The organism is Halomonas sp. A3H3 (genome assembly GCF_000982975.1).
GTDB lineage: Bacteria > Pseudomonadota > Gammaproteobacteria > Pseudomonadales > Halomonadaceae > Vreelandella > Vreelandella titanicae.
Map to the genome: position 1 here is coordinate 718,936 of NZ_HG423343.1, position 56,744 is coordinate 775,679.

55 protein-coding genes and 1 pseudogene (1 of these 56 running past the window's edge) are annotated in these 56,744 nt (G+C 55.5%); 33 read left to right on the top strand and 23 right to left on the bottom strand.

From position 1 onward, the window contains the following. The coding region (locus tag HALA3H3_RS03045) for a MipA/OmpV family protein (RefSeq protein WP_053856883.1) at positions 1–670 on the bottom strand (670 nt) is incomplete at its 3' end. A 213-nt stretch (positions 671–883) separates the two neighbouring features. Between HALA3H3_RS03045 and HALA3H3_RS03050 the strand changes: the two genes are divergently transcribed. The 3 genes from HALA3H3_RS03050 to HALA3H3_RS03060 are packed head-to-tail and all read left to right on the top strand — an operon-like array spanning position 884 to position 5,659. After that, on the top strand, positions 884–2,005 hold the full coding sequence (locus HALA3H3_RS03050; RefSeq protein WP_022519830.1) for an efflux RND transporter periplasmic adaptor subunit: 1,122 nt from the start codon (positions 884–886) through the stop codon (positions 2,003–2,005). Further along, a complete protein-coding gene (locus tag HALA3H3_RS03055) occupies positions 2,002–5,064 on the top strand; it encodes an efflux RND transporter permease subunit (protein ID WP_022519831.1) in 3,063 nt (1,020 codons plus the stop codon). Before HALA3H3_RS03050 ends, HALA3H3_RS03055 begins: the two co-directional genes overlap by 4 nt. A gap of 28 nt (positions 5,065–5,092) precedes the next feature. Then, a complete protein-coding gene (locus tag HALA3H3_RS03060) occupies positions 5,093–5,659 on the top strand; it encodes a sugar O-acetyltransferase (RefSeq protein WP_022519832.1) in 567 nt (188 codons plus the stop codon). Positions 5,660–5,801: 142 nt separating this feature from the next. On the opposite strand, the gene HALA3H3_RS03065 is transcribed toward HALA3H3_RS03060, so the two are convergent. After that, on the bottom strand, positions 5,802–6,545 hold the full coding sequence (locus HALA3H3_RS03065; protein WP_022519833.1) for an SDR family oxidoreductase: 744 nt from the start codon (positions 6,543–6,545) through the stop codon (positions 5,802–5,804). 166 nt (positions 6,546–6,711) lie between these two features. Here HALA3H3_RS03065 and HALA3H3_RS03070 point away from each other — a divergent pair, with 166 nt between their 5' ends. Beyond that, positions 6,712–7,644, top strand: a complete 933-nt coding sequence (locus HALA3H3_RS03070; RefSeq protein ID WP_022519834.1) for an AraC family transcriptional regulator — start codon at positions 6,712–6,714, stop codon at positions 7,642–7,644. A gap of 30 nt (positions 7,645–7,674) precedes the next feature. Here the strand turns inward: HALA3H3_RS03070 and HALA3H3_RS03075 are convergent, their stop codons facing one another. After that, a complete protein-coding gene (locus tag HALA3H3_RS03075) occupies positions 7,675–8,511 on the bottom strand; it encodes an SDR family oxidoreductase (RefSeq protein ID WP_022519835.1) in 837 nt (278 codons plus the stop codon). A gap of 109 nt (positions 8,512–8,620) precedes the next feature. On the opposite strand from HALA3H3_RS03075, the gene HALA3H3_RS03080 reads away from it, so the two are divergent. Beyond that, complete coding sequence (locus HALA3H3_RS03080) at positions 8,621–9,514, top strand: LysR family transcriptional regulator (protein WP_022519836.1); 894 nt, start codon at positions 8,621–8,623, stop codon at positions 9,512–9,514. Positions 9,515–9,614: 100 nt separating this feature from the next. Here the strand turns inward: HALA3H3_RS03080 and HALA3H3_RS03085 are convergent, their stop codons facing one another. The 3 genes from HALA3H3_RS03085 to HALA3H3_RS03090 form a co-directional block, all read right to left on the bottom strand. Next, positions 9,615–10,040, bottom strand: a complete 426-nt coding sequence (locus HALA3H3_RS03085; RefSeq protein ID WP_022519837.1) for a Rid family hydrolase — start codon at positions 10,038–10,040, stop codon at positions 9,615–9,617. 291 nt (positions 10,041–10,331) lie between these two features. Next, positions 10,332–10,688 (bottom strand): SDR family oxidoreductase, encoded by a 357-nt coding sequence (locus HALA3H3_RS27780; RefSeq protein WP_082116807.1) that lies wholly within the window; start codon positions 10,686–10,688, stop codon positions 10,332–10,334. Between the two features lie 55 nt (positions 10,689–10,743). Then, positions 10,744–11,796: an NmrA family NAD(P)-binding protein gene (locus HALA3H3_RS03090; protein WP_022519839.1), complete on the bottom strand. Its 1,053-nt coding sequence runs from the start codon at positions 11,794–11,796 to the stop codon at positions 10,744–10,746. Between the two features lie 359 nt (positions 11,797–12,155). Between HALA3H3_RS03090 and HALA3H3_RS03095 the strand changes: the two genes are divergently transcribed. After that, positions 12,156–13,121, top strand: coding sequence for an AraC family transcriptional regulator (locus HALA3H3_RS03095; protein ID WP_022519841.1), 966 nt, complete (start codon positions 12,156–12,158; stop codon positions 13,119–13,121). Between the two features lie 235 nt (positions 13,122–13,356). Continuing rightward, the gene (locus tag HALA3H3_RS27930) at positions 13,357–13,851 is read left to right on the top strand and encodes a cupin domain-containing protein (RefSeq protein ID WP_375340852.1); all 495 of its coding nucleotides are present in this window, start codon (positions 13,357–13,359) and stop codon (positions 13,849–13,851) included. A 26-nt stretch (positions 13,852–13,877) separates the two neighbouring features. On the opposite strand, the gene HALA3H3_RS03105 is transcribed toward HALA3H3_RS27930, so the two are convergent. Then, entirely contained in the window at positions 13,878–14,705 is an 828-nt protein-coding gene (locus tag HALA3H3_RS03105; protein WP_022519842.1) for a helix-turn-helix transcriptional regulator, read from the bottom strand. 342 nt (positions 14,706–15,047) lie between these two features. Here HALA3H3_RS03105 and HALA3H3_RS03110 point away from each other — a divergent pair, with 342 nt between their 5' ends. Further along, a complete protein-coding gene (locus tag HALA3H3_RS03110; protein ID WP_022519843.1) occupies positions 15,048–15,557 on the top strand; it encodes a lipocalin-like domain-containing protein in 510 nt (169 codons plus the stop codon). Positions 15,558–15,696: 139 nt separating this feature from the next. On the opposite strand, the gene HALA3H3_RS03115 is transcribed toward HALA3H3_RS03110, so the two are convergent. Continuing rightward, entirely contained in the window at positions 15,697–17,076 is a 1,380-nt protein-coding gene (locus HALA3H3_RS03115) for a HAMP domain-containing sensor histidine kinase (protein WP_022519844.1), read from the bottom strand. Continuing rightward, positions 17,076–17,741 (bottom strand): response regulator transcription factor, encoded by a 666-nt coding sequence (locus tag HALA3H3_RS03120; RefSeq protein ID WP_022519845.1) that lies wholly within the window; start codon positions 17,739–17,741, stop codon positions 17,076–17,078. Before HALA3H3_RS03120 ends, HALA3H3_RS03115 begins: the two co-directional genes overlap by 1 nt. Before the next feature lie 250 nt (positions 17,742–17,991). On the opposite strand from HALA3H3_RS03120, the gene HALA3H3_RS03125 reads away from it, so the two are divergent. The 13 genes from HALA3H3_RS03125 to HALA3H3_RS03185 all read left to right on the top strand — a co-directional run bounded on the left by HALA3H3_RS03125 (position 17,992) and on the right by HALA3H3_RS03185 (position 32,359). Next, positions 17,992–19,377, top strand: a complete 1,386-nt coding sequence (locus HALA3H3_RS03125; protein WP_022519846.1) for an NTP/NDP exchange transporter — start codon at positions 17,992–17,994, stop codon at positions 19,375–19,377. A gap of 55 nt (positions 19,378–19,432) precedes the next feature. Next, on the top strand, positions 19,433–20,224 hold the full coding sequence (locus HALA3H3_RS03130) for a MipA/OmpV family protein (protein ID WP_022519847.1): 792 nt from the start codon (positions 19,433–19,435) through the stop codon (positions 20,222–20,224). A 39-nt stretch (positions 20,225–20,263) separates the two neighbouring features. Beyond that, a complete protein-coding gene (locus HALA3H3_RS03135; protein WP_022519848.1) occupies positions 20,264–21,286 on the top strand; it encodes an SDR family oxidoreductase in 1,023 nt (340 codons plus the stop codon). Positions 21,287–21,469: 183 nt separating this feature from the next. Further along, on the top strand, positions 21,470–22,456 hold the full coding sequence (locus tag HALA3H3_RS03140; RefSeq protein WP_022519849.1) for an alpha/beta hydrolase: 987 nt from the start codon (positions 21,470–21,472) through the stop codon (positions 22,454–22,456). 96 nt (positions 22,457–22,552) lie between these two features. Continuing rightward, positions 22,553–23,521: an SDR family oxidoreductase gene (locus HALA3H3_RS03145; protein WP_022519850.1), complete on the top strand. Its 969-nt coding sequence runs from the start codon at positions 22,553–22,555 to the stop codon at positions 23,519–23,521. A gap of 231 nt (positions 23,522–23,752) precedes the next feature. Beyond that, on the top strand, positions 23,753–24,784 hold the full coding sequence (locus HALA3H3_RS03150) for an alpha/beta hydrolase family protein (protein WP_199105047.1): 1,032 nt from the start codon (positions 23,753–23,755) through the stop codon (positions 24,782–24,784). A gap of 79 nt (positions 24,785–24,863) precedes the next feature. Beyond that, on the top strand, positions 24,864–25,328 hold the full coding sequence (locus HALA3H3_RS03155; RefSeq protein WP_022519852.1) for a (2Fe-2S)-binding protein: 465 nt from the start codon (positions 24,864–24,866) through the stop codon (positions 25,326–25,328). Between the two features lie 10 nt (positions 25,329–25,338). Continuing rightward, positions 25,339–27,657: a xanthine dehydrogenase family protein molybdopterin-binding subunit gene (locus tag HALA3H3_RS03160; protein WP_022519853.1), complete on the top strand. Its 2,319-nt coding sequence runs from the start codon at positions 25,339–25,341 to the stop codon at positions 27,655–27,657. A 41-nt stretch (positions 27,658–27,698) separates the two neighbouring features. Then, positions 27,699–28,391 carry a DedA family protein gene (locus HALA3H3_RS03165; protein WP_022519854.1) on the top strand — a complete coding sequence of 231 codons (693 nt, stop codon included), beginning with the start codon at positions 27,699–27,701 and terminating at the stop codon, positions 28,389–28,391. Then, entirely contained in the window at positions 28,388–28,978 is a 591-nt protein-coding gene (locus tag HALA3H3_RS03170) for a class I SAM-dependent methyltransferase (protein WP_053856887.1), read from the top strand. Before HALA3H3_RS03165 ends, HALA3H3_RS03170 begins: the two co-directional genes overlap by 4 nt. A gap of 289 nt (positions 28,979–29,267) precedes the next feature. Further along, positions 29,268–29,663, top strand: a complete 396-nt coding sequence (locus HALA3H3_RS03175) for a c-type cytochrome (RefSeq protein ID WP_022519856.1) — start codon at positions 29,268–29,270, stop codon at positions 29,661–29,663. 20 nt (positions 29,664–29,683) lie between these two features. Next, positions 29,684–30,136 (top strand): (2Fe-2S)-binding protein, encoded by a 453-nt coding sequence (locus HALA3H3_RS03180; RefSeq protein ID WP_022519857.1) that lies wholly within the window; start codon positions 29,684–29,686, stop codon positions 30,134–30,136. Positions 30,137–30,139: 3 nt separating this feature from the next. Next, on the top strand, positions 30,140–32,359 hold the full coding sequence (locus HALA3H3_RS03185; protein WP_022519859.1) for a xanthine dehydrogenase family protein molybdopterin-binding subunit: 2,220 nt from the start codon (positions 30,140–30,142) through the stop codon (positions 32,357–32,359). 34 nt (positions 32,360–32,393) lie between these two features. Here HALA3H3_RS03185 and HALA3H3_RS03190 read toward each other — a convergent pair whose 3' ends face one another. Further along, positions 32,394–33,305, bottom strand: coding sequence for an AraC family transcriptional regulator (locus HALA3H3_RS03190; protein WP_022519860.1), 912 nt, complete (start codon positions 33,303–33,305; stop codon positions 32,394–32,396). A gap of 124 nt (positions 33,306–33,429) precedes the next feature. Between HALA3H3_RS03190 and HALA3H3_RS03195 the strand changes: the two genes are divergently transcribed. After that, positions 33,430–34,377: a quinone oxidoreductase family protein gene (locus HALA3H3_RS03195; protein WP_022519861.1), complete on the top strand. Its 948-nt coding sequence runs from the start codon at positions 33,430–33,432 to the stop codon at positions 34,375–34,377. Positions 34,378–34,489: 112 nt separating this feature from the next. Here the strand turns inward: HALA3H3_RS03195 and HALA3H3_RS03200 are convergent, their stop codons facing one another. Both HALA3H3_RS03200 and HALA3H3_RS03205 read right to left on the bottom strand, forming a co-directional pair. Further along, positions 34,490–35,422, bottom strand: coding sequence for an alpha/beta fold hydrolase (locus HALA3H3_RS03200; RefSeq protein ID WP_022519862.1), 933 nt, complete (start codon positions 35,420–35,422; stop codon positions 34,490–34,492). Between the two features lie 90 nt (positions 35,423–35,512). After that, positions 35,513–36,733, bottom strand: a complete 1,221-nt coding sequence (locus HALA3H3_RS03205; protein ID WP_022519863.1) for an MFS transporter — start codon at positions 36,731–36,733, stop codon at positions 35,513–35,515. A gap of 165 nt (positions 36,734–36,898) precedes the next feature. Between HALA3H3_RS03205 and HALA3H3_RS03210 the strand changes: the two genes are divergently transcribed. Together HALA3H3_RS03210 and HALA3H3_RS27785 are read left to right on the top strand one after the other, a co-directional pair. After that, positions 36,899–37,528: a TetR/AcrR family transcriptional regulator gene (locus HALA3H3_RS03210; protein WP_022519864.1), complete on the top strand. Its 630-nt coding sequence runs from the start codon at positions 36,899–36,901 to the stop codon at positions 37,526–37,528. Between the two features lie 114 nt (positions 37,529–37,642). Then, positions 37,643–37,729: a hypothetical protein gene (locus HALA3H3_RS27785; protein WP_138799819.1), complete on the top strand. Its 87-nt coding sequence runs from the start codon at positions 37,643–37,645 to the stop codon at positions 37,727–37,729. A gap of 6 nt (positions 37,730–37,735) precedes the next feature. On the opposite strand, the gene HALA3H3_RS03215 is transcribed toward HALA3H3_RS27785, so the two are convergent. Beyond that, positions 37,736–38,641 (bottom strand): LysR family transcriptional regulator, encoded by a 906-nt coding sequence (locus HALA3H3_RS03215; protein ID WP_022519865.1) that lies wholly within the window; start codon positions 38,639–38,641, stop codon positions 37,736–37,738. Between the two features lie 102 nt (positions 38,642–38,743). Between HALA3H3_RS03215 and HALA3H3_RS03220 the strand changes: the two genes are divergently transcribed. Beyond that, positions 38,744–39,214, top strand: coding sequence for an ester cyclase (locus HALA3H3_RS03220; protein WP_022519866.1), 471 nt, complete (start codon positions 38,744–38,746; stop codon positions 39,212–39,214). Beyond that, positions 39,211–40,134 carry an NADP-dependent oxidoreductase gene (locus tag HALA3H3_RS03225; RefSeq protein WP_022519867.1) on the top strand — a complete coding sequence of 308 codons (924 nt, stop codon included), beginning with the start codon at positions 39,211–39,213 and terminating at the stop codon, positions 40,132–40,134. The genes HALA3H3_RS03220 and HALA3H3_RS03225 overlap by 4 nt, the downstream gene beginning before the upstream one ends. Before the next feature lie 191 nt (positions 40,135–40,325). Here HALA3H3_RS03225 and HALA3H3_RS03230 read toward each other — a convergent pair whose 3' ends face one another. Continuing rightward, positions 40,326–41,147, bottom strand: a complete 822-nt coding sequence (locus tag HALA3H3_RS03230; protein ID WP_022519868.1) for an SDR family NAD(P)-dependent oxidoreductase — start codon at positions 41,145–41,147, stop codon at positions 40,326–40,328. Positions 41,148–41,227: 80 nt separating this feature from the next. Then, positions 41,228–41,569, bottom strand: a complete 342-nt coding sequence (locus tag HALA3H3_RS27775) for an aldo/keto reductase (RefSeq protein WP_082116809.1) — start codon at positions 41,567–41,569, stop codon at positions 41,228–41,230. Positions 41,570–42,432: 863 nt separating this feature from the next. Here HALA3H3_RS27775 and HALA3H3_RS03235 point away from each other — a divergent pair. Beyond that, positions 42,433–43,407, top strand: a complete 975-nt coding sequence (locus tag HALA3H3_RS03235) for a hypothetical protein (protein WP_022519870.1) — start codon at positions 42,433–42,435, stop codon at positions 43,405–43,407. A gap of 295 nt (positions 43,408–43,702) precedes the next feature. On the opposite strand, the pseudogene HALA3H3_RS27790 reads toward HALA3H3_RS03235, so the two are convergent. The 5 genes and pseudogenes from HALA3H3_RS27790 to HALA3H3_RS03265 form a co-directional block, all read right to left on the bottom strand. Beyond that, positions 43,703–44,233, bottom strand: a pseudogene (locus HALA3H3_RS27790) (type I restriction endonuclease subunit R); the annotation flags it as partial. A 117-nt stretch (positions 44,234–44,350) separates the two neighbouring features. Next, positions 44,351–45,652 (bottom strand): ISL3 family transposase, encoded by a 1,302-nt coding sequence (locus HALA3H3_RS03250; protein WP_053856888.1) that lies wholly within the window; start codon positions 45,650–45,652, stop codon positions 44,351–44,353. A 311-nt stretch (positions 45,653–45,963) separates the two neighbouring features. Continuing rightward, on the bottom strand, positions 45,964–47,193 hold the full coding sequence (arsJ, locus tag HALA3H3_RS03255; RefSeq protein WP_022519874.1) for an organoarsenical effux MFS transporter ArsJ: 1,230 nt from the start codon (positions 47,191–47,193) through the stop codon (positions 45,964–45,966). After that, positions 47,186–48,217 carry an ArsJ-associated glyceraldehyde-3-phosphate dehydrogenase gene (locus tag HALA3H3_RS03260; protein WP_022519875.1) on the bottom strand — a complete coding sequence of 344 codons (1,032 nt, stop codon included), beginning with the start codon at positions 48,215–48,217 and terminating at the stop codon, positions 47,186–47,188. The genes arsJ and HALA3H3_RS03260 overlap by 8 nt, the downstream gene beginning before the upstream one ends. Positions 48,218–48,263: 46 nt before the next feature. Further along, a complete protein-coding gene (locus HALA3H3_RS03265) occupies positions 48,264–48,689 on the bottom strand; it encodes an arsenate reductase ArsC (protein ID WP_008958325.1) in 426 nt (141 codons plus the stop codon). Between the two features lie 131 nt (positions 48,690–48,820). On the opposite strand from HALA3H3_RS03265, the gene HALA3H3_RS03270 reads away from it, so the two are divergent. Genes HALA3H3_RS03270 through arsB form a run of 4 tightly spaced genes read left to right on the top strand, consistent with a single transcriptional unit; the run spans position 48,821 to position 51,397 of the window. Further along, positions 48,821–49,171, top strand: coding sequence for an ArsR/SmtB family transcription factor (locus HALA3H3_RS03270; protein ID WP_008958326.1), 351 nt, complete (start codon positions 48,821–48,823; stop codon positions 49,169–49,171). 6 nt (positions 49,172–49,177) lie between these two features. After that, complete coding sequence (gene arsC, locus HALA3H3_RS03275) at positions 49,178–49,591, top strand: arsenate reductase (glutaredoxin) (RefSeq protein ID WP_008958327.1); 414 nt, start codon at positions 49,178–49,180, stop codon at positions 49,589–49,591. A gap of 11 nt (positions 49,592–49,602) precedes the next feature. Next, positions 49,603–50,316: an arsenical resistance protein ArsH gene (gene arsH / locus HALA3H3_RS03280; RefSeq protein WP_008958328.1), complete on the top strand. Its 714-nt coding sequence runs from the start codon at positions 49,603–49,605 to the stop codon at positions 50,314–50,316. Positions 50,317–50,329: 13 nt separating this feature from the next. Then, positions 50,330–51,397: an ACR3 family arsenite efflux transporter gene (gene arsB, locus HALA3H3_RS03285; protein ID WP_008958329.1), complete on the top strand. Its 1,068-nt coding sequence runs from the start codon at positions 50,330–50,332 to the stop codon at positions 51,395–51,397. A gap of 444 nt (positions 51,398–51,841) precedes the next feature. Here arsB and lnt read toward each other — a convergent pair whose 3' ends face one another. From lnt to HALA3H3_RS03300, 3 genes are read right to left on the bottom strand one after another with little or no spacing between them, the layout of a single operon-like run. Then, positions 51,842–53,374 carry an apolipoprotein N-acyltransferase gene (gene lnt, locus HALA3H3_RS03290; RefSeq protein WP_008958330.1) on the bottom strand — a complete coding sequence of 511 codons (1,533 nt, stop codon included), beginning with the start codon at positions 53,372–53,374 and terminating at the stop codon, positions 51,842–51,844. A 4-nt stretch (positions 53,375–53,378) separates the two neighbouring features. Next, positions 53,379–53,876 carry a signal peptidase II gene (gene lspA / locus HALA3H3_RS03295; RefSeq protein ID WP_008958331.1) on the bottom strand — a complete coding sequence of 166 codons (498 nt, stop codon included), beginning with the start codon at positions 53,874–53,876 and terminating at the stop codon, positions 53,379–53,381. A 3-nt stretch (positions 53,877–53,879) separates the two neighbouring features. Continuing rightward, positions 53,880–54,776, bottom strand: a complete 897-nt coding sequence (locus tag HALA3H3_RS03300) for a cation transporter (protein ID WP_004574643.1) — start codon at positions 54,774–54,776, stop codon at positions 53,880–53,882. Positions 54,777–54,871: 95 nt separating this feature from the next. Here HALA3H3_RS03300 and cadR point away from each other — a divergent pair, with 95 nt between their 5' ends. Together cadR and HALA3H3_RS03310 are read left to right on the top strand one after the other, a co-directional pair. Beyond that, on the top strand, positions 54,872–55,279 hold the full coding sequence (gene cadR / locus HALA3H3_RS03305) for a Cd(II)/Pb(II)-responsive transcriptional regulator (protein WP_004364961.1): 408 nt from the start codon (positions 54,872–54,874) through the stop codon (positions 55,277–55,279). Positions 55,280–55,737: 458 nt separating this feature from the next. Further along, positions 55,738–56,744: the 5' portion of an ATP-dependent nuclease gene (locus tag HALA3H3_RS03310; protein ID WP_022519878.1), read on the top strand. 721 nt of this gene lie beyond the right edge of the window; only the first 1,007 of its 1,728 coding nucleotides appear in the window; the start codon lies at positions 55,738–55,740; its stop codon lies off the right edge, out of view.

A 56,744-nucleotide genomic window follows, 5' to 3' on the forward strand; every position in this document is an offset into this window, starting at 1 on the left:
CCCCCGCCTCGATATTGGTAGCCGACTCTCCCTTATAGGCGGGGCGATCGAAGCGAACCTCATTATCGCGAACGCCGAAGTAGTAATCGACGTTCTTGTCGTCCTGCCAGGACGCCCCCACGTGTGGGGTTACCATTATATGTTCGCCGAATTCCCACGTTCTCTCCAGGCCAAGATCGAAGCGATGTCCGTCGCTGTTGCCGGAGACGTCGGTGAGCCATTCGGCACTAACATCAACGAAGTCGGTCTCCCATTCCATTTTGGCCCCCGCCCAAAATCCGCCCTTGCGCTCACGCATGCCGTTGAGAATCGGGGCGTCGCCTGGCTCGTAGCCGCTCTCATCGTACTGGGCGACGATGCCGAAATTGAGCTGTTGTGAGTCGTTGATGACAAGACTCGGCAGTTTAAATTCGATTTCCGGTCCGAAGACACTAATGTACCGGTTTTCGATCAGGAACAAGGGAAATGGGGTGTTTTCCCTGTCGATACCGGCATAGGGATCCTGTTCGCTTATTGCGCCTACGCCCAATCCCCAAGTGGTTTCGTCTGAGTCCTCTTCGTCGGCGAACGCCAACGGAGAGACAATAACAAGACCACCGATACATGCGGCTGTCGCCAATCTTATAGTGATGAGGCGGCCGTTCAGTAATAGCGACTGATGATAACTCATGGTGGCACTCCTAGCATGGTTTGAAAGTGAGAGTGGTATGAAAGTGCCATCATCAGGAGCGCTATCTTACGCGTTTCTTACTGGTGCCGGATTTATTTAAAACGTGATGTCAGTAAGAAACGAGAAAGGAAGGCAGGCCGATAGTGGTTCAACTGAAATTCTTGGATTTTCTTTTTCATCAATGAATTGAACCCTTTGAAGCAGGCCTGGATTATGCCATTTCCAAAACGAAAAAGTTGTTTCGGCATTATGCTTGTCGTGATTGCTAGCGCTGCCGCGCTGGCATGTATGCAGGCGGTGTCGTCGGAAAGCGATGCCGTCGCCGAACCGACGGCGCAGCCCTCACTATCAGTCAACGTGACGACATTAGAACCTCAGACGCTTCCGACGACGATTGCGGCCAATGGTGATATCGCTGCGTGGCAGGAAATCATTATCGGTACCGAAATCGGTGGCCTGCGGCTGGTAGACGTCAAGGTAGACGTGGGTGATGAGGTCACGGAAGGGCAGGTGCTGGCCGTTTATAACGATACAACGGTGCGCGCAGAGCTGGCTAGGAGCCGCGCCGCCGTGGCGGAAGCCGAGGCAACGCTTGCGGAAGCGAATGCCAATGCCCAGCGTGCCCGAAGTTTGAAAACCACGGGATCGCTTTCAGAGCAGCAGATTCAGCAATACGAAACCGCCGAACTTACCGCCCGTGCGCGGCTAGGCGTTGCGCAAGCGCAGAATGAAGCCCAAGAACTACGCTTGGCTCAGACGCAAGTGGTTGCCCCGGACGACGGTTTGATTACCTCCCGCACAGCCACTGTTGGTGCTGTCACCGGCACTGATCAGGAGCTGTTCCGGTTGACGCGCCATGGTCGCCTGGAGTGGCGGGCAGAGGTCGCCGCGTCTGATCTGAATGAGCTGCGACCGGGCCAGACTGCCAGGGTCACCGTGCCCGGTGGATATGAGCTCGAAGGGCGCTTGCGCACCATCGCGCCGTTAGTGGACACCGCTACCCGCAACGGTCTGGTCTATGTCGACCTACCGTTAAGCGACGTTGCCCGGGCGGGAATGTTTGCACGTGGTAAATTCGAGCTGGGCACGCGCCAAGTGTTGACGCTACCACGCTCTGCGGTGCAGCTTCGCGATGGCTTTGGCTACGTCCATCGCGTCAGCGATGAAGGCCAGATAACGGAGCAGAAAGTTGCCTTGGGCCAGCACACAGAGGATCGAATCGAAATTCTCTCCGGCCTTGAACCTGGCGCCTTGGTGGTCGCCTCGGGCGGTGCTTTTCTTGGCAACGGTGATCAGGTGCGGGTGGTTGAGACCGACGCCGAGGAGGGGGTATGACACTGAATACCTCATCCTGGGCGATTCGCAACCCTATTCCGGTTGTTCTGCTCTTCATCCTATTGACCTTCTGGGGGCTCATCTCCTTCCGAGGCTTGTTTATTCAGGACTTGCCGGATGTACAGCTGCCCCTCGTAGAGGTATCCGCCTCGTTGCCGGGGGCGGCCCCCGCCTTAATGGAGAACGAGGTTGCCCGCAAGATCGAGGACTCCATCGCTACCGTCTCCGGCGTCAAAAACATCAATACAACGCTGACGGATGGCAATGCCGACATTGCTATCGAATTCAGGCTGGAAAAGTCCTTGCAAGAGGCTCTTGAGGATGTGCGCGACGCTGTTGCTCGCATCCGCTCGGATCTGCCCGCCGACCTGCGTGATCCAGTGATTCGGAAGGGTGAGTTTTTCAGTGAGCCGATTGTACGCTACGCGGTGACCTCCTCCGATCTAGACGATGAGGCACTCTCCTGGTTTGTCGATGACAAAATGACCAAGGCCGTCTTGTCGGTGCCAGGCGTTGGTTCGGTTCGGCGTATCGGCGGGGTCGATCGCGAAGTCCGCGTAGCATTGGATGCGGATCGTCTGCTGGCGATGAACACGACAGCGCTGGATATATCACGCCAGCTGCGCCAGGCGCAGTTGGAGGCGCCCGGTGGGCGCGTGGATGTCGGCGGAGCCGAACAGGCCGTGCGCATCATCGCCAACGCTGAATCCGCAGCTGAGCTTGCGACGATGGAGCTGGCACTCAGCGACGGTCGGCGTATTCGCCTTGATCAGGTGGCGACGGTTACCGATACCGTGGCCGAACGGCGCTCGATGGCATTGCTTGATGGCGCGCCCGTCGTCGGCGTCGAGATGACCCGTGCCGAGGGGTACGGCGAGGTAGATGTGGCCGAGGGGGTGCAGGCTGCTGTTGCCGACTTGCAGGCGCAATATCCCCATGTCGAGGTCGAAGAAGCCTTCAATTTTGTTGGGCCGGTGCTGGAGAACTACCAGGGCTCCATGCACATGCTATTCGAGGGGATGGCGCTGGCGGTGCTGGTGGTGTTCTGCTTTCTACGCAATTGGCGGGCCACACTGATAGCGGCGGTCACGCTTCCCCTCTCGATCATCCCCACCTTCGCTTTCATGCACCTGATGGGCTTCTCGCTCAATGTGGTGACGTTGCTGGCGCTCTCGCTGGTGATCGGAGTGCTGGTGGACGATGCCATTGTCGAGATTGAGAATATCGAACGGCACCTGCTAATGGGCAAGCCCCCGCGCCGGGCCGCCATGGACGCGGCGGCGGAAATTGGCCTGGCCGTTGTCGCTACCACCTTTACATTGATTGCCGTTTTTCTGCCCACAGCCTTTATGAGTGGCACCGTCGGGCAATTCTTCGTTCAGTTCGGTTGGACGGCCTCGGTAGCGGTGCTGTTTTCGCTGCTGGTGGCGCGTCTTCTCACGCCCATGCTGGCTGCGTATCTGCTGCGCAAACCCCAACATCCCTCGCGCGATCCAACGTGGATTAACTACTACTTGATCGTTGCTAACGGGTGCCTGCGCCACCGTAAGACAACGCTCCTCGCGGCGGCGGCCTGCTTTGCAGGAGGTATCTGGCTGGCCTCGACCCTGCCGGGGACCTTCATACCCCCCGATGATAATTCCCAGACGCAGGCGACGCTCACCTTGCCGCCCGGTAGCACCTTGTCTGAAGCGGAGGCGCTTGCCGAGCAGGCACGCTCACGACTGGAGACGCAACAGCATGTAGTCAGCGTCTTCGCGGCCGTCGGTGAGGACTCCGGCAGCAGTGACTCTGATGTGACCTCGGTGGAACTGACCGTTGGTTTGGCGGATCGCGCAACCCGCGCGGGCGTTACGCAGCAAGACATAGAGCAGCAGTTACGCATTGCACTCGCCACGCTTCCCGGCGTGCGAACTCGCGTAGGCGACGAGGGGGATGGCTATGAGTTGGTGCTCGCCGGTGAGGATAGCCGAGTGCTTGAACTGCATGCCCGCCAAGTCGAGCGGGAGATGCGCGCCATTCCCGGCATCGGCGCGGTGAGTTCGACGGCCAGCCTGGTCAGGCCTGAACTCATTGTACGCCCTGATTTTGCCCGCGCCGCCGACCTTGGGGTCTCGGCTCAGACCATCGCCGATACGCTGCGCATCGCGACCGTGGGCGATAACGCCGAGGACCTTCCTAAGTTGAACTTCAGCTCGCGTCAGGTGCCGGTGATGGTTCGGCTGGCGGATGCCGCTCGGGAGGATATGGCGACCCTTAAACGGCTACCAGTGCCTGGTGCGAACGGGCCAGTGCCGCTGGAGAGCGTGGCTAACGTTGAGTGGAGCAGCGGTCCTTCGGAAATCACCCGGCATGATCGTCTGCGCAACGTCAATTTCGAGGTGAGCCTGCAAGGGCAGCCTTTGGGAGAAATCGAACAGGCCGTGCAGGCACTGCCCAGTTTACGTCAGTTGCCGCGCGGCGTGTTTCAGAAAGCAGAAGGCGATGCAGAGGAAATGGAGGAGCTTGCCTCAAGCTTCGGAGTTGCCATGCTGACCGGCGTGCTGTGTATCTATATGTTGTTGGTGCTGCTGCTCAAGGATTTCATGCAACCGGTCACTATTCTGGTGGCGCTGGTGCTCTCCGTACCTGGGGCTTTCCTGGCGCTGTTCCTCACGCAGACGCCCGTGTCGCTGCCTGCCATGATCGGATTGATCATGCTGATGGGCATCGCCACCAAGAACTCAATCCTGCTGGTGGACTACATCATTATCGCCCGTCGGGTGCATGGGTTGGAACGCGTGGACGCCATTATTGATGCCTGCAAAAAACGTGTCCGGCCCATCGTGATGACCACCATTGCCATGGGGGCGGGCATGATGCCGATCGCCCTAGGATGGGCTGGCGATCCCAGCTTTCGGGCCCCCATGGCCTTAGTGGTCATTGGCGGGTTGATCACGTCGACGCTGTTGAGCCTGCTGGTCATTCCTGTTGTTTACAGCTGTATTGACGATTTTGTGAACTGGCTGCGACGCTTGACGGAAAACTGCAGGGTGATAACAACGGCTGAGAGTGATTAATATTGGGCAAAATCTAGGAGGGTGACTAATGCGTTCAGAAAAAGACAAGATGCTAGCAGGAGAGCTCTATAACCCTGCTGATCCGCTACTGCTAAAAGAGCGTGAAGAAACAAGGCGACAAGTGAGGCTCTACAATCACGTATTGGAAACTGACGCCCAGCGCTTGAAAGCCTTGAAATCGTTGTTCGGATCGACGGGAGAAAACCTCTATATAGAAGCTAATTTACGCTTGGATTACGGGTATAACATTCATGTAGGCGAAAACTTTTTCGCTAACTTCGACTGTATCCTGCTAGATGTTTGTGAAATACGCTTTGGCGATAACTGCATGCTTGGGCCGAATGTGCAGATTTATACGGCGACCCATCCGCTTGATCCGCATGAGCGCAATGCGGGTAAAGAATACGCAAAGCCGATTACGTTTGGCGATAACGTCTGGATTGGTGGCGGCGCCATCATTAATCCAGGCGTTAGAGTAGGCAATAACGTGGTCATAGCGTCGGGCGCTGTTGTAACCAAGGATGTACCCGATAATGTGGTGGTAGGCGGTAATCCTGCTCGCATAATTAAAAATATTGCAGTGAAGGGTGGGTAATCGTTAGCTTGCGTTGAGGTAAGGGCTTGTCTTCTATCCTTTATTCGCTCTGAGAATGGTTGACCGACGTGAATGGACAAATGCACTGTGGCCATCAGCAAACAGTGCATGTGCGAGTTAGAAGGCTAGAGGATAGGGGAGCTCACATCTTGCTGAGCATCTCGACCGCTTGATCGAAGTGTCCGTCACGCTCTGCCCAGCGTAAGAAATTGACTTTCTCCACCAAAATTTCCTTGGGTGTCGGTTGCTGTTGAAACAGTGTCATGACCTCTTCGATGTAATCATTGAGCGGCATATAGCCTTCACGGGTCGACTGGCCCGGCGTCAGCTCCGTCTGCACCGCAGGGGGCGCAAGCTCGATGAGCTCGACCTTACCCTTGAGCTGCTCGCGTAGTGAGATTGTGTAAGAGTGGATGGCTGCCTTGGTGGCGTTATAGGTGGGCGTGCCGCTTAACGGCACAAACGCTAACCCCGAGGAGACGTTCACGATCGCCGCGTCTGGCTGGTTTACCAGATGGTCGGTCAGTGCGTTCGTTAGCCGGATCGGCCCGAGTAGATTGGCAACGACTGTCTGCTCGGCATCGCTCAGGTCGCGGGTGCGGGACAAGTCCTCGCGCCGCATAATGCCCGCATTGTTGATCAGTACATTGAGGTTGGGGTGCTCGGCGATGACACGCTCAGCAAAGGCGGTGATCTCCTCTGGATCCTCAACATCGACAACCATCGCGTGCATGTCGCGCTGGCCAGCAATGGTCTCCTCCAGCGTTTCCATGCGCCGACCGGCGACGATCACGGTGTTGCCAAGCGCATTGAAACGTAAGGCAAGTTCACGACCAATCCCGGAGCCACCGCCGGTGATAAGTATGGTGTTTCCTGACATTTTCATGGTTTAACTCTCCGTCTACTTTTAGAGGCGAATGCCACTCACTTTTTACCAATTTGGCGGCGGCGGGGCTTGCCAGCATCTACAAAAAACTTGCCTGATCCTGTAGGCGAGAAGAAAAGCCTTCATCGCCATGCTAACGTTGAGCCGAAACGCTAGAGAAAAGCTCATGAACTCACTCAAACAGGCGGTTCAGACGTATGCCAAACGTCACGCCAATAGCGATGGTTTGGCGTTAACATCCGTGCCGGGCCTGCGAATGATGTGCGTCGAGGCGCCAGCTGGCGATCTGCAATCGGTCTATAAGCCACTGGTATGTTTGGTTCTCCAGGGCGCCAAGCGCATTCTTGTTGGGAAACAACAAGCGGTCTTGTCCGCCGGGGAGTCGGTGATCGTCAGCGCTGATATGCCCGTGGTGGGTAGGATTGTGCAGGCAAGTACGGAGGAGCCCTATCTAGCCGTTGCGGTCGAGCTGGATAGGGCGATCCTGCGTGAGCTAGCCGCTCATATAGGGAGTGCCCATGCCCAGCAACTACCCGAGATACCGACCTTATTTGCCGAAGATAGTGAAGTCGAGGTGATTGACTGCGTATCAAGGCTGATGAAACTGCTGGATCGCCCTGATTCAGCGCCGCTTCTTCGCCCAGGCATCATGCAGGAGTTGCATTACTGGCTGCTGTCGGGCCCTCAGGGGGCCGCTTTACGGGATATCGCCGACCCGGATAGCTACGCGAGCCACCTTGCTGACGCCATTGCACTCTTGCGAGCCGAGTACACGTCTCGGGTGTCGGTGGAGCAACTAGCGGCAAAGGCAGGCATGAGCCTCAGCTCGTTTCACAAACACTTCAAGCACATGACCTCGCTAACGCCGGGACAGTATCAACAGCGGCTGCGTTTGATTGAAGCGCGCCGCCTCATGCTCGACGAGGGATGCTCCGCGAGTAATGCTGCCTTTGAGGTCGGTTACGAGAGCGTATCGCAATTCACTCGCGAATACGGCCGTCTTTTTCAAACACCACCGAAGCGCGATGCTCTCCGCTATCAAAAATCTCTCCAAGCCGTTAATGGAGACGTTCCTGAAGCGCAACGAATAGGCGCTTGAGTGAAGACAATGCATAGCGGGAGTTGCATACTAAGTCACTTCATCTCTGTCCGCAGAGAGCGCCACCTCCTTATACGCTTCGAGCGACTCAAGCCTTTCTTTTAGCGCATGGCTAATGGAGTCATAGGCCGTGCTGCCTAACGTAATACGCAGTGGTGGGTTCGGCATGTCAGTTATGTTAATGATGGCATCAACGGTGTTGCCTGCATCGCCTTTAATGGCCAAGTCTCCTGACGCCAGTGCTCTACGCAGCTCGCCTGCTGGGGTATCTTCATAGATCGTCGTCGTGGGTGTGCGATCCAGTCCTTCAGCAAAGTGAGTGGCCGTGGGGCCCGGCTCGGCGATAACGAAATCAATACCAAATGGCGCGACCTCCTTTGCCACGGATTCGACGAACCCCTCGATGCCCCACTTCGTGGCGTGATAAAGGCTGAAGCTTGGATAGGCGATCTGGCCGCCCTCTGACGATACCTGAATGATGCGGCCGCCCCCTTGTTCACGTAAATGTGGCAGTACAGCGCGAAGGAACTGGATAGAGCCTGTGAGGTTGGTCGCGATTTGCCGCTCAATCTGTTCATCGCTGGCTTCTTCGGCAGCTCCAAAGAGTCCATACCCCGCATTGCTGACGACCACATCGATTCGATCGAACGTAGTGAACGCTTGCGAAACGGCATCTCTCATCGTCGACGTATCCGTCACGTCGAAGGTCAGTATCTGCAAGCGATCACCATGCAGGGCGAGCAAGTCGTCCAGCGAACCCTTGCGGCGTAGCGTTGCTATAACGCGGTCGCCGCGTTCAAGCAGCCGTTCAGTGAGTAGCCGGCCAAGGCCGGTGGATGTGCCTGTGATAAGCCAGGTTTTAGCCATGAGATATCTCCTAAGCCATTCATTAAATGTTGCAAGACAAAGGTTAGGGCAGTAAAACTGGTAAGGGAATGCTCATCAATTGGCACGAGGAGGTGAAGTTTATTCACCAATGAGTAAGCCAACGTTAACCGACCTCAAGGCGTTTCAGGCCGTGGCGGAGCACCGTAGCTTTCGCCGAGCAGCCGACCTGATGGGAGTCAGCCGCTCTTCACTCAGCCATACTGTGCGCACGCTTGAGCAACGGTTGGGCACCCGGCTGCTGCACCGAACCACACGTAGTGTCTCGCTGACAGAGAGCGGCGAGCGGCTGTTATTACGGCTGAGCCCGCTATTGAGCGACTTGGAGTCAATCCTTGAGGATGCTTCCAGCGCCGAAGGAAAGATCACGGGGCGGCTGCGTATCAATGGCAGTGAAGGAGCCGTGCGGCTGTTGCTGCAAACCGTGGTGCCGCGTTTTCTTGCCCTTCATGATGGCGTCGAGCTTGATCTCGTGGCCGAGGGGCGGCTGGTTGATATTGTCGAGCAGGGGTTTGATGCGGGCGTAAGACTGAGAGAGGCGGTTCCCCAGGATATGGTCGCCATCCCTGTGGGTCATGAGCTGCGCTTTCTTGCCGTTGCCTCCCCAGGCTATCTGCGTGGCCGTGTGGTACCAAAGACACCGGACGATCTGGCCTCTCACCAGTGCATAAGGCAAAGGCTGCCGAGCGGTAAACTCTACCGCTGGGAGTTTCAGCAGCATGGCCAGGATGTGGCGGTAGATGTGCCCGGTGCGCTGACCTTGGACAGTAGCCAACTGATGGTGGAGGCCGCCGCGGATGATTTAGGCATAGCCTATGTGCCAGAGCCCTATGCACAAGATTATTTGAGGGATGGGAGGCTGGTCACCGTGCTAGAAGAGTGGTGTCCAAGCATTCCCGGTCTATTTCTCTACTATCCGAATAACCGGCATGTGCCGCCTAGCCTGCGGGCTTTCATTGATCTGCTACGAGAGTTGCAGGGTTAGTTTGCGCTTGTTGTGACTTAATTCATACAACAACTCATACCATCAAAGCCTCTATTAAAATTACGGTTATTTCTAGCCAGTGAACGGTGGTGACAAGCATTTAGCTGTTCAAGACGAACCCCGGTAGTACAGCTTCAGCCTCGATAGCAATTAACCATTCCGGTTCGGCAAGGCCGTACACAATTAACCAAGTGGCAGCCGGCGGTGCGACAGGGAAGCGATGCTTCAACGCCTCCATCACCACTTGCTGATCGTAGCGAGCGGATTCGGCTAAGTAGATTCTTAGCATCACCACTCGTGAGAGATCGCCACCGAGGCCTGTTAGCAACCGTTCGACATTGTCCAGCGCCGCTTCGGTCTGCTCGGCCAGCTCAGGGCCCGCCAACTCTCCTGCGGAATCCATCCCCACCTGGCTAGACATCAGCACCCGGGTGCCTCCCTCTACTAATACGGCTTGGCTATGTCCCTCAATCAAGGTATCGGGCAGGTTGGGCGGATTTAGGAGCTTGCGTTTTAAAATATGCATAGTAACCTCGATGGTAAGCCAATATGATAATTAGCAAAAAGTATCGATTGATCAATCGCACTTGATACTCTTTCGACCTATGACTACCGCCGAATAGTTACTTAGAGAAACTTAACTATCAGGCGGTAAAAGATGAATGCGTGGCTAGACGATTAAGCTTAATTTCTCTATTTTTTCTTATGGACATTAAATCTGAATTAAAATAGGTTCCAGTAAGTAGCGCATAAGACAATCATCGCCAACAAGTCTGTTAGCGTTGTGAGTGTGGCTGTAGCGATTTTTTGGTCGGAATTAACATAGAATGGCTATTACCAAGGCTCTTTTGCAATTTTGCCCAAGGAAGCCGCCCCTGGGCCCATTATCAGGCAATAGTGCTACCATGACGCACACCCGAGCCGCTTCTAATTCAGTTTGCGCACCTGAGCCACCACCGTTCAGGGCAGTAGCAGTAAAGCCGGGTGCGACCGAATTTACCTTTATTCTCGTATCATGAAGTTCTTTGGCTAAAAGCACCGTTGTCATGTTTAAAGCCGCTTTCGTGCGGTTTATAACTTGCTGGCAAGTTCCCCCAGACGAGATAGTCGACGACCTTGATACTGTTGTTTTCAGTTTGATCGCTGTAGTGACCGGCGGACGCGCCAGATCTATGTTTTGCTGCGTCGGTAAGTCGTAAGGCTAGTGAAGTGAAAATAGGAGAATTCCGCTACACGAGAATCAATGGTCGCAATTCTTCTTCACACCATTGCCTGAAGCTGGTCGGCATGCTGTTTTCAGGCGTGCGATTGAGTGCGTTATCGATCCCCTCGTTCTTTGCCTTTGCCATGTCGGTTAGGCCTTGAGCCATGGCATCTGACATTCCTCGTTGAACGAAGCCAGTCTTGTACGTTTCGAAAGAAACCTGCTCATAAATTACGGGCTTATCCAAAACGTCGGACATGATTCTCGCCATTTCATTGAAGGAGAGGTCTTCCGGCCCTAACACTGGCACTTCTTCTTGGCTGCGCCAAGTTGGATCAAGTAGAAGCCCTGTGGCGACCGAAGCGATATCTCTGGTGGCAACGGCCGGTAGTTTGAGGTCACCATCAATAGGTAGAAAGAATCTACCCTGTTCGTGGATAGAGGAAGCCTGGCGAGCAATATTATCCATAAACGAAGGCATGGTTAGCGCTCTAAACGCCACTCCCGTACTCGCAATCAAGTCGTCCATTGCCAGAGAGGCAGTGATGTAACCGGCATTTGCCGCCATTGGTGTACCCCTTCCTAGCGCCGAGATACTGACCACACTTCCTAAGCCATTCCGCTTGATTGCCTCGCAGGCGGGGCGGGTGAAGTCTACATAGGCACTCATAACACTTTCTGCGCGAGAGTCCGGAGGGCATAGCCAGAACAGACTGCTGGCTCCCTCTAGGGCCTGATCCATGATACTCGCATCGCTGTGTGAGCCCTGAATGACCTCGACCTGATCAAGTACTTGCGCTGGAAGGCGCGATGGATCGCGCACGATAACGCGAATCTTCGCATCACTGGAACTGGTTAGTAAATTTGTCAGTACTTGCGAACCAATATTGCCAGTCGGCGCAGTCACGACGATTCGAGTGCCAGTTGTGCGGTTGGTTGCATTCGCCAGAGGCGATATTGCTAGGCTCATAGCTAAGCCTGCACCGGCACCCAAAGCGAGGCCGCTAAGAAGTTGGCGCCGAGCAACATCATTTACCCCTATGCATTGCTCACTGTGATGAAGTTGTTTGTTGTCCATGTTTCATCTCCTTTGACTGAGAAGTGGAACCGTATCGTGTTCTATTGGATAAGTTGCGTAGATACTGCTCCTGTTCAATCAGTATTTCCTGTTCCATGTCCCGCGGCGATGTCCCCGGCCTACACTGATCGTTCGCACTGCTAAACGGATGGGGGCTTACAGTTGATGGCATCATAGTGTTGTCCTCTATAATGCTGTTCAGATTGTTGGCGTGAATGACAAAGGGTGTGGCTAACTTAGCGTTCAACTAGGTCTCGCGGTGTCTGCCAGAGTCGAGTACTCTGCGACCATAAGGGGTGCGTGCAGGTTGGTCTATGCGCGTTTGTCCTGCTTATCTTTGCAATCGTCCAGGAGAACCCATGGATCCCCTATCAGATGTACTCTCGCTACTGAAACCGCGAAGCTATGTCTCCTCTGGAGTGGAGGCTGGCGGTGCATGGTCGCTCCAATTTCCGGATCAGCATAAGCTCCTCAAGTGTTATGCCGTAGTCTCCGGCGAATGTTGGTTGGCCGTCGATGGTGTTCCAGAGGCCGTACATCTGCAGAAGGGCGACTGTTTCGTTCTACCGAGCGGACGCCCTTTTCGGTTGGCGAGCGATATGTCGTTGCCACCAGAGCCCTCCAGCAACTATTTTCCCCCACCACGTACTGGCACCGTCGTGAAGGTCAACGGCGGGGGCGATTTCTTTATCGTGGGCAGCCGGTTCGGCGTCAGTGGGGGGCATGCCGATATGCTGATGGGCATGCTGCCGCCCATCGTCCACATCCACAACGAGACAGAACAGGCTGCATTACGGTGGTCTGTGGAACGCATGATGAAGGAGTTGCACGACCCCGAGCCCGGTGGTTTCCTGATTGCCCAGCACCTCGCTCATATGATGCTGGTACAGGCACTAAGGCTTCATATGGCGGAAGGAGTCATTAACGGTGGGGGATGGCTTTTGGGGGTAGCGGACAAACAGTTGGGGCCGGCAATTAATGCGATCCATGCCGACCCTGCACACCGCTGGACGCTGCAGGCGCTGGCCGAGTGCGCCTGTATGTCGCGCTCGGCGTTCGCTCAGAAGTTCAGGGAAACGATAGGAGCATCGCCCATGGAGTACGTGACGCGCTGGCGCATGATGCTGGCGGGAGAGAGGTTGGAGAACTCCCAAGATCCCGTTTCCGTTATTTCATTATCCCTTGGATACGAATCCGAAAGCGCGTTCAGCACTGCGTTTAAGCGGGTCATGGGAGTTTCTCCGAGGCAGTATAGTCGTGGGGCAACGCCCGCTTCGTATAGCCACACAGTTGGTCTCAATGGCGCTGGCGTCAACCCAGCATAGATCGCTGAAAGTGATGAAAATAGCGTCTAGGCTCTCTAGCACTCTTTCAAGAACGTGCAGTGACTGCAATGGTTTGCCCAACCTGTTAGTGCTTTTACCCCTATAACAAAACATATTTACCAGGATGTGAGGTATGCACACAATCCAGCTTTCTCGGCGGCAGGCAACACGCTTGCGCCACCCTCTAAATGGAGAAAGCATCATGGTAGTGTGCAGCTTACATGCCGTAAGAAGAATGGACAGGACTGGATTAGGGACCCGCTCTGCTTTTTTGGCATGCGCCGCTTCGCTGCTTGGCTCGTTGGTCTGCATCCCTGCATATTCGAGCGACGTCGACCAAATCCCGCCCACCGAAGGAAGAACGTACGTGGTTCCTTACGAAGCTGCCGAGGCTCGCTTCACGCCGCTTTACGCTGATAATCCAAACAGCCCTCAGATCTCGGTGCTGTGGGGGAATCCTCAGACTGGCCCATCGGCAGCGCTGTTTCGGTTCCCTCTGAATTATGGCGGTCGCTTCCACAGTCATAGCGCGGCTTACCACCTGTCGCTTATGGAGGGGACTATGAAGCACTGGGATGAAGGTCAGCTTGAAGCGGACGTGCCGATTCAGACAGCGGGCGCCTATTGGTATCAGCCTGGAGGCCAGTTGCACTCTGACAATTGCTTGTCAGAGTTCTGTGTCGCCTTCGTGGTCTTCGATGGTGCGATCGACTCAGCCTACGCCGATTAGCACCTTTAAAAGGGTCGGCCGACAGGTTATCCGGAGTGGCTCAGCCGATCCATTTTTTCCAAGTCGGAGCGCTCCGCCGGGTTGTAGGTCATCAGTTTTAGATCCGGCCGCCCGTCAATCGCAAAGGATGAAAACTCGAAGGTAATTTCTCCTACCACTGCGTGGAAAATTGTCTTCGATCCTTCCCCAGCGGTATGAACATCGTTTGCTCTCCACATGCGCTTGAAATCCGTACTCTTGCTGGATATTTCCGCCACGAGTCCAGCAGATCGCGGGTTCTCCCCCATACGTGCGGTTTCTGCGCGAAAGGTTGCCACTAGAAACCGTGCCACTGTTTCCCAGTCGTTTTGGGCAGCGCGTGTCGCTGGATCAAGGAACATGAGCCTCAATATGTTTCGTTGATCGGGAGGTAGTGCCGGGTAATCCGTGAGCGCTAGTTGAGCTGCTCGGTTCCAGCCAACAATGTCCCATGTCGACGTTGCGACGGTCGCTGGGATCATAGGCATAGCGTCGAGAAATCGTTGTAGTCGTTCCGAGATACCTTCTTGAACAGAGGAGTGGGCTTTCGGCGGGTGACCGATGCCGACCAAGAATAGATGCTCGCGCTCGGCTTCGGTCAGCATCAGCGCCTTAGCAAGGCTTTCGAGTACGCGCACTGATGGTGCGCCCCCACGTCCCTGTTCGAGCCCACGTATACCATGTTGTGCTGATATGGGCTCGCTGAGCGACTTCTTCACGCCGAAGGCCAGGTGTCCTCCGAAACCAAGTGCTAGCGCGTCAAGTCGTTGCCGCCGATCCTTTAAGAAAGCACCAAGGTTATTGGAATCGCAGGAGGGAGCTAGCGTGTTAGTCATTATCCCCCTATAAAGCCGCTTATTTATCTGGATAAAGATTGATCGATATTCTCTCCCATGACAAGCATTCACTGGGAGGAAGGGGAAGCGTTATGAAGATGTTTTTGACTGATGCGACAGGCTTTTTAGGCATAGCCGTTACGAGAGAGCTACTTGCTAGTGGCCATCAAGTTCTAGGGTTGGCCCGCTCCGGCTAAAGTGTAGATAAGCTCAGGCAGCTAGGCGCTGAAGCACTTCTGTTGGTGGTATTTATTCACTAGGTCATGCGAAATATAGGTATTCATCTCAACAGTTAAAAACAGCAGAATAAATATCTCTTCAGAACCCGTCAGGAGCACCCTTATGAAGCTAGGAATTATAACTGGCACTTTATTACTTGCGGCCGCTGTAGCTACTCAGGCTAGCGAGCCTTTACTGCCTCCTTCCGAACCCAATCAGGTTGCCGGAACATGGCGCATGGTGTCAGCTACATTGGAAAACGATGGGACTACCGAGCATCCTTATGGTGAGAATCCACAGGGCATGCTGGTTTTCACTGCTGACATGCACTTCGTCGAGGTATTAACCAATGGGGACACCGAACGTTTTGAGTCAAATACACGTGGCGGTGGCACTGATGAAGAGAATAGCCGTGCCATGGCTTCAAGTATTGGTTTCTTCGGTAGTTATACCATTGATGAGCAGGGGCGCTTCACCGGTAATTACGTAGAAGGTTCTACGTTCCCTAACTGGGTGGGCAGTGAGAGAAGTTCGCGGGAGCTTCAACTGAGAGTGGAAGGCGATCGGATGTACGAAACGTTCACTCGCCCTGATGGAGGGCGAGTCAGTGCAGAATTCGTGCGCGTTCGATAGTGCATAAAAAGCCCCGGCAAAGTTCAAGTGCCGCATCGTTGGTGTTCCAACAACGGATATGTTGCACAAGGGGGTTACGTATTCTGGCCTAAAAGCGCAATCGTCAGCTAGTTGAGAGGCTTTAAGGTGAGAGGTGGGGCTATCTCTGCCCTTTGGATGCCGGTAATTGGATTGTGATGCCAAATCCACGACCTTCAAGACCGACGCCACATCTTAACTGTCCGCCATGCGAAGTGACCACGCGTTCGACTAACGAAAGTCCCATGCCAATGCCCTGAGTACGATGACCGTTCTCGGCGCGGTAGAATCGCTCGAATACGCGCTCGTAATCGCCATCGGTAATGCCAGGGCCATTATCAGCAACGCTTAGGATCGCCATTCGAGCATGTCCTTCATCTTCAACCCAAGTTTCCAGCCGTACACGCGTGCCCAGGCCTCCATGACGTAAGGCATTGTCGAGCAGGTTGCGAACCAGTATGCCGAGGTCATCAATGTCGCCATGTACTGGCGCGTGACCTCCTTCGACTTCGATTGATTGGTCACTGCGTAACGCAACCAACTCGAACTCGTCGGCCACCATCCCCGCAATCATTGCCAGATCCACATCTTGCGCGCGCGCGGCGGAACCGCCGGATTCCACCCGCGCGGTATCAAGCAGTTGTTGCGCCAGTCGCGAGGTGCGTTCTATACCAGCGATGAGATGCTCGAGCGCTTCGCCCGCTTCTTCTTGGTCGCTGGCGTGCTGTAGCACCTGCGCCTGAGTCAGCAGCGCTGCCAACGGCGTGCGTAGCTCATGGGCGGCCTCACCGATGAACTCGCGTTCATGCTGAAGCGCCTGCGCCAATCGCGCCATCAACTGGTTGAACGAACGCACCAGCGGCGTGAATTCGTTTGGTAATCCATGTTCGGGCAACGGTGCCAGATCGAGAGGGGCACGCGTCGAGAGCGACTTGCTGACGCGCAGCACTGGTCTCAGCGACCAGTGGATCACCAGCCATATCGCGACACCGATACCGAACAGGAGCAACAGTGCTGTGAGTAGGGTCGGGCCGAGCCATCGCATCAATTCCGCCCGGATGGCCGATGTCGGCACGCCGACCTGCACCTGCACCCGTTGGTCGGCATCGCTGACGGCGAATACGCGCCAGGGCACTCCAGCAACGGTTGCATCGGCAAAGCCATCAACGAAGTCCGGCGCCATCGGGTGCGCGGGTGCCGGACGCGAAGACATCAATCGTCGCCCAGTGCCATGCTCCCAGGCTTGGAAACCGAGCGCTCCGAACTTGCCTTCCGCTGGCACCGTCTCGCCGCTGAGCAGAAATTGCTGCTGTTGGCCTGCGGTGGCGATGTCCGCAGGCAACGACTGCAGTATCTGCTCGGCAATATTGCGCAGCATGCCATCTATCTCGCCACCCTGGCGCTCCAGTACGTTTACGTACTGAATGGCGAACCCGATAGCCCAAGTAGAGAGCAGCACTGTGGCCAGCGCAACCAGCAACCGCGTGCGTAGCGCGCGCATTAGTGTTCATCCCCGAGGCGATAGCCGAATCCAAGCTCCGTTACCACTACGCCATCGCCGAGCTTGCGGCGCAGTTGGTGCACGAAGACCGCAACGGTGTTGCTGCCGATCTCCGTATCGTCGCCGTAGAGCCGATCTTGCAATTGATCACGACTGAGAACACGACCACGCGACTCGAACAGTGCCAGCAGTAGACGGAACTCGTGCGCACTAAGGCTAATACGCTGACCTTCACGGGTCACAACCCGCGCAGCGGGATCGATCTCGACATCACACCACCGCAACACGGGGGTGACTGCGCCACGGCTGCGGCGCAATACCGCACGAAGCCGCGCCAGCATTTCGTCGCGCTGAAACGGCTTGACGATGTAGTCGTCAGCACCAACGTCAAGCCCGCGGACGCGGTCGCTCAACTGATCGCGTGCGGTAATGATCAGCACCGGCGTCGGGTCGTAGCGACTGCGCATCGAGGACAGCACCTCCAATCCAGAGCCGCCCGGCAGCCCGAGATCAAGTAGAACCGCGACGAATGCGTGGTCGACCAGCGCTGTACGCGCGGATGCAACGTCTTTGCAATGCACAACGCGCCAGCCTTCCTGGCCAAGGGCGGATGACAGCGCACGACCCAGCATGTGGTCGTCTTCAACAAGCAGGATCGCATCCATAGCGGGCAGCTCGAGTAATAAGGGGAGGGAAGCGATATTCCTACATCGACATTAATAACGGATTAAGGCCTGTGCTTAAAGGCTGTTAGGTGGCTGGCGATCGCTGGATACGGTCGCTTACAGCGGCAACAACTTTGCCCTAATCGTCTTAAACGCAAATTAATCTCACCGGTAAATACTGCGACATCAGCCGCTTCGACTGAGTATTAAAGACGCCTTTGTGGTGTGCTTCAACCCAGGACGCTATCCAATGAGCAGAACCAAGACTTCGGTGGCACAACGTCCACGTCTATTGAAAACCCTCTTCAATCTCCGCCTTGAGGAGGTTGGGCCTGTGCTAATTGCAGCACTGTTCTTCTTTTGTATATTGACCGCATTGATGCTGTTGCGCCCTGTTCGTGATGCGCTAGGTATGGAACGCGGTATCGAGAGTGTCCGTTGGCTGTTTATCGGTACCGCATTGGTGACGCTGACAGTGAATCCACTGTTCGGCTGGCTGGTCAGTCGCTTGAAGCGACTACAGTTCATCGGGGCGACCTACACATTCTTCGTGCTGAGTTTGGTGGCCTTTTGGGCATTGCTGGTGTTCGCGCCCGCCGCCGTGGGTCAGCGCAGTGGACAGGTATTTTTTGTTTGGTTCAGTGTGTTCAACCTGTTCGTCACGATGGTGTTCTGGGCGTTGCTGGCTGACCGGTTCACCAGTGAGCAGGGCAAACGTTTCTTCGCCCTTATCTCGGTCGGTGGCACCCTCGGCGCGATTTTTGGCCCGTGGCTTACGTCGCAACTGGCCCTGCCATTGGGTACGCCCAGCCTGCTGCTTGTCGCCGGTGGTTTCTTGCTGCTAGCTCTCTCTTTGGCTTGGCTGCTGGTGCGCGTGGTGCCGGATCAGGCCAGCTCCATGGAGACTTCTGCCGTAGCCGGATTCGCGAGCGAATACGAACGTATCGGTGGTGGCGCCTGGGCAGGTCTACGTGCCGTTTTCCGATCACGCTATCTGACCGGTATTGCCGGGTACATCCTGCTAATGACTGTGCTCGCAACATTCATCTACTTCACCCGCCTACAGATGGTCGCAGCGGTATCAGACAACATGGACGCGCGCGCGGAAATACTAGGCCAGATCGACATGTGGACGCAGGTAGCGGTGCTGGTTCTACAGCTTACTCTGACCGGTAAGATTATCCAGCGTTACGGCTTGGGCGTGGCGCTAGCGATCCTACCGATAGCAACCGCGCTTGGCTTCATCGGATTGGCGATATACGGGTCGTTCGTGATGTTAATCCTGTTAGAGGCCACTACTCGTGCGCTTCAACGCGGCGTCACCCGTCCAGCACGGGAGGCGTTATTTACCGTGGTCGGCCGTGAGGACAAGTACAAGGCCAAGGCCTTCGTAGATACCTTCATCTACCGTGCTGGCGATGTTGTCGGTGCCCAAACTGAGGGCGCGCTTGGGCGATTAGGGCTGGCTATAGGTGGGCTGGTCAGTGTGGTTGTTCCTTTGGCGTTGGTTTGGGCCGTGTTGGGTCTCTGGTTGGGCCGCGCACAGGCCGGTCAAGTAGCACTCACCGGGCCTAAAGACGAATTCGGTGGCCTTAAACAACTGGTAGAAAAGAGCGTGAGCTCTTCAGTGCAATAGATGCGATGAGGTGTCGCCCAAACTCCAATAAAACCGTGGCTATGAGGGTCACAGAATGAATATGTTAGCTCGAATACTATTGCAACTCGCTTCTAGCGTACTTCCTATCGCCGCGTTCGGTCAGGAGGTCTCGGCACCCTCCGTCAGGTGGTCCGTCGGCGTCGGTGCTGCAGCTATCGACAGCCCTTATGCAGGCGAAGGATTACGTGTCCGACCATTGCCGCTGATCAGCTACGAGGGAGAGCGCATGTTCCTCCGGGGTACCTCCGGCGGTGTGCATTTATACCAGTCCCGTCAATTAACGTTCGATGCGATTCTAGCTGCGCGGCTTTATGGGTTCGATATCGACGATCTGGGACGTTCGGAGCTTCTGGTCAATGGCGTGGATCCTGACCTCTTGAGTGATCGCGATGACGGCATAGATGCCGGTTTTCGCACGACCTTGGGCTCGTCGTGGGGTGCGGTATCGCTTGAGGCTGTTCACGACGTTTCAGATGCCAGTGAAGGCTATGAAATCTCGCTCGACTATCGCAATACGTGGCAATTCGGCCGAGCTGCGCTCACAGCCAATGCGGGGGCAAGCTGGATGTCCTCCGATTTCGCGGGCTACTACTTCGGGGTACTGGATGAAGAAGTGGCGCGCGGGGTCGCAGAGTACTTGCCGGGTTCTGCTGTTGTTCCGCGTATTGGCCTGACGATGGCGCATTCCGTTGGATCATCGCAGTGGCAACTCCTCGGGTCGGTCGAGTACCAGTTCCTGCCGAGCGAACTTAGAGACAGCCCGCTGCTGGAGCCTGATCAAAATGGCGTAGGACGCCTCGTTCTGGGGTTGAGCAGGCGTTTCTGATCTATCGATATATAGCAAACCAAAAATGAGGAAAGAAAAATGTTTAACGTATTACGAATCCGTGTCGCCGCCCTTGGTGTGCTGTTGATGTGTCTATTTTTTGCGGGTGCCACGCTGGCGCAGAACCCACCCAAACCGGATTGGAGTCTGGCCGATATGCCCTCCCAGGAAGGACGCATTTTTCTGGTCACTGGCGGAACCAGCGGCATGGGGTATGAAGACGCAAAAGCCCTTGCAGCTGCGGGGGCCCAGGTGGTGATCGCTGCGCGCAATCCCGAGCGGGGACAGGAGGCGATTGATCAGATCAAGCGGGAGGTGCCTGATGCTCAGGTGACCTTTGAACCCTTTGACTTAGCCGATCTGTCCTCGGTTCGTGCCCTGGGCCAACGCCTCAACACTTCACTCCCTCGATTGGATGGTCTGATCAACAACGCCGCCATCATGGCGCCTCCAGAGCGCAGTACGTCCGCAGAGGGCTTTGAGATGCAATTCGCCATCAACTATGTCGGGCACTTCGTCCTGACTGCAGAGCTATTACCGCTGTTACGCAACAGTGATGCGCCTCGCGTCATTACGCTGTCGAGTATCGCTGCCCTCCGCGGCAGCATCAATTTTGACGATCTTCATTCCGCTCAGGCCTACGAACCAATGACGGCCTATGCGCAGTCCAAACTGGCGGGCCTGATGTTTGCATTCGAACTGCAGCGGCGCAGCGCTGCGGCAGGCTGGGGCATCCAGAGCATGGCCGCCCACCCCGGTGTTGCGGTAACCGAACTGGTTGCTCGCGGCCCCGGATTGGATAGTGAGCAGGGGCGCCAGTGGTCTGCCAACCGCGAACACCTCCAGACGGCAGCCCAAGGTGCAGTGCCGACGCTATATGCTGCCACTGCGCCTGACGCACAAGGTGGCGCCTACTACGGGCCGACTGGAGAACGGGAGGTTATTGGCCCGCTTGGCCTGGCGACCGTCCCCTCTGTGGCCAATGATATTGCGATCGCTGCTCGCCTGTGGGCGGTCACCGAAGAGATCGCCGGCACACATTATCCATCAAGTGCCCCTTAACCAATCCTGACTAAGCTGATCTGCCGTTCATCCAGCTTGTTAACCATGGTTTAGCGGTGACCTTTTGAAGCAAGCGACATGGCTGGGTCGAATTTATTGATTACCAGTAAAGGCTTCCCTGTCGCCGTATGCAGTATCCCAGTGCATACGGCGGCCTCAGCCAATATAAGCAGGAGAGTCAGTATGAAACGCATTTTTTTTAGAAACAGAGCCATCGAACTGGCCGGAATTATCCATTTTCCTAACGGGTTCGACGAAACCAAAACCTATGCTGCACTCGTTCTAGCCACGCCAGGTAGTAGTGTAAAGGAGCAGGTCGGCGCGATTTACGCAATGAAGATGGCGGAGCAAGGATTCGTGACCCTTACTTTCGATCCGTCATATCAGGGAGAAAGTGGCGGGGTGCCGCGAAATCTCGAAGACCCATCCGTTCGGGTCGAGGACATCCGTTGCGCCGTTGATTATCTGATGACACTGCCTTTCATAGACGAGTTACGCGTTGGGCTGCTGGGAATTTGCGCCGGTGGTGGATACGCGGTCAAAGCGGCGCTTACCGACCGGCGCTTCAACGCCATTGGAACGGTCGTGGCTAATGATATAGGTCGAGCATTCCGTGAGATGCAGACAAGGGAAGACCTCCTCAAAATGCTGGAAGAAATAGGCAGGCAGCGTACAGACGAAGCACGCGGAGCCGAACCGAGGTTTGATCCTTGGATTCCTGACAGCATAAAAGTAGCAGAAGCCGTTGGCATCACGGATCCGGAAGTACTAGAAGCTGTCACGTTCTATCGGGAGTCGCGCTATCGCCACCCCAACTCTAGTAATCGCTTGCTCTTCACCAGCTATATCCACCTGCTCGGCTTTGATGCCTTTAACTTGGTACCTGAACTGCTGACGCAGCCTCTTCAAGTGATCGTTGGGGGGCGCCGCGGTAACACTGGTCAATACAAAAATGGTAAAGCGCTGTTCAATAGTTCACCTGCCGCTGAGAAAGACTTCTTCGTTGTAGAAGGGGCCAGCCACTACGACTTGTACCACAAGCCCGATTACGTCAATCAAGCCATTGAACGTCTCACTCTGTTCTATTCGAAACATTTAAGTCCTAGTCCGTCATATCTGGCGCTTCTGGAAGCCCAGGCTCGGACACAACCTTCGTGCCGAGCGTCTTAAACGCAAATTAATCTCGCCAGTAAATACTGCTGCATAATGCCTATGAGCTGATTTATTCACTCAACTGATCTTTCTTCTTAACGCGAGGTACGCCCCATGACCAACTGGACAGATTCCGACATCCCCTCTCAATGTGGCCGTACCGCGGTCGTCACTGGCACAGGTGGGCTTGGACTAGAAACCGCATTGGCGCTGGCTCGCGCTGGCGCGAGCGTCATCCTTGCAGGCCGAAACCCATCAAAAGGGGCGGCGGCCATTGATCGGATTCGCCATGATGTTGTTAACGCGAATGTGTGGTTTGAGGAACTAGATCTCGCTAATCTCGATTCAATTGCAGCATTTGGTAAGCATCTGCACTCCTCATTTGACAGCATCGATCTCCTTATCAACAACGCAGGGGTTATGGCGCCCCCAGATCGGAAAATGACGGCCGATCATTTCGAACTACAGTTTGGTACGAACTATCTTGGCCACTTTGCTTTGACGGCCCAGCTATTGCCGCTTCTGTGTAATGGTAATTATCCGCGTATCGTCACTCTATCAAGCGTTGCCGCTCGTAGCGGTGCGATCGACTTCGACGATTTGCAGTCCGGGCGCAGCTATAAACCAATGGTTGCCTATGGCCAGTCAAAACTGGCCTGCTTGATGTTTTCTCTCGAATTGCAACGTCGCAGCGATGTCGCAGGATGGGGCATCCAGAGTATTGCGGCGCATCCAGGCGTTTCACGCACCGACTTGTTGCCCAATGGCGCTGGAGCACAAAGTGTCGTGGGGATCATCCGTCGTTACCTTTGGTTCCTGTTTCAGCCAGCAGCGCAGGGGGCGTTGCCAACACTTTTCGCCGCTACGTCACCGCAGGCGCAAGGTGGTGCCTATTACGGACCCGATAGGTTTGGTGAAACCCGAGGCTATCCTTCCGCGGCCAAACTTCCTCCACAAGCACTGGATCTAGAAGTTGCAATCAGGTTATGGGAGGAGTCGGAACGATTGACGGGAGCACTGTTTTCCCTTGAGGAAATTCAGAATTCCAGCGTCGCTGATAAACGAAATATAAGCCTCCATTGATTCGCTGGCCGCTAGCGAGTCTTTAGTCTGCCGCCTTTTTTCGTATCTCTCTCAAATCTACTACTACAGCCTTCTATCAAAGTAGCGTAGTGCGGAACCAGACAACTTATGAACGATATCCCAATACATCGACCAATAGCTCCAGATCGATCCGCTGAGTTCAGCGGCACACCGATCTCTACAGTGATTGTAAAAAAACAGGTAAACATGTGGCGGCGAAAAGTGAGCGCCATGCTTTTATTAGCGGGGTTGGCCGTACCGTACTCGGCGGTGAGCGCGCAGTTAATAGAGTCAGAGCCCACCTATTCAGTGACTGATTTCGACTGGGTGGATCAAGATCGTTCGCGCCCGGTACCCGCACGACTGTACTGGCCTACGGCGGCTACGCCTGAAATGTCGGTGCCGTTGGTCGTGTTTTCACACGGCATCGGTGGTTCGCGGGAAGGTTACAGCTATCTCGGAAAACACTGGTCGGCCCAGGGCGTTGCCAGCCTACATGTACAGCACGTAGGCAGTGATGAGGAATTGTGGCGAGGCAATCCATTTCGGATGGTCGATCGCCTGCAGGCTGCAGCGCGGGAAACGGAGGCCATCGAACGTGCCGCCGATGTACGCTTTGCGCTTGACCAAATGCTCTCGGATGAAATGGGCGGCCGCGGTGTTGCAGTTAACCGTCAGCGCCTCGTTATTGCAGGCCACTCATACGGCGCGAATACCACACTACTCACGATTGGCGCGCAAGTTGTGAGAGAAGGCCAAACGATTGACTACTTGGATTCACGCTTTTCCGCGGCAGTCTTGATCTCCGCTCCGCCGTTCTATGGGGAGTCCGACGTGGCAACGGTGCTTAACAATGTGTCGATCCCTACCATTCACGTCACTGCGACCGATGATGTGATCCAGATCCCAGGCTATCACTCGGGCATAGAGGATCGGATCGATATCTTCGATGCGATCACCAGCCCGAACAAGTTTCTGGCCGTTTTTCGGGGCGGTTCCCACAGCATATTCACTGATCGCACCCTTACCGGCGGTCGTGCGCTCAACGCCAAAGTTAAAGTCGCCACCGCCGATTTGGCCTTAGCTTTCTTTGACTTAGTCTTTGAGGGCGACGGTGAAGCGCTTGCGGAATGGCAAATCACTTGGCAGTCGATCTTGGCGAGGGCTCCAGAACCGATGTCGCATGATTCTGCACAAGGTGACAGCCACGACAGCCACTGGACTAGCGACGAGCTACTCATAGCCAGCATGAACTTCATGTAAGTGCCCACAAGGGGGTAGGCGATTTAAGGTCTATCAGCCGATTACCTATGCAAAACGGGTAAAACCGAGGAGAAAGAGCATGGTTGAGTTTGTGGTTAATGGAGCGTCGGTAAGCGTCGAGACAGATTCCAGCAAGCCCCTTCTTTGGGTACTTCGTGAGGATCTGGAATTGCTCGGGCCGAAATACGGATGCGGTATTGCTCAATGCGGGGCTTGCCGTGTCCTCATTGATGGAGTGTCGAGCTTTTCCTGTATAACGCCGGTTGGCTCTGTGGCAGGCGCATCGGTAGTCACTGTCGAGGGTCTTGCAGATGCGGAAGGTCGTTTATCGATCATTCAGCAAGCCTGGCTGGATGAGCAGGTGCCGCAATGTGGTTATTGTCAGCCAGGTTTCATTATTGCTGTCACAGCACTGCTGGAATCGACGCCGCGACCAACAGATACCGACATTGATGAAGCGATCACCAATATTTGTCGCTGCGGCACTTATCCGCGTATTCGCCGTGCCATTCATCGCGCCGCCGCCATGCTAGCCGAGCGCTGAGGAGACAGCCATGCCACTTTTACTTTCCCGACGTGCCTTTCTGCTCACTGGTGTGGCCCTTGGTGGCACCGCCCTTGTTGCCGCTGTGGGTGGTGTTGGATACCTCGCGTCGGTCGATGTGGACGGCCTCGATGGGTATGTCGATGGTGATCGCGCCGTCCTCAATGCCTTCCTTACTATCCATGAAGATGGCCGCGTGGTGGTTAGCGTTCCTCGAACCGAGATGGGGCAGGGCATCCATACCGGTCTCGCCATGGTGGTGGCCGAGGAACTTGATATTCCCTTCGATGACCGTATCAGCGTTGAGTTTCCGGTTGAACCTCTGCCTGCCTATGCTAGCTGGTTCAACGTCTTGCAACAGCGTCCCGAGGAAGCCAGCGGGCCTGTGGTCTGGGTCGGACGGCGGGTGCTCGGGCTTCTCGGCTTTATCGCGACCGGCGCCTCGGCATCAACGATGGCACTATGGTATCCGATGCGTGTGGCAGGTGCCGCTGCCCGACAGATGCTGCTTGCCGCCGGTGCCGCGCGTCTTGGCGTTCCGGTAAATCAGCTGACAACCGCCGATGGTTTTGTTCGGCACGAGGCCTCGGGCCAAAGTTTGTCCTATGGCGAGCTGGCTCGAGAGGCATCTGTTTTGCCGCCGCCCAATGATCCCCCGCTGAAACCGGCATCTGATTGGCGGCTGATTGGCCGGTCGCAGCCCCGTGTGGATCTTCCCGCCAAGATCCGAGGGGAGCCGGTCTTTGGAATGGATGTGGTTCAGCCTGGCCTGCTGTATGCCTCTATCCGCCATGCGCCGGTTTTTGGAGCGCAGGTGGCTCGGGTCGTGAACGAGGCTGAGGTGCGTACCGTTGCCGGCGTTAGAGATGTCGCGATCATTGATGGGCGTCAGGTGGCCGTCGTGGCTGAATCCTGGTGGCGTGCTGAACAGGCAGCCCAGCGTCTCGATATTGAGTGGGCGCAAACCGACGGGGATGGCATTAACAGCGCCGAGATGTCCGCAAGGCTGCAAGCTGCGCTTGGCAGCGATGCGCCGTACGAAAATATCAATGACGGTGATGTGGAGGCCAGCATAGCTAACAGCTCCATGTCTGTAATCGAGAAAACCTATGAGGTTCCCTTTCTGACGCATGCCTGCATGGAGCCGATGAATGCGACCGTGATCGTACGTGAAGATGGGACGGCCGAGGCCTGGGTTCCTTCCCAGTCTCCCCTGGGGGTGCGTACCGGTGTGCAGCGAGGAACGGAATGGGGAAGCGTAGAGCCCACCTCAATCACATGCAACATCACCATGAATGGTGGTGCTTTTGGTCGACGCGGTGATCTAGACGTTGCGGCCCAGGCAGCCTTCCTGGCCACTCGGCACCGAGGCCGGCCGGTCAAGCTGATTTGGTCGCGTGAGGAGGACGTCGGCCGCGGCCTCTACCGCAGCCATGCTGCCGCACGCCTGCGTGCTGTCCTAGGGCCCGACGGTCTGCCCAGCGCTTATGACGCACTGGTTGCGGCTCAATCGGTCATTGAATCTGTCGCTGGCCGCAACTTGCCGTTCAACCCCGGACCCAACGGCGATCGTCTGACCGTCGAAGGGGTGGACAAGCTGCACTATGCCATTCCCAACCGACGCATTCGCAGCCAGCATGTGGCCAGCCACGTGCCGATCGGGCTCTGGCGCTCGAACGGCTTTTCTTTCAATACCTTCTTCACCGAGAGCTTCATCGACGAATGCGCACTGGCGGCGGGGAGAGACCCATTGGACTACCGCCGTGCCTTGCTTCGAAACAGTCCGCGACATTTGACCGTGCTCAATCGGGTGGCGGAGATGGCTGGATGGGGTTCAGCCATGGCCCCCGGCCGTGGCCGCGGCATCGCCATCGAAGAGTGCTATCGCAGCGTGGTCGCCCAGGTTGCTGAAGTCACTGTTGGGGAAAATGGTGTTGTCACCGTGGATCGCGTTTTCTGCGCTATCGATGTAGGAATGGTGATCAATCCTGATGCTGTGATCGCTCAGATGGAGGGTGGAATCGCCTTTGGCGTGACAGCCGCGCTGATGAGTAGCATTACGCTGGAAAGTGGCGCGGTCGTGGAATCGAATTTCCACGATTTCCCGATGCTGCGCCTAGCGAACGCACCCGAGATTGAAGTCACGATCGTCGACAGCGGTCTGCCGCCTGGCGGGGCGGGTGAGCCCGGCATCGTGCCCATCGCAGGGGCCATCGCCAATGCCATTCAAGCCGCCACGGGCCGACGGATACGCTCACTGCCACTGACCACTACTGAAACCATAGCTGAACGCCGCACGCGAACTGTTCTACCTACCTCTGCGGTGTGAAGAGAGGGCTCACAGTAGCTTGTGACAGGAGAGTACAACCTATGAACTTCGATCCAGTTAGTACTGTTACCGCATGGCTCAGTGCCTATGGTTTGATCGCACTTTTCGCTATCACTTTTGTGGAGCGTTTCGTTCCGGTAATACCTTCTTATGGATTGCTACTTGCTGTTGGGATTGCAGCAGCGGAAGGAACTTGGTCGCTGTCAATTGCTTTCCTGGTGACCGTTACAGGCAATACCTTAGGGGCTACCGTCTTCTTTTACATTTTTAGAGGGCTTGGTGAGTCACGCTCTATGCGGTTTCTCAACAGATTAGGGCGACTTTTCGGAATGCCTGCTTCTCGCATCACTCACTGGATTACATCTTTTCGGCGAAACCAGACCGTACTGGCCTTTGCGCTTCAACTCGTGCCTACCATCAGGCTATTCGCTCCTGCCTTTGCGGCTCTTCTACGCAGTCACTCAGGGAGTTTCCTGATGGCCTCGGCTGCTGGAATCGTGATTTGGAACGGCCTATTTATTAGCATCGGTTACTTCGCTTCCTATTGGTCAACTGCTGAAAATACAACGGTTCTAACCCTGGTAGCGCTCGGTTTTCTGTTGTGTTTAGAAATTGTCCTGTTTTGGCTTATGCGACGGGTATCAAGTCGGCGGAATGTAATAAGAAGCACCGAATGCGCGCATGCAACCGACTTTCTTCCATCTATAACTCGCGTTCAGGAGCATCGGTTATGAAGCAGTGTACGACCACGAATACATCATTAAGTTTTTTCCTGGCATGGGCCAGAAATCCTCTACTTGTCGCTTCCGTTATACCATCAGGAAGCGCGCTAGCTGGTCTTATCACTTCTGAAATCTCGCGCGAAACTGGGCCCGTGATAGAACTTGGGCCTGGAACCGGGGTATTTACGCGCGCATTGATTGAACGTGGTGTTAAACAAGAGGATCTGACGCTGATTGAATCCATGCCTGAGTTTGCGGTTGCACTCAGTATTCTCTATCCGCAGGCCCAGATACTGAGAATGGACGCCACTCGCCTTCGGATGGTCGACCTTTTCGATGGGAAACCTGCTGGTGCGGTCATTAGTGGCCTGCCATTACTTTCTATGTCACCGCGTAAAGTGATCGCGGTTCTGTCGGGGGCGTTTCGTAAAATGAGGCCAGAGGGCGTGTTCTATCAGTTTACCTATGGCGCTCGCTGCCCCGTTTCACCGCGGTTCCAGCATCATCTTGGGATTAAAGCGGAACTGCTAGGCCACACGTTAGCCAATCTTCCCCCGGCGATGGTCTACCGTTTCCGTCGGGTCACTTCCACGCATTAGCTACCGGTGCTTGGGTCGGGTCATGCTGATATTGCCGCGTGGCATTTTATTCGGTTTTGCTGACAGGGAAATTGGATTGACCCGTCGACGTCCGTGTCAAAAACGGAGGATACATAGCTGCGCGCTTGAACAATACCAGCACGTCTGGCAGTGATTCCATCAAGCACTCTGGACGATCACAAAGATAAAGCGGATTTCTGAGCATAGATAGTACTTCTCCGACGGCCTATCTTTTAGAGGCGCACGAAGCAACCTCCTCTCACTGCAGCCCTGATATGGATATAACGGCATGAAGACTACCAACGAATCCCCTCATCTTGCCGCTTTGCTGCTGTTCGCCACGGGCATATTAGCGGGTTTTTTTGCCCTGGCTACTGCTGTAAAGGCGCAGGAAACTGGCAGCGAGAGGCTCTTTCAACAACGATGTGGTTCCTGTCACAGCCTTCAGATTGGCCAGAACGGAATTGGCCCGCATCTCGCGGGTGTTATCGGCCGCGCTGCCGGCAGCATCGAAGGGGCCCGCTATTCGGATGCTATGCGTGATTCAGGCATCGTCTGGGACAATCGCTCGCTCGACACGTTTCTTGCGGCGCCGCATGAGGTGGTTCCAGGCACTCGGATGACCGTCACCGTCCCCGACGACACTCAGCGTGCGGCGATCATCGACTATCTCGAAAATCAGTAACCCTCCCAGGAGAAGCCGTCATGACAGCGTTTACAATCAATGGGCGTGTGGTGGATGTCGACGCCGCGCAAGACACGCCGCTTCTATGGGTGATCCGGGAGCATCTGCAGCTCACTGGCACCAAGTTCGGCTGCGGCATCGCGCAGTGCGGAGCCTGTACGGTTCATATCGATGGCGCGCCGACGCGCTCCTGCGTGACTTGGCTCGAGGACGTGGCTGGCCGTGAAGTAACAACGATTGAGGGGCTGTCGCCAGATGCGAGCCATCCGCTTCAAAAGGCCTGGATCGACGAACAGGTGCCGCAATGCGGCTATTGCCAGTCCGGACAGCTCATGCAAGCAGCGGCACTTCTTGAGAGCAACCCCAATCCCACGCGTGAGCAGATCATTGAACATATGGACGGTAATATCTGCCGCTGCGGAACCTATGTGCGGGTTATCAGCGCCATACAGCGCGCCGCACGAGAGGCCTGAGACATGACCAAGACAGTCAAGATTTTCAGTCACGCGATTTCTCGGCGCAGCTTCCTTATTTCGGTTGGAAGTCTCGGCGTTGCGGTTGCATTCGGTGGCCTAGTTCGTAATGCCTTTGGCGCAACAATGTCGTTGGTCGGTGAGGGCGATTACCTCCCGAATGCGTGGGTGACCATCGCGGGCGATGGAACCGTGACGATCATGTCGCCTGCCTCCGAGATGGGGCAGGGCATCATGACCACTCTGCCGCTTCTCATCGCGGAAGAAATGGATGCTGATTGGGAAATGGTTCGCATTGTTCAGGCTCCATCCGATGCGGATAAATACGGCAATCCTGGCTTCTATGGCATCCAGCTCACGGGCGGCAGCGAATCCACGCGCGGCTATTATGAGCTGCTACGGCTTACCGGCGCGCAGACCCGTAAGGTTCTCCTGTCGAGCGCGGCCAACATGCTGGACGTGTCAGTGGGCGAGCTCACAACAGAGCCGGGCAGGGTCGTACATGCACGAACCGGCCGCTCACTCAGCTATGGCCAGATCGCCACAGATGGTTCGCTTCCCGATCCGCTGCCGCAGGTAACCGAGGCCGATCTGAAGCCGACCGATCAATGGCGCTATATCGGCAGGCGTGACATCCCCCGCATCGACCTCCCTTCGAAGGTCGACGGGAGTGCAGTCTATGGCATTGATGTGCAGCTTCCCGACATGCTGTATGGCGCAGTATTGCGGGCGCCTGTCCAGGGTGAGCAACCCGAGAGAATTGACGACTCGGAAGCCAGGGCCCTGCCTGGCATCACGCATATTGTTCCGCTCTCCTACGGGGTCGGTATCATCGGCGAGACGGTCGAGGCGACGCGGCGGGCCAAAGATCTGCTTAATGTGACGTGGAGCACATCCTCACGGGTTCGCAACTACACAAGCGACCGCCTGCTGGAACATTATCGCGATGTGGGGCGCGATCTCTCGCAAACGGGCGTTGAGGCGTTCTCGGAGGGTGATGCAGATTCCGCGATCACGAATGCGGCAACGGTCATTGAAGTCGACTACATGAGCGATCTGGTTTGCCATGCAACCATGGAACCGATGAACGCCACGGCGCTGGTGACTGGTGACACTGTTGAAATCTGGGCGCCCACGCAGGGACCGACGGGCACGCAAGGCTTTGCTGCAGAGGTGGTCGGCACGACGCCGGATAAGGTCAAGGTGAACGTGACCCTGCTTGGTGGTGGTTTCGGCCGCAAAGCCGAGGCAGACTTCATCGTCGATGCCGTGTCGCTGGCCAAGGAGGTGGAAGGACGTCCGGTCAAGGTCATCTGGAGCCGCGAGGACGATGTCCGGCACGATAAATTCCGACCACTCGAAGCGCAGCACATTCAGGTTGGTCTCGACGTCAATGGAAATATCACTGGCTGGCGGCACCGTATTGTGGCCGATTCCATTTTTGCTCGTACGAATGCTGAACTGTTCGCAAGCGCGGGTGGGCATGACGACGTGGTGACCGAGGGCGCGCATTTCAACTACACGGTGCCAGGGCACCGGATCGAGTATATCCGTCAGGATAATGGCTTGGATATCGGCTTCTGGTTCGCCGTCGGGGTTGGCTACACCAGATTCAGTATCGAATGCGTTATCGATGAAATCGCAGCCGCTAGGGGAACTGATCCTCTGCAGCTCAGGCTCGAACTCCTGAAGGATCAGCCACGGGCGCGCAACGTCATCGAGACCGTTGGCCAGATGGCCGAATGGGATCGTGAGCGTGATGACCGGGCGTTAGGCCTCGCCTATTCCGATGCCTTTGGCTCTCATTGTGCGCAGATTGCGGAAGTGTCGCTCAACCGGGAAACCGGTGTGATTAGAGTGCATAAGGTCTGGTGTGCTGTAGATCCAGGGGTGGCGATCCAACCGCGCCACATTGAAGGCATGATGATCGTGGGCATCACAAACGGAACCGGCCACGCGCTATTTGAGCAGATCAACATCGTCAATGGCGAGGTGCAGGAAGGAAACTTTGATACCTATAGGGTGATTCGTATGTCAGAGGCGCCTGAAATCGAAGTGGCGGTGGTGCCGACAAGCGGGAGTCCGGTTGGCGGCATAGGTCAGGCTGGCCTGCCGCCGGTCGGGCCAGCAATCGCCAACGCCGTGGCGCGCCTCACTGGCGGCGTGCGGCTCCGGCACTACCCTTTCCTACCTGAGCGGGTAAAGGCGGCACTCGGCGCCTGATCGCCTGACGTGTTGTGCGATCACGATGTCCGACTCACCATGTGGCTTTGATATAACGCCCTGGTGATATGCCCATAACGCGCTTGAAAGCCGTATTAAACGCATGCTCGGATTCATAGCCGACTGACAGGGCTATTCGCGCTAGCGTGTCACGACCGTGAGTGAGCTGCTCCCCCGCAAGCATCATTCTCCAGCGCGTCAGGTAGGCGATGGGAGTCTCACCTGCCTTATGGCGAAAGCGCTCGGCAAATGTAGAGCGTGACATCCCTGCTTGTGTCGCTAGCTCCTGAACTGTCCAGGAGTGTGCAGGGTTCGCATGCATCGCTCTGAGTGCTTTACTGAGTTGAGGATCTTCAAGCGCGGCAAACCAACCAATGTCATTAGAAGATTGCTCCGATAGGTATAACCGTAACGCTTGTACTAACATCATGTGTGCCAGCTGTTGTGCCACCAAGGATGAACCGGGGCGGGCCTCTTGCAACTCTTCCATCATCAGTTCGACCGACCATCGTAGTCTGGCGCGATCAGCCGAGGTCTCGACCCGCATCAGGGGTGGTAACGTTTGCAGCAGTGCCTCTGCGTGACGTCCATTGACTTCGAAACGGCTGCCCACCAGAAATACGTCGCCACCACCGTTATAGGTGACGATTTCGCCGCTACGAGAGGGATCAAGTACTTCGCTGGCTCTTTTAGGCTCGGTGCTCAAGTCGCTGCCTATACGTACGGCTTTGCCACTGGGCAAGACAAAACAGTCACCAGCCTGGAGAAGCACTGGTGCTTCCATATCTTTCATTGACAGCCAGCAGGCGCCTTGCATGACGGCATAGCATTTGATTCGACCAGCTAGATCATCGAGTGTGAGCGCCCATGCACCGCCTGCATCGAAGCCAGCGGTGATATAGCTACGGGGCTTTAGCATTGAGAGTACTTCAGAAAGAGGATCCATATATTGCCCGGACGAATGCGTAAAAAAAGTGGACTTTAAAGTATAGATCGTTCGGTTGATTCTGCCTGCATTGCCAATGCGGCAATTCTTCAGTGGGAAGAATCAATATTCAGGAATAAACATCATGAAAGCAGCTGTTGTGAATAAATTCGGTGCTCCACCATCGTTTGAGGATTTTCGCGAGCCAGTGGCCGGTGAGGGGGAGTCGGTGGTCAAGGTGAATGCCACTGCGCTAAGCCCTATTGTGAAAGGATTAGCGTCAGGCAAACACTATGCGAGTGGTGCAGAAACCGGATTCATACCGGGTGTTGACGGCGTAGGAGTCGACGCTAGCGGACGGCGCGTCTACTTTCTTTTCCCCAAGGCACCGTTTGGTTCTATGGCAGAGCAGTCATTGGTTACCAATCACATGATGGTGCCAGTGCCAGATGAGTTGCCTGACATACACGCAGCATCCATAGCCACGGCTGGGCTAGCGTCCTGGATCGCGCTTACACGTCGAGCCAAATTGCGAAAAGGTGAAACGGTGATGGTGCTGGGTGCGGCAGGCTCAGCTGGTGGAATGGCACTTGATACCGCTCGATATTGTGGCGCAGGTAAGATCATCGCCGTCGGCCGTGATGAGAAAAAACTTCAAAGCCTCAACGCTGATGTGAAGATCGCCCTCAATGACGGCAGCGAGGCAGCATTGCGTGAGCAGTTTAACGAGCGGGTCGATATTGTGCTCGACTTCCTATGGGGTGAGCCCGCTGTACATGTTTTAAGGGCCGCCACTCTAAATCGTGGCTCGGGTGCCGGTGAACCACGTCTCCGCTATGTGCAACTCGGCACCGTGGCGGGAGATGAGATCCCCATTCGCGGCGATATGCTGCGTAGTTCAGGGTTGGAGCTGATCGGAAGCGGCATCGGCAGTGTGGCTGTCAATGAACTCATCCAAGGTGCTGGCGAGTTGCTTGCCGCTGCACCGGCAGCTGATTTCCATGCCCCGCATAAATGCTTACCGCTTAGTGCTGTGGCAGAGGCCTGGGGCGGAGATCCAAGCGTTCGTTATATTCTCACTCCTGATTCGTAATACAAACAGTGTCTTTTTGATAAAAGGGCGAAGGCTCTTGATATGATGCTATCGGGATCTTGTAGATCCCGATGGTTTTTAAAGCACTAAACGCAAGAAAGTGTAGGCTCTCTTAGTCTCTATTCAAGAACTCCATCACAGCTTTGTTCAGTGCTTCGGGACACTCTTCAGGCAACCAGTGGCCACCACCATGGAGAACGATGCCTGTCACGTCGCTGGCGTAATGACGCATCATATCAATCTGATACTGTCCCATACCGCCATGATCTCCACCGCCGATGGCAAGTGCAGGAATAGTGACCTTTGTCCTGGCCAATTCGTTATTATCTTTTACGCCTTGATTGAGTACCCGGTAGTACTCGAAAGAGGCATTAAGGCTGTGTGATTTGGCATACGAACTGGCATACAGGTCAAGAAGCTCCGGTGTGAATACCTCCTTATTGGCGGCATGAACTTTGATGAAGTGTTCGAAGAAGATGCGCTCCTTGCCTGAGACCAACTTCTCTGCCAACTGCTGCTCTGCGGCAAAGAAACTGAAATGCCATACCAATGATTCACCTTCGGGGGTAAAAGCGGGGAATGAGTAAATACTGTCGCCAGGGATCGGTGCCTCCATGTAGATAACACGACGAATAGCATTCTGATGCTGCACCAGCATCGGGTAGGTATTCCAGATGCCGATATCATGGGCGACCAGATCAAACGTCTGATTGCCACTGAATTGTTTGGCAAGCTTATAGAGCAGCACTGCAATATCGGTGGCTCTATAGGAGGGGGGAACAGCCGACTGGCCCAGACCTGGCAAGTCTGGTGCAACGACGGTGAAGCTTTTTGCCAGCGCGGGCATCAGTTGGTGCCACTCATACCACGTTTGTCCAAAACCATGCACCAGATAAACCAGTGGGCCCGATCCGCCTTTGACGTAATGAAGTTTAACGCCGTCGATGGTCTGATACCCACTAGTGAATCCATCGGGGATCGGGAATTCATCAGCGGGGCAAGTAGATGAAGCATTAGAAAACGTATTGCTATGATGTTGGGACACGGATTGATCCTCAATTAATTGATTGGTGGAAAGATAGGCAGAGATCCAGATGGTTACTGCTAGATTGGTAAAAGAGGTTTAGCGATAGGCTTAGTGACTAATTGAAGGGCTCTCTGCGGTGCGTCGTCCTGGTCGGAAACCATGTATTTTTGCCGACCAAGCGATAGCGAGTCCTACTAGGAGCAACAAGGTAAGAGCTAATGGAAATGAGCCAGCTCCCCATGTTTGCAACAGAAAGCCTCCCAATAACCCACCGCCAGCTATAGCGCTGTTCCAGGCCACTACATTCATGGAAAGTGCTACATCAGAGCCGCTACCGGCAGTATCAGCGAGCGCCGTTTGTAGTAGCGTTGCCGCGCCACCAAAGGTAATGCCCCATACTGCGACGCCCAGGTAAACAACAAGGGGATTCAGCGTGCCCAAACCGAACACCAACGTCGTTAGAGCAAATGCTGCCAAGCTTGCCAGTACGGTTGCGCGCAGAAAGCTATCCACCAGCTTCCCGGTGATCCAGATCCCGGCGAGGGCCGCCGCGCCAAATGCTAGTAAAACAAGGTCAATGCGATCGGTAAGTCCTGCCGGAGCTACAAAGGGCGCAATGTAGGTATAGAGAATGTTGTGAGCGAGCATCCACGCGATAACAACCGCCAGTACCGGTCTCACGCCAGGAGTCGTAAACACTTTCAGCAATGGCATACGTTCGTGAGTGGGCTGACCGGGGTAGTCAGGAACTTTGGCGAGTACCCATGCAATCAAGATGAGTGCCAAGGCTGACATTATCCAGAACGCCGCTCGCCAGCCAATCACTGAACCCATAAAGGTTCCAAGAGGGACTCCCAGGGAGAGTGCGATGGGGGTTCCTACCATTGCCACTGCCAAAGCGCGTCCTTGCTGATGAGGCGCCACCATTCGTCTTGCGTAACCAGCAAGCAGGCTCCACGCAAGTCCCGCGGCAACCCCGGCGAAAAAGCGAGCGGCTAGCGTTAACCAGATGTTAGTGGAAAGCGCTGTCGCTGAATTGAAAATGAGAAAACCAACAACGGTTGTTAATAACACGTTACGGCGCCGCCACCCGCGGGTTGCAATCGTGAGTGGGATAGCAGCTAACAAAGATCCCAGCGCATAGGCCGTTACCATTTGACCCGCGAGTGCTGGACTAATGCCAAAGCTCTGGCTGATTTGAGGCAACAAACCCGCTGGCATCGTTTCTGTGACAATGCAAATAAAGCTCGTCATGGCCAAGGCCAGAAGCCCCGCTAATGGTAGGCGGTCAGGTTCAGTTAATTCTGTCTGTGCGGATAAGTAGCTCACAACGAAAATCCTTTAGAAGGTTAAGTAATCTCCGGGCTGTGTTCAGTGCTGTGACATCCCGATTTTTAACTATATATGTATCGATCGGTATAAAACTAGGCGGAACGGAAGTCCCTTGTCAAGTATTTATATACCGAATAGTATATTAGTTGAGTGGGAGAATTTATGGAGTTCAATATGGCAACGATGGGGCGGCCTCGAACCTTTGATCGTGATAAGGCAGTGGAGGAGGCGATGCACATCTTTTGGCAGAATGGCTACGAATCTACGTCGTTAAGCCAATTAAAGGCGGGTATCGGCAACGGTATCTCTGCCCCCAGTTTCTATGCCGCTTTTGGTTCCAAGGAAGCGTTGTTTCAGGAGTGTACACAACGTTATTTGTCCACCTATGCGCTAGTGACGGAATCCTTGTGGGAGGAGGAGCTTGCTCCCCGCGACGCCATCGAAATTACCCTGCGGCGCTCAGCTAAGATGCAGTGTGAACGCGGGCACCCTAAAGGCTGCATGGTAGGGTTGAGCGTCATTAGCACGCCTTCGGATGAAAATGCCGCTGTGATCGCTCCCTTAACGCGTTCGCGTGCAAGAACCCGCGCGGGTATCGTGGCTTGCGTGAAACGTGGTATCGAGAGCAGCGAGCTGCGGGCTGACACCAATGAGCGTGCCTTATCCATGGTGTTTGACTCATTTTTATTGGGGCTTTCCACGCTATCTCGAGACGGTGTTCGTCACTCGGATCTAGATGCTGCTATCACCCAAGTGATGCTAGTTTGGGATGCATCGAGAGCCAAGGGGTAGAGCTGTCGCGTTAGATGAGAGCTTCACTTCGCACTGATAGGCTTCCACGATCTCGGCGAGTGTCGACACGGTGAGCATGGATGCATCACGCATTGATGGGATCAGCCCAACGATATCGCAGAGGTCATCGTCTTCCTCGTGTCGCCGGAGGCGGGCTGGATCAACGGTCAAGTCATACGTGCGAATGGTGGCATCGCTTAAGCAAGTTCAGACACTAAATACCTCAATAACCCGTTCACGGAACCAGCGCTGTGCAGGGTGAGTATCGTTGCGGCGATGCCAGGATAGTGTGAAAGGAACCGGGTCGAGTTCGATCGGCGGGTTTCCCACATAGAGACGCTCCGCTTGGCCGGAAGCTTCCACCACCCCTTCGAGAATCGTCGCGATCATATCCGATGAGGCGACAAGAGCCGGAGCGGCGTAGAGCTGCGGAAGGGTCAAAGCGAGTTGCCGCTTCAGCCCTTGTTTTGCTAAGGCTGTATCCACGACGCCGAAACGGTCGTTCTCGGGAGAGACAAGAAGATGCGTCAGGGACAGGAATGTTTCGAGGTTCAGACCCTGACGAATGGCCGGATGATCTTTACGCAGGATGCAGACAAAGCGCTCTTCAAACAGGGGAACACTAAGAATGCGGCCGGTCGATGTGGGCGGGACGCCGATGGTCATTTCCACTTCCCCGGCATCAAGCATTGAGATGGCATCATCCCGACTGGTGAAATTCCGTACAGCTAGCGTTATGCCCGGAGCTACCTCGCGCAGCTTCGCCACCAGCCGCGGCAAAAACCTGAACGCCGGGTGGTCGGACAGGCCGATAGAAAGAGCGACGGTGGATGAAGAAGGATCGAACTCTTGTGTGAAATCCAGAGTGCGCTGGATTTCCGCCAGCGCATGGCCAATCGGTTCGGCCAATTCGAGTGCCCGTGGGGTCGGCTGTAGACCGTTGGTTCCGCGTACGAACAACTCATCCCGGAGCAGAGCACGAAGCCTTGAGAGCGCAGCGCTCATTGCGGGCTGGGTGCGTCCGATCCGTATTCCTGCTCGCGTGACGCTTCGCTCCACCATTAAGGCATCGAAAGCGACGAGCAGGTTGAGATCTATGCCGTGTAGATTCATGAGATGGATGTTAATGCATATCAAAAATCGATTTCAAGTATGTTCTTTGCAGCCCTAAGCTATGAAAACCCTCACAACGAGAACCTTCACAGCGAGCCCCCCATGATTGATTCAACCACTCAGCACAAGGCCAAAGTAGCGAGCCTACCCGCTGAAGAACTCAAGGCTATCGAAACATTCTATCGCGCCTTTGAAGGAAAGCCGGAACTGCTCGACGATGCTGTCGCGGCCGATTGGCAGGATATACCGCTCGCTCCTGGACAAATAGCAGGCCGAGACGGAATGAAACCGCTCATTGCCGATTTCGGAGCTGCGTTTCCAGATGCAAAGGTTACTATCCACGAGATCATCAGTGCTCCTGGCCGGGCCGCCGTGCGAGCCGTGATCTCAGGCACACATGAAGGCGAGTGGTTTGGCATTGCACCGACCGGCAAGACCTGCCAGCTCGCGATTCACGAATTCCACCATATTGCTAACGGCAGATTGACCCACACCTGGCACCTGGAAGACTGGTTTGGATGGCTCAACCAGGTCGGCGCCTGGCCAGCGACTCAGCAGGAGAGCACACGATGAAAGCCATCCGTATCACCGGCTATGAGACCGAACCGAACCTTGATGACGTCTCCCAACCAGTGCCAGCTAGCGGCCAAGTATTGGTTCGGGTTCGGGCCGCCAGCCTCAATCCGCTCGACGTCAAGCTGCAACGCGGCTACATGGAACAGTTCTTTCCCCTGACCTTTCCCTACACGCTAGGCACCGATCTCGCCGGTGTCATCGAGCAGTTGGGGGCGGATGTCGAAGGGTGGGCTCTCGGCGATCAGGTGGTCGCCAGGACCGAACCGACCGCCGGAGGTGCTTTTGCAGAATACGCACTAGTGCCGAAGGAGCTCCTTGCGAAGGCACCTAGTACCCTACCGCTCAAGGAAGCGGCCGGCATTCCGACAGCCGCCGGAACGGCTTGGCAGGCCTTGTTCGAGTCCGCCGAGCTTACTGAGGGTCAGAAGGTGTTGATCCATGCCGGCGCGGGTGGCGTCGGCAGCTTTGCCATTCAGTTCGCTAATTGCGTTGGGGCAAGGGGCATCGCAACGGCCTCGGGTAGCGGTTTAGACATCGTCCGCTTACTCGGCGCCGATATGGGTATCGATTATCGTTGCGAGGATTTCGTCCAGAAGGTATCCGACATTGACGTAGTACTCGATACAATGGGTGGCGAAACCCAGCAACGCTCTTTCGAGGTGCTGCGGTCGGGAGGGCATTTGTTGTCTACCGTCATGCCGCCTGATGAAACGTTGGTCGCGGCTCATAACGTCACTGCCGGTTTCGTATTCCATGCATCCGACGGTCAGCGGCTGGCGCGAGTATCGAAGGCGATCGACCAATACGGCTTGCAGGTTCTTGTGGATCGAACAGTGCCGTTTACAGAATTCATTCAAGCATTCCAACATCAGGCCTCGGGGCATGCACGGGGCAAAATCATCATCACATTTGATTGAGCTTGACTGCAGCCGCCAGCCATAGCTTCGAGCTTGATAAGGAGCGTTGTCATGCAGGCAATTAACGAAACAACCAGACGCGATCTGTTGAAGCTGGCAGTTCTGCTGAGGTTGCCGCGGGATTACCACAGACGGGTAAAAGCATAGGAGGGGCAGGAGGGAGATATTGAATACCTCCGAGATTGCGGTATTTACCGGTTCAGTCCTGTTAAGTCCTCGCTGAGAGCCCGCAGTGTGTGGCGCGCCGATGCATCATATACCTGCGATATCGCGCGTGACTCGCGCTGACCGTCGAAATATCGGCCAGTTATCGTCGCGCGATCCCGACCGGTTGTAAGGGCGATCACAGCGGCCGCCCCCGTACCAACTGCTGTGCTCGGCGTGATGCCGGCCTGCCGTACCATAGTCGTATCCATGTGAGTGCCGGGGTGGAGCGAATTGGCGATAATCTCTCTTGCATCCAGCCTCTCTGCCAGGTCGATCGTGTACATGATCTGTGCGACCTTGCTTTGCCCGTAGGCGCGATAACCCTGGTAACCGTGCTTGAGCATCACATCGTCGAAGTCAATGGCGCTCTGGCCTGCTGAAGCGACGGTCACAATGCGCGAAGGATCCTCGCCACCGCCCGCTTTGAGCAAGGGCAACAAGCGTTCCGTCAGTAAGAAGGTCGCGAGGTAGTTGATCGCGAAATGTCGCTCGTAGCCATCCGTGCTTTCTCGGCGTGGCCCATCGGGCTTCGAGATTCCGGCATTATTGACGAGAGCGTCAAGATGAGAGCATTCCGCGTGAACCGCATCAGCGAGTCTATGCACGTCGCCAAGAGAGGCGAAGTCCACCTCGAAGAACCGGGCGGTTCCTCCGGCCTGTTCGACGGCATGGACAACGGCCGCTCCGCGTCGCGTATCACGTCCGTGCACCAGAATATGCATGCCGGGTCGTGCAAGTTCTTCGACGACCCGACGGCCAAGTCCATCGGTTGAGCCCGTCACGAGGATTGTCTTGTGTGCGCTCATGGTGTTTCCTCCTGTGCTTCAGATTGTTGTCAGCAACATCTTCTCTTATAGGGGGGCGGTATTACCCGTGTTGCTTCCACTCAAGCTTCGCTGGCAATGCGATTGAGATTGTTGATTGATTCTTCCGGCAAAACCAACTGTGCGGCAGCCAAATTTTCCTGTAGATGTACCAGGGATGATGTTCCAGGGATTAACAGGATGTTTGGGGATCGCTGTAACAGCCAGGCAAGAGCAACCTGCAACGGCGATACCTGCAACGTTTCTGCCTCTTGTTGCAGAATTGTAGACTGCAGCGGTGTAAAGCCTCCTAAGGGGAAGAAAGGGACATAGGCAATTCCATCCTGTGCAAGCTGCTCGATGAGAGTATCGTCATGTCTGTGGGCAAGGTTGTAATGGTTCCGTAAGTCGTAACATGTTATTATAGTGTAACCTGCTGATTATATTATTGAAGTGGCAAAGTAACAGTTTTAGGCTTTTTTTGAGCATCCGGAGGTAAGCGTTGAACCCGGTTTTTCAGCAGCCAACGAGCGCGATGTTCTCTTTTCCATAGGAGTCCCACAGCATGAAAATTTTGTCCTGTGGTGACATAAAGCTCACATCCGCGACACGAACACATGGTCGCTCAAGCTGTACTCGAGGTGTCCCCAATTAGTTCCGAACATAGGTAAGTTCATGCGGAGCCTGAACGCTCAATAGCAATATATTCAAAACTATGAAATCAAAAAAAATCAATAACCTAATAATGTTGGCTTTGTCTTTGCTACTGACTCTCAACAGCCTTGAGGATCAGTAGCAAGGCCACTGCTTCTTGGTTGCGGCCTTAAAAGCTGAAATACCTAAACCCTCGAAGATGTGCTCGTCGACATCTAACCCGTGGTGATCTGCATATTCTTGTGCGAGACGGGACTGCCGCTTGAAGTTATCGACCTTCATCTGCTCTGGGGTAGAGAAGCGTAGCTAACTGTATACCTTGGGGGATGCTGGTGATCGTCTGGCATACTCTATATCTACTGATTTATTACTTTGCTACGACCATACCGGATGGGTCTCGAAGCACACAACCTAATACCGTTGAGCGACCCACTCTTCGACGCCTTTAACGTAAGAGGTTAATTATTTTAAATTTTTCTAACACTCACTCTAACAGCGATGTTGAGCGTCAGGTAAAAAAAACGCTTCGCCTCGGTAACGATCAGTAAGCGAGCAAAAATGTTACACTTCTAAAATATTGAAGGCTGGTTAGCCTAACCTGAACACCCTCATTTTTTTATTAGCGTCCTAATTGATGAAGACTTCTCTTAACCCGCAGGACAAAACGACAAAAATTTTGACTCGCCTGGAGAAAGCATTTGATCTCTGGTGGGTCAAATTCTTTGTGGGACCAGTCATCCAGGTACTTCCTCTGGCACTGTTCGCACGGCTGATGATGATTCCAGTTGGGGAAGAAGAGGGGCGAGTCGCAGCATTACACCAATTTTCACTTGATAACCCACTCCTAGCTACGACCATAATCGTGCTGCTATCGGTGATCCTCAACGGATTGCTGGCGGCTCCTGCATATTTGCTTTCCCGATTGAAAAGAGTTGAAGGCCATGACCTTATGACTCTTTTTGTTGTTCTTGAAAAGGTTGTAGGCTCTAAGGCTCAGCGCTTCGAAAGCTGGGCTGTACAAGCGAATAGAGAGAATGGAGCCTTGACGTCAGGCGAGATATTCGACAAGATCACGCAGCCGAGAGAACAGATAAATCTCATTTGGCAAGGCATTTATACATTTTTCGATACTATCGACAAAGGCAACGTTAAGCTCGATCTCTTCGTCGCCTCAGTGGAAAATGGATGCATAAGTGAGTGGGAGTTTGAATGGCCTAAAAGCACACCACCTTGGTTATCCTTGGGCAATGTTAAAAAAGGCCATCCTTTGTATAAGTGCCTTGAAAAGAAAAGAATTATCGTTGTAGATGACATTACTCAGCCAATCAAGATAGGGCGAAAAAAAGATGGGCAACCCTTGCATGATGAGGAAGGGTCAGCTATCTGTTATCCAATACATTGCGAAGGCGGGCGTACGATACCCTACGTTATTGTCCTTCGTGCAAGTAAGAAAGGTTACTTCAAAACTAGCCACAAAGAGCTCTACGACTGGATTTTCTCTCATTTCAAAATCCGCGTTAGCCTAGAGCATAGTCTCCTGACCTTGAAAAAAACGGGGAAGGCATATGAATCGCGAACAAACGAACGGCGAGAAAGCGCTGCTAAATAAGCATAATCTAAATAAACGGCATGATAGCTACCAAGGCCGAGTTTTGGATTTGCGTACCGAGGCCAGTCGTGAAATGAACTCTAGCGATGTCGCGAAGGAAGTTAAACGTGATGTTAAGATGCTAAAACGCTTTGGTTTTAGCTTATAACTGCACACCATAAATCGTAATGGCCAGTGAAAGAACTTCACTGGCTTTTTTTTGTTTATAGCTATCATTGTGAGAATGAATCTAACAAATGTATTAGCTTACTAGTAATTTCCTGTAGTTCTCGAAACACATAATCTGCAGGATAAGTTGCCCTTTAGCTACCGCTTCGACGGAGCAGTTGATGGCGACCATCTCGTAGTCGCGTGGTGTGCGGCGGCTGCCATCATCATAGTTGGCCTACTCGAACCTACCTGGCCAATGCCATTATATTGGCTGTAGAGCTGCCAGAGGGTGTCTGGCGAGGGGAATTCGCTGAGTTGCAGAGTGGTTTCGGTTTTGCCGAAAAGCCCCGTACGATCGTGAAATATAAAACCGCCGCCGTTACTACTGAAGGCAAAGGGTGCATCCAATGCATCGCTGTAGGCCAAGGCTTGCTGCATGCCGCTTTGTTATCTTTGGCTTCGATAATTGGGATGGGGATGTTCTTTTGTAGTTCAGCACATAGTCTGCACGGCGCGAATGGGCTCTAGTGTGCATGCGGCCTCGGATAATGATGCGCCCGTTGGCGACGGGAAGCTCTTCGCGAACCTGGCTCTGAATGTCCCAGCCAGCTTGCTCCCGCGCCGGGTTGATAAGCTTGGTGCATATATCCCTTTCGCTGAGAGTCCTCTTATCCATAGCAGATCCTGCTTGTCTGGCGAGTTGGGCATTGAGTTCTCAAGCTTACGATATTCTGCCTAATTAAATGGGTATCCGGATTAAGTGGTTGATGATCCCCTCTGATCCACCAAAACCTTAATCCTCCCAGAAGGTTGATAGATCGACGCCGTAGTTCTTCTCGGCCTCGGGGAGACCCATGCTGTAGGTCATGGTGGCCTTGCCCAGGAACGGAGATTCCTTGGTCTGTGGCGTCTTCTTCTTGTGCTTGGTGGTGTAGAGCATCCGGGCCCGCATCACCTCGAATGAATAGCCCCGGCCATCGCGGTTCTTGTCCTTGGCCAGCCGGTTGATCGACTCCGTGAAGGCGTTGGTGATTGGGATGTCGGTCTCGAAGTAGGTCAGCACCTCCTCACGCCAGCCACTGACGGTGCTAACGAGATCCTTCCAGACCTCCTTCTGCCCCTGCGGGATGCCGTCAACCCAGGCAGCCAACGCCTTCTCAGCATCCCGCCGGGTGGCACAGCCCCAGATGTGGTAGAACCGCTCCTTGTGCTCATAGGCTGCCAGGAGCTGGGGGAAGGCCCCTGTCCAGGTTTCCATGATGAGACGCTCGCGGTCTGAGACGTCGTGAGCCCGCTTCAGCAGGATCTTCCGGTCGCCCTTAAGGGTTCGTCGCTGGTTGGCCGTCAACTCCTTCCTGAGCCCCTTGCGGACCTTCTCCAGGGCTTCGTTGGCCATACGCACCACATGGAACTTATCGACCACAATGCGGGCCTGTGGCAGCACCGCCTGAACGGCACGGCGGTAGGGCTTCCACATGTCCATGCTGACGATCTCGACCTTGTCGCGCTCAGTCATGCTCATGAGCCGCTTCGTCACCGCGTCCTGCTGACGACCGGGCAGCAGGTCTAACAGAGTACGCTCCTCCAAGTTGGTCAGGATGCAGCGGTAGCGGCGATTCAGGTACAGCTCGTCGATGCCCAGGCAACGAGGAGTCTCGAAGCGGTGCCAAATCGCCAGGAACTCAGCCTTTTTCTTGAAGATTTCGCGTATGGTCTTCTCATCGAGGCCCGTGGTATCGGCTACATAGGCGTAGGGGTGGTTGAAGGCCTCCTTTTCAACATGGCTGTAAAGCCTCCGCGTCATGCGATGAGTGTCCACCATCTCGGGGAGCGTCGGACGGAATGTCTTTCCGCAGGCTCGACATGTGTACCGGCGACGGACCACCCAGAGGGTGACCCGCTTGCCGTGGATGGGTAGGTCACGATAGGCCACATCGCGCTTGCCGAACCTGACAAACTCATTCTCAACGCCGCATTCCTCGCAAGCTAGAGGCTCAGGAGCTTCGATCTGGTAGTGGAGATCATGCTCTTCCACCTTGGTGCCCAGGACGTGGTATTCCGGCAGGTGGAGAATGTTGTCAGAAAAGTGCGTCATATCTTGGGCGTTTTCGTGGCAAGTATGTTTATCGGGATAGTGCCTGTTTGGCATTGAGGACGATGCCAGCTACATGGTGACGAGAATGCCGCCACTGACCTTGAGGCCGTGGATGATCCCCTGGTTGAGGGGACCGTTGAGCACGGCGGCGCCCAGCGCGAACAGCGACGGTAGAGCCTGCGTCGTGTGCTTCCCTTGTACTAATCACGGAGGGCAGGCCCCCTTGCGCTCCATCGAATGCAGCATGGGGTAGAGGGTCCTGGGGCTCAGTCGATAGCCGTGGGGCAAGGTCAGCGTCGGGTAGCCCCACATCATTCCCCAGACGCCTCCTGTGGCAGCGCAAGAGCCATCAGGGCGCTGGCCGCCACCAGAGCGGCCGAGATCCACAGACAGGCGGCCAGGCCATACACCTGGTACACCCAACCGGAGAGTAGTGTGCCGGCGAGGCGGCCCATGGCGTTGGCCATGTAATAGAAGCCCACGTCCATGGAGACGCCATCGGCGCGGGCATAGTGCACGATCAGGTAGCTGTGCCAGCTGGAGTTGACGGCGAAGAGCACGCCGAAGGCCAAAAGCCCCGTCACCAACCAGCCCACTTCGGCCAGGGGCAGCAGGGCCAGCAGCGCTGGCAAGCCGGCCAGGGCCAACGCCCAGAACACGGTGACGGCCCGCGCCCCGCCCTTGACCAGGCCGGTGAGGCGCGGCGCCTGGGTCTGCACCCCACCATAGCCGATCACCCAGATAGCCAGCAGGCCGCCCACCGTCCAATGGCTCCAGCCGTGCTGGTCGTAGAGGAACACCGGCAACGCCACCACGAACCACACGTCCCGGGAGGCGAACAGGCATAGCCGCGCCGCCGAGAGCACGTTGATGGCCCGGGACTTGGAGAACACCTCGGTGAACTTGGGCTTGCGCTTCTGGCGACCCAGGTCAGCCTTGAGCCTTATCAGCGACAGCGTCAACACCGCGACGAGCATCAATGCCATGGCGATGACCGCACCGCGGAAGCCGATCAGAGTCAGCAGCAGGCCGCCGAGGAAGAAACCGGCCCCCTTCAGCGCGTTCTTGGAACCGGTGAGGATCGCTACCCAGCGGTAGAGGGCACTGCCGGCACTAGGGCTGTCCTTGGGCACCAGCACCTTGACCGCGCTCTTGGCGCTCATCTTGTTGAGGTCCTTGGCGATGCCCGAGAGCGCTTGGGCGGCCATCACCCAGGGCACGGTTAGCGCCGCGGCGGGCACCATCAGCATGACCAGCGCGACGATCTGCAGGCCGAGGCCCACGTTCATGGTGCGGTTGAGGCCCAGGCGTGCCCCCAGCCAGCCCCCCACCAGGTTGGTGACTACGCCGAAGGCCTCGTAGAAGAGGAACAGCATGGCCACTTCCAGGGGCGAGTAACCCAGCTGATGGAAGTGCAACACCACCAGCATGCGTAGGGCGCCATCGGTGAGGGTGAAGGCCCAGTAGTTGCCGGTGATCAGCAGGTACTGGCGGACCTCGAAGGGCAGCGCCTTCAGACGGTTTGCCAAGCTCTCAGCCATTCCCCACCTGCTCACTCCCCACCTTGAGCGCCAGCTCGGCGGTGCGGTTGGCGTAGCCCCACTCGTTGTCGTACCAGGCGTAGAGCTTGAGCTGGGTGCCGTTGACCACCATGGTCGAAAGCGCGTCGATGATCGAGCTGCGCGGATCGGTACGGTAGTCGATGGAGACCAGCGGGCGCTCCTCGTAGCCCAGGATGCCGGCTAGCGGGCCCTCGGCGGCGGCCTTCAGAGCAGCATTGACCTCGTCCACCGTCACCTCGCGTTCGAGTTCGAAGACCATGTCGGTGAGCGAGGCGTTGGCCAGGGGCACCCGCACGGCGTGGCCGTTCAGCTTGCCCTCGAGCTCGGGAAAGATGGCGGTGATCGCCTTGGCCGAGCCGGTGGTGGTGGGAATCAGGCTCATGCCGCAGGCACGGGCTCGGCGCAAGTCCTTGTGGGGGGCGTCGAGGATGGTCTGGGTATTGGTGATATCGTGGACGGTGGTCATGGAGCCGTGGCGGATGCCATAGGTCTCGTGGATAACCTTGACCACCGGCGCCAGGCAGTTGGTGGTGCAGCTCGCCGCGGTGACGATGCGGTGTGTCTCAGGATCGTAGCGGTCGTCATTGACCCCCATCACCACGTTCAGCACGCCCTCTTCCTTCACCGGCGCGCTTACCACCACCCGACCGACGCCCTGGTCCAGGTAGGCCTGCAGTTTCTCGCGGGTCTTGATCTTGCCCGAACACTCGATGACAACGTCGCAGCCCGACCAGTCGCTGTCGGCCGTGGCGACCTTGGAGGTAAAAGCCAGGCGCCGACCGTCGATGAGGATGTCCGCCTCGGTGGCGTCGATTCCCTTTCCCGGTGCCCAGTGGCCATGCACCGAGTCGAACTCCAGCAGGTGGGCGAAGGTGGCAGCGTCACCGCCCGGATCGTTGATCAAGCCGATCTCGACCTCGCCCGATTCGACGGAGCGCCAGAGGCTGCGCAGCGTCAATCTGCCAATGCGTCCGAAGCCATTGATACCAATACGCAGAGTCATAGTTACCTCGCTTTGAATTTAGTCGTGGGTCTCGATGGATCGAGGTTCAGCGCTCGATGTCGTCGCGCTCCTGGATCTCCAGCCAGAGCAATAGCCGATGACGGATTTCGGCCAGCGCCTGCTCGTAGGCATCCCACCGCTCGATAAGGCGAGGATCGCGGATATCCCAGTAGAGATACTCATCACTGCTGCCCTGCCAGTCACGGCATGCCTGCTGGGCCTTGTCACAAAGCACGATCACCGAATCGAAATGCTCACCGGCGAAATCGCCCAGGGACTTGCTGGCGAGCCCCTGAGTGTCGATACCTAGCTTGCTCAAGGTAGCCAAGGTGATCTCATGGGGGCGATCCGGCTCGGAACCAGCGCTGAACGCCTCAAAGCGGTCTCCCGCCAGGTGACGTAACAGGGCTTCGCCCATCAGGGACCTGGCCGAGTTGGCATTGCACAGGAACAGAACACGTCGCAGTCTCATCAGTTGACCCTCATTGATGCGGGCTTGCATATGTGCGGATAGAAAGATGTTGCGTGCTGCTAGGACGTTCTACGCTTCTACCTTGAGTGAACGACTTGACACGCCCCCAATAATTCCATAATTTTGGAAATATGGAAACATCAAACGTAATCGAGAGCTTTTCCGCTCTTGCCCAGGAGACACGCCTGGCGGTCTTTCGCCTGCTGGTACGCCAGGAACCGGATGGGCTCGCCGCCGGCGAGCTCGCACGGCAGCTATCGGTGCCCCATGCCACGATGTCGGCGCACCTGTCTGTGCTGTCGCGGGCAGGTCTGGTGGTATCCCGTCGTCAGGGGCGCTCGATCATCTATCGGGCGAATCTAAACCACATGCAGGAAGCCATCCGCTTCCTGGTGCGCGACTGCTGCGCGGGGCATCCGGAGGTGTGTGGCCCCTTAGCGGAGTCCCTGATCGGTTACACTCCGAATCAAGATAAGGAATGAAACAGTATGCTTCCCCAGATCTATCACAACCCGAACTGCGGCACATCACGCAATACCTTGGCGATGATGAGGGCCTCTGGTGAACCTCCCGAGATCATCGAATATCTCAATACGCCCCCAAGCCGGGAACGCATCGTGGAGCTGCTGGCGAAGATGGGTATCTGCCCTCGGGATCTACTGCGGCGCAAGGGAACCCCCTACGAGGCATTGGGGCTGGACGACCCGGCGTTGACGGATGATCAGCTGATCGATGCCATGCTGGCGGAACCGATTCTGATCAATCGACCGATCGTGGTGACACTGAAGGGTGCCAGGCTATGCCGACCATCGGAGACGGTGCTGGATCTCCTTGACCACCCAGTAGCGCACTTCATCAAGGAAGATGGTGAAGTCATCCATTACCCAGGAATCGCGCCATGAAAGACATCAAGATGCCGGCAGACCTCCCCAATATTGATCCTTCCCAGTTGCGTTCCATCGACACGACACTGTTGGCAGGCCCCGAGACCCCCCAGCATGCGCCACGTATTTTGGTGCTCTACGGATCCCTGCGAGAACGATCCTACTCACGTTTCGTTGCCGAGGAAGCCGGGCGACTGCTGCGTTGGTTCGGATGCGAGGTGCGGACTTACAACCCTAGCGGCCTGCCCTTGCCGGATGATGCGGGGGCTGACCACCCCAAGGTTCAGGAGTTACGCGAGTTGGCCGAGTGGTCGGAAGGCATGCTGTGGGTCAGTCCCGAACGCCATGGTGCCATGACGGCCATCATGAAGGCCCAGATCGACTGGATTCCGTTGTCACTAGGCGGCATTCGTCCCACTCAGGGGAAGACCCTGGCCGTGATACAGGTATCAGGCGGGAGCCAGAGCTTTAACGCGGTTAACCAAATGCGCATCCTCGGTCGTTGGATGCGCATGGTGACGATCCCCAATCAGTCTTCGGTACCGAAAGCTTTCAATGAATTCGACGAAGATGGCCGCATGAAGCCCTCTCCTCTGTACCTCCGCATAGTGGATGTTTGCGAGGAACTGACCAAGTTCACCCTGATGATCCGAGGACGAAGCGACTACTTGACAGACCGCTACTCTGAGCGAGTGGAAAGCGCGGAAGACGTTTCTCGGCGCGTGAATCAATGTGCCATCTGATAGGAGTCACACCATGACCGCACTCCAAGAATCCCAAGCCCCAAGCGCCACCGAGGGCATGGGTCGTTTCGAGCGTTATCTTTCGGTATGGGTGGCGATGGCCATCGTCGCCGGCGTACTGCTGGGCCAGTTCGCCCCGGCGGTGCCCGAAACCCTCTCGCGCTTCGAAGTCGCCCAGGTGTCGATCCCAGTAGCCATCCTCATCTGGGCGATGATCTTCCCGATGATGGCGCAGATCGACTTTACCGCTGTGCTCGGTGTGCGCCGCCAGCCCAAGGGGCTTGTCATCACTACCACGGTGAACTGGCTGATCAAGCCCTTCACCATGTTCGCCATCGCCTGGTTTTTCCTGATGGTGCTGTTCAGGCCCTTCATTCCCGAAGAGCTGGCCAGCCAGTACCTTGCCGGTGCCATCCTGCTGGGGACCGCGCCATGTACCGCTATGGTCTTCGTGTGGAGTTACCTGACCCGCGGCGATGCTGCTTACACTCTTGTCCAGGTGGCGGTCAACGACCTGATCATGCTGTTCGCCTTCGCCCCCATCGTGATCCTGCTGCTCGGCGTGTCGAACATCCAGGTACCCTACGACACGGTGGCGCTGTCGGTGGTGCTCTACATCGTCATCCCGCTGGCCGCCGGTTACCTGACCCGGCGCACCCTGATCGCCCGTCGCGGCATCGAGTGGTACGACAACGTCTTCATGAAAAAGGTAGGACCGATCACGCCCATCGGCCTGATTATCACCCTGGTGCTGTTATTCGCCTTCCAGGGCGATGTCATACTCAACAACCCGCTGCACATCGTGCTGATCGCCATCCCGCTGATCATCCAGACCTTCCTGATCTTCTTCATTGCCTACGGCTGGGCCAAGGCGTGGAAAGTGCCCCACAATGTCGCCGCCCCGGGAGCGATGATCGGTGCCAGCAACTTCTTCGAGCTAGCCGTGGCCGCCGCCATTGCCCTGTTCGGCCTGCAGTCCGGCGCGGCGCTGGCCACTGTGGTCGGGGTGCTGGTGGAGGTGCCAATCATGCTCATGCTGGTCAGAATCGCCAACAACACACGGGACAGGTTCCCCGAATAATAAAATCGGCCCGTGTTCCTGTAACACGGGCCTCAATGCGTGATCTGAAAGTCAACGCCTAGCCGAGAAGCTACGTGATCAGGGTAGCCTGGCGAGCCATCACCCAGCGTAGTCCCTCTTGTCCTGGCCAATTCCACAGCTTCCCGAGCATGAACCAGGTAGTCCGGTTCTCCTTCGCTTTATCAACGGCGGCCAAGTAAGCGGCTATGGCTTCAAGTGTGGTTATGTAGGGCCTATCAACCAGTTAATCCGTTGTGAGTTTTGCTTGTCGCCCACCTTTCAATTTCGCATAGCAACCAGATAATCCGGATACTCGTATTGGTTAAGGCGTGTCATGGTCTCTGTGAGTGCGGTCATACTGTGCTCTTCTTCTCCAAGCGGCGGAAAGGCTTGAATCAGCGGCTGACCGCCTTCCCAACCTATCTTGATTTGCCAGGAGCATCGCTAGGTTCCTTTTTCATCTAATGCGTCGTTTTTTGATCGAGATAAGTTCAGTTTTAACCCGAGCAGCGTCAGTAAGGCAGCGAGTATCCAAGCGGGGCCACTACCGGTGCGTGTGAAAGGAGTTAGGCCCTGCATCGGGGTCACCTCGCCAGTTAAACTGGCCTGTTCAAACTGTGGGGCACGGGCTGTGACGTGACCTTGTGAATCGATGATGGCCGTCACGCCATTACTGGTAGCTCGAAGTAGGTGACGACCATTTTCAAGGGCACGTAGACGCGCCATTTGAAGATGTTGGTGTGGGCCAATGGAACGCCCAAACCACGTGTCGTTGGAAACCGTTAATAGCAGCTCGGCATTACGCGCCTGTTGGGCGACATGGTCGGCGAAAATGATCTCGTAACAGATAGCATTGCCAATGGTGGTTCCAGCCACGTGTAACGGAGCCTGTACGTCTGAACCAGGGGTCAGCCGGGGTGTTGGCAAGTCGAAAAAAGCAAGGGTGTCAGCGAGGAGGCTTTGGAATGGCAAATACTCGCCAAAGGGCACTAAGTGCGCTTTTTGGTATTCGCCTTGCACATCATTTAGCCCTATGACGCTGTTATAAGAGCGCCCTTCACTGTCGCGTTGCAAAATGCCGGTCAACAAGGCGGTGTCAGGCCCCAGGTCGGACGCTACTTGTTCCAGTATTTGCTGTGCTTCCTGCTCAAGCATGGGAAGGGCTGCCTCAGGCCAAACGATGAGGTCGATATCCCTTGCTTGCACCCGTGTCATCGTCGTGTAGATACTGATCGCTTCGCGCTGCCCTTGGGCAGTCCACTTAATGCGCTGATCAAGATTCCCTTGCAACAATGCCACCTGGATGGGCTTGCCAGCCGGGGTTGTCCATTGGGCGGGCAATAGGAATGGAACGATCCACAGGGCGGCCATTGGGACGAGGAAAATCCAGCGGCGACGCAGTACCTCTACCCCTAACGTACCTGTCAGCGCGGTCATGAGTGACAGCAAGTACACACCACCAACGGGCGCCCATGGGGCTAGTGGAGAATCTATCTGAGAGGTGCCCAGCAATAACCAGGGAAAGCCGGTGAGCAACCAGGTGCGTAGCCATTCGCTCACCACCCACATACCGGCAAAGCTAAGAAAGGCGAACCGTGGCCCCGTGATGCGTCGATAGAGCCCAAAGGGGACTGCAAAGAAGAGCGCCAGGACGCTAACAAATAGCGTGGTGAGGAACATCGCCACCAAGGCCCCGGTGCCACCGAAATCGTGAATAGCAACGAAGACCCACGACGTGCCTGAACCGAACAGGCCTACCCCATAACACCACCCTCGCAGGGTGGCCATGGCGGGCGTTAGCGACGCTATTCTCCAATAGACCAGTGCCACGCTCACTGGGCCAAGCCACCATAGGGAAAAAGGGGCGGCACTCAAGGTAGTCAGTACCCCAGCGGCGAGCGCTACAACGCAATCGACTATTGGTGAGCGTCGCCCAGCAAAAAACGTATATTCTTTATCTTTATCGACCACATCCATAGCGTTACTCAGTGCGCTTAAATGTAGGCCGCTCACGCCATAGCGCCACTGCGTATACCACGACACCTGCCAATAACGCGATATCAGCCAGGTTGAAGGCCGGCCAATGCCAGTCTCGCCAATAGAAATCAAAGGAATCCACAACATAGCCGCGAAAGACCCGGTCAATCAGGTTGCCCATGGCGCCACCGAGGATAAGACTGTAAGCGATGGCTTCTCCTTTATGACGATTTTCAAGGATCAGCTTGATCAGAAAAATCGAGACCACTACCGCGATTCCGATAAAAAAGTAGCGCTGCCAGCCTCCACCATTCGCAAAAAGACTGAATGCGGCACCGGTGTTCCATAGGTGCACCCAGTTAAAGAACGGGGTCACCGAAACATACTCGCCATAGGCCATTGATTGCTGCACCAGCCACTTTACAGCCTGATCAGACGCTGCCAGCAGGCCCGATATGGACAATAGGGCATACGGCGAGAGCTTTTTGCCAATAATGAGCATTATTTAACCCTTCAACGCCAAAATGCGTCTGGCACCGTTAAGTACAATGCCCCCCGCGATGGTGCCGATAATCAGATCCGGATAATTGGAACCGGTCCACGCGACCAAGGCGCCGGCGGTGATGACCCCCAGGTTGATCACCACGTCGTTGGCCGAGAATATCCAGCTTGCCTTCATGTGCGCCCCGCCTTCCCGATGTTTGGATATGAGCAGCAGACAACTGGTATTGGCAATCAATGCGACGAATGCGATAGCCATCATCACCAGCGATTCAGGCTCACTACCGAATACAAAGCGTCTCACCACCTCTACGAGCACGCCCACAGCCAAGATCAGTTGCAGTACACCAGCAAGATGCGCGGCACGTACCTGCATTTTCACGCTATGTCCAACCGCATAAAGGGCAAGCCCGTACACCGCCGCATCGGCAAAATTGTCCAGGGATTCTCCAATCAGGCCGGTGGACTGGGCGATCAGACCGGCAGTCATTTCCACCACGAACAGAAGTGCATTGATGCCGAGCAACCAGCGCAGGGTCCCGGATTCTTGCTTAGCAGAAGCTGCCGAAAACTCGGCGGCCTTGATGGTCTCCGGATTTGCAGCGACGGTTTCCTGAAGCGAGGCGCCTAGCCCCAAGGTCTTCAGTTTCGAGGTGACGGGCTCGACCTCGCCGTCATGCACGACCTTCAGCCGGCGGTTCGACAAGTCGAAGGACAGCGCCCGAATCTCCTCAAAGCCGTTCAGGGCTAGGCGAATCATTCGTTCTTCTGATGGACAGTCCATCTTCGGCACGGCATAAACACTGACCCATCTCCCTGGCGCCTCGGAGGAGGCCTGTATATCGGTATCCGCTGCGGACGTTGCATCACCGCCACAGGCGCCACCACAGGATTTGCTCATGATACGACTCCACTTGAACAATGTTGTGGTACCATTTAAAACTATAAAGCTACTATAAGGTCAATAGAGTAAAGAATCCGTTGGGGAGGAGGCTGATGCGCATTGGTCAGTTGGCGCAGTTGGTAGGGGTCGAAACACAGACGATCCGCTTCTATGAACAGCAGGGCTTGTTGCCGCCGCCTGATCGGCAGGACAACGGTTACCGTGTCTATACCGAGAAGCATGGTGAGGGGCTGGCCTTCATCCGTCGCTGCAGAATCCTGGGCCTGTCACTGGCTGAGATTCACGAACTACAGAGCTATCAGGACGACCCTCATCAGCCTTGTACCGCCGTCAACGCCTTGCTCGATGATCACATCTCTCATGTGCGGTCGCAGATAACCGCTCTGCAAGCGCTTGAGAAACAACTCGTTTCACTGAGAGCGAGTTGCAACGATGACCGGGAAGTTGAGGCGTGTGGGGTTCTTGCTGGAATTAGCGAAGGAAACATGCACCAGCAGTAGGTGAAGCATCAACCAGATAATCCGATGAGATGCCGGTCTGTCTCACTCTCATGCAAAGGTAAGATCAACCATTAAATCCGTATACCCAATTAAATATCCTGTGCTAGGCTAGATTAATTATGAAAAATTAGGACTAAGCTCCGACTTTTAAGGGCATTGGTTTAAAAAATATCGTAAACCCAGTTATAGATAACGACTCAAATAGGTCACTCGAGGCTGACACATGACGGCGACTAGCAGTCGCCTCAAGCCACTGATTTTAATGTTTAAATTTTCATTAAGCTTAAGATGTTCGATGCGCTTAGCTATTCGTGCATTACAGGTTGATCAAAATTCCTATCATTTCGTAAATGCTCAAATAAACGGTCAAGATACGATAAGTTCAATCAAAAGCGTGATTGGCGAACGGTACGCTTATTCAAGTGGTATTTCATGGGATCTGGGAATGAGGTGCAGGAATGGCGCGTGTAGCCAAGGTTAATATCAAGAATTTCCGAGGAATCTCATCTTTCGAATGGCTCCCGAAGCCAGGCTTCAATTGTCTGCTTGGCGCTGGTGACAGTGGCAAATCGTCGATTCTTGAGGCGATTGGGTGGTGCTTATCCGGCAATATCCATCGAAGTGTGACCGATGCGGATTTTCATGGTCTGAGACCAGATATCCCCATCGAGATTTCCGTCGTTCTCGTTGATCTGTCTGATCGGCTGCTAAGGCTGGAGACATACGGCCCATATCACCGAGGGTTCAATCAGGCGACAGGGGAAATTGATGATGAACCTGGCCGCGGGCTCGACACTGCCTTCTCGATTACGCTGCGGATCGACTGGGACATGCAGGGACGGTGGTCTTTAGACACTAACCGAGTTGAAGACGAAGGCGATCGCCATGATATGGCGCTGCGCGCACTCCGTCGGTTATCTCTTTTACAACTTCAGGATGAAAGCACCACACAGCTGACCTTCAGCCGAGGCTCGGTGCTGTTCAAACTGGCCGAGGAGACGCTGGAGCTGAATGGGCCGTTGGCGGATGCATCACGGCAGGCGCGGAACGTCTTTGGTGGAGCGGCTAATGAGCAACTGGAGAAGACTCTTGAGCAAGTGCGCTCTATAGCTAACAACTTGGGTATCAGCGCGGCAGCCGGCGCTACAGCAACTCTCGATGCATCACAAATGACCCTGCGCCCCAGTAATATTGCGTTGCATGATCAGACAAACGTGCCCCTGACGCGTCTCGGACTGGGTTCGTCTCGACTGCTAATCGCCGGTCTGCAACAGAAAGCGAGGGACGGAGCCGATATAGGGCTTATCGATGAGCTCGAGTCAGGACTAGAACCTCACCGTATCGTCCGGCTTTTGCAGACCTTAGGCGCAAAGCATCCCACTACGCAGTTCCAAGTGTTCGCGACCACCCATTCGCCTGTCGTCGTTCGAGAATTGTCGGCTGAGCAATTACTCCGTGTGCGCAA

Bases quoted from the DNA above. Each gene is read 5' to 3' on its own strand.
- HALA3H3_RS03190 (WP_022519860.1), bottom strand. From the start codon at position 33,305: ATGGATCCTCTTTCTGAAGTACTCTCAATGCTAAAGCCCCGTAGCTAT.
- HALA3H3_RS03175 (WP_022519856.1), top strand. From the start codon at position 29,268: ATGAAGACTACCAACGAATCCCCTCATCTTGCCGCTTTGCTGCTGTTC.
- HALA3H3_RS03165 (WP_022519854.1), top strand. From the start codon at position 27,699: ATGAACTTCGATCCAGTTAGTACTGTTACCGCATGGCTCAGTGCCTAT.
- HALA3H3_RS03160 (WP_022519853.1), top strand. From the start codon at position 25,339: ATGCCACTTTTACTTTCCCGACGTGCCTTTCTGCTCACTGGTGTGGCC.
- HALA3H3_RS03055 (WP_022519831.1), top strand. From the start codon at position 2,002: ATGACACTGAATACCTCATCCTGGGCGATTCGCAACCCTATTCCGGTT.
- HALA3H3_RS03065 (WP_022519833.1), bottom strand. From the start codon at position 6,545: ATGAAAATGTCAGGAAACACCATACTTATCACCGGCGGTGGCTCCGGG.
- arsB (WP_008958329.1), top strand. From the start codon at position 50,330: ATGACCGCACTCCAAGAATCCCAAGCCCCAAGCGCCACCGAGGGCATG.
- HALA3H3_RS03075 (WP_022519835.1), bottom strand. From the start codon at position 8,511: ATGGCTAAAACCTGGCTTATCACAGGCACATCCACCGGCCTTGGCCGG.
- cadR (WP_004364961.1), top strand. From the start codon at position 54,872: ATGCGCATTGGTCAGTTGGCGCAGTTGGTAGGGGTCGAAACACAGACG.
- HALA3H3_RS03130 (WP_022519847.1), top strand. From the start codon at position 19,433: ATGAATATGTTAGCTCGAATACTATTGCAACTCGCTTCTAGCGTACTT.
- HALA3H3_RS27930 (WP_375340852.1), top strand. From the start codon at position 13,357: ATGGACAGGACTGGATTAGGGACCCGCTCTGCTTTTTTGGCATGCGCC.
- HALA3H3_RS03235 (WP_022519870.1), top strand. From the start codon at position 42,433: ATGAAGACTTCTCTTAACCCGCAGGACAAAACGACAAAAATTTTGACT.
- HALA3H3_RS03230 (WP_022519868.1), bottom strand. From the start codon at position 41,147: ATGAGCGCACACAAGACAATCCTCGTGACGGGCTCAACCGATGGACTT.
- HALA3H3_RS03135 (WP_022519848.1), top strand. From the start codon at position 20,264: ATGTTTAACGTATTACGAATCCGTGTCGCCGCCCTTGGTGTGCTGTTG.
- HALA3H3_RS03300 (WP_004574643.1), bottom strand. From the start codon at position 54,776: ATGAGCAAATCCTGTGGTGGCGCCTGTGGCGGTGATGCAACGTCCGCA.
- HALA3H3_RS03110 (WP_022519843.1), top strand. From the start codon at position 15,048: ATGAAGCTAGGAATTATAACTGGCACTTTATTACTTGCGGCCGCTGTA.
- HALA3H3_RS03140 (WP_022519849.1), top strand. From the start codon at position 21,470: ATGAAACGCATTTTTTTTAGAAACAGAGCCATCGAACTGGCCGGAATT.
- HALA3H3_RS03070 (WP_022519834.1), top strand. From the start codon at position 6,712: ATGAACTCACTCAAACAGGCGGTTCAGACGTATGCCAAACGTCACGCC.
- HALA3H3_RS03090 (WP_022519839.1), bottom strand. From the start codon at position 11,796: ATGGACAACAAACAACTTCATCACAGTGAGCAATGCATAGGGGTAAAT.
- HALA3H3_RS03265 (WP_008958325.1), bottom strand. From the start codon at position 48,689: ATGAGACTGCGACGTGTTCTGTTCCTGTGCAATGCCAACTCGGCCAGG.
- HALA3H3_RS03220 (WP_022519866.1), top strand. From the start codon at position 38,744: ATGATTGATTCAACCACTCAGCACAAGGCCAAAGTAGCGAGCCTACCC.
- HALA3H3_RS03105 (WP_022519842.1), bottom strand. From the start codon at position 14,705: ATGACTAACACGCTAGCTCCCTCCTGCGATTCCAATAACCTTGGTGCT.
- HALA3H3_RS03180 (WP_022519857.1), top strand. From the start codon at position 29,684: ATGACAGCGTTTACAATCAATGGGCGTGTGGTGGATGTCGACGCCGCG.
- HALA3H3_RS03145 (WP_022519850.1), top strand. From the start codon at position 22,553: ATGACCAACTGGACAGATTCCGACATCCCCTCTCAATGTGGCCGTACC.
- HALA3H3_RS03060 (WP_022519832.1), top strand. From the start codon at position 5,093: ATGCGTTCAGAAAAAGACAAGATGCTAGCAGGAGAGCTCTATAACCCT.
- HALA3H3_RS03085 (WP_022519837.1), bottom strand. From the start codon at position 10,040: ATGCATATTTTAAAACGCAAGCTCCTAAATCCGCCCAACCTGCCCGAT.
- HALA3H3_RS03125 (WP_022519846.1), top strand. From the start codon at position 17,992: ATGAGCAGAACCAAGACTTCGGTGGCACAACGTCCACGTCTATTGAAA.
- HALA3H3_RS03215 (WP_022519865.1), bottom strand. From the start codon at position 38,641: ATGAATCTACACGGCATAGATCTCAACCTGCTCGTCGCTTTCGATGCC.
- HALA3H3_RS03095 (WP_022519841.1), top strand. From the start codon at position 12,156: ATGGATCCCCTATCAGATGTACTCTCGCTACTGAAACCGCGAAGCTAT.
- HALA3H3_RS03050 (WP_022519830.1), top strand. From the start codon at position 884: ATGCCATTTCCAAAACGAAAAAGTTGTTTCGGCATTATGCTTGTCGTG.
- lnt (WP_008958330.1), bottom strand. From the start codon at position 53,374: ATGGATGTGGTCGATAAAGATAAAGAATATACGTTTTTTGCTGGGCGA.
- HALA3H3_RS03195 (WP_022519861.1), top strand. From the start codon at position 33,430: ATGAAAGCAGCTGTTGTGAATAAATTCGGTGCTCCACCATCGTTTGAG.
- arsH (WP_008958328.1), top strand. From the start codon at position 49,603: ATGCCGGCAGACCTCCCCAATATTGATCCTTCCCAGTTGCGTTCCATC.
- HALA3H3_RS03115 (WP_022519844.1), bottom strand. From the start codon at position 17,076: ATGCGCGCGCTACGCACGCGGTTGCTGGTTGCGCTGGCCACAGTGCTG.
- arsC (WP_008958327.1), top strand. From the start codon at position 49,178: ATGCTTCCCCAGATCTATCACAACCCGAACTGCGGCACATCACGCAAT.
- HALA3H3_RS03210 (WP_022519864.1), top strand. From the start codon at position 36,899: ATGGAGTTCAATATGGCAACGATGGGGCGGCCTCGAACCTTTGATCGT.
- HALA3H3_RS03170 (WP_053856887.1), top strand. From the start codon at position 28,388: ATGAAGCAGTGTACGACCACGAATACATCATTAAGTTTTTTCCTGGCA.
- HALA3H3_RS03250 (WP_053856888.1), bottom strand. From the start codon at position 45,652: ATGACGCACTTTTCTGACAACATTCTCCACCTGCCGGAATACCACGTC.
- HALA3H3_RS03185 (WP_022519859.1), top strand. From the start codon at position 30,140: ATGACCAAGACAGTCAAGATTTTCAGTCACGCGATTTCTCGGCGCAGC.
- HALA3H3_RS03080 (WP_022519836.1), top strand. From the start codon at position 8,621: ATGAGTAAGCCAACGTTAACCGACCTCAAGGCGTTTCAGGCCGTGGCG.
- HALA3H3_RS03120 (WP_022519845.1), bottom strand. From the start codon at position 17,741: ATGGATGCGATCCTGCTTGTTGAAGACGACCACATGCTGGGTCGTGCG.
- lspA (WP_008958331.1), bottom strand. From the start codon at position 53,876: ATGCTCATTATTGGCAAAAAGCTCTCGCCGTATGCCCTATTGTCCATA.
- HALA3H3_RS03270 (WP_008958326.1), top strand. From the start codon at position 48,821: ATGGAAACATCAAACGTAATCGAGAGCTTTTCCGCTCTTGCCCAGGAG.
- HALA3H3_RS03155 (WP_022519852.1), top strand. From the start codon at position 24,864: ATGGTTGAGTTTGTGGTTAATGGAGCGTCGGTAAGCGTCGAGACAGAT.
- arsJ (WP_022519874.1), bottom strand. From the start codon at position 47,193: ATGGCTGAGAGCTTGGCAAACCGTCTGAAGGCGCTGCCCTTCGAGGTC.
- HALA3H3_RS03260 (WP_022519875.1), bottom strand. From the start codon at position 48,217: ATGACTCTGCGTATTGGTATCAATGGCTTCGGACGCATTGGCAGATTG.
- HALA3H3_RS03150 (WP_199105047.1), top strand. From the start codon at position 23,753: ATGCTTTTATTAGCGGGGTTGGCCGTACCGTACTCGGCGGTGAGCGCG.
- HALA3H3_RS03225 (WP_022519867.1), top strand. From the start codon at position 39,211: ATGAAAGCCATCCGTATCACCGGCTATGAGACCGAACCGAACCTTGAT.